The following is a 41152-nucleotide window of genomic DNA, read 5'->3' as shown; positions in this document are numbered from 1 at the left end:
CGGCCGGCAACCACAGGATATTCAGTTGATTGCAGTTGCCGGCCAGCGGCCGGCACTACCGGATGGCGGTCACCCCGGCACCGGGCAGTTGCTGGCCTCCAGCACACCCTGCAACCGCTCGCGGTCCTTGCGCGCGCTGTCGCGGTTCTCGGGCGCGGCGAAGCGCTCCCGGCCGCGGGCATCGCGGAAGCGCTGCTGCCAGGCACCGCAGCGCTGTGCTTCGGGAAGCGCTTCGCACTGATCGCGCACCACTTCACAGCTGGCGGCATTCACCGGCGTCACTCCGCCAAGGCCCTGTACTGTCATCAGCTCGCAGCGACCTGGCGCAGCCTCGTACTCGTACAGGTAGCCGCCGCCCTGGCTGTCGGTGCACTGGAAGATAGGAGGAAGCGGCGGCTTCGGTGAACCGTCACTTCCAGCAGCACGGGCCTCGGCATCGCGACGCAGCGTCGCGCTGTCAAGGATCTGGTCGTCTCCTTCGTGTTCGACCATGCCTGCTTCCATGATCGTGCGTCCTTCGTCCGCGCGTCGTGCCTTCGCTGGGGCCGCAGGCGCAACACCCGGGTTGGCCGGCAGCGGCGCGGGTGTTTCCACCGGGGTGGGGGCAGGTTCAGCGGCCACAGGGGCAGCGGCGGCCGGCTGCGCGTTGCCCTTGCCGGGTATGCGCAGCACCTGCTGCCTGCTGCCAGTGGGGCACGGCGTGCGCTGCAGGGTAGGGATGTCACTGCTGCTGGAGGTACAGCGGTAGATCACGCCCTCTTCGGCCAATGCGCTTCCAGGCAGCAGCACCAGGAGCAGCCAGATCACTCGGTTCATGCGTACAGCGTACAGGCCGCGGCGGCTTGCTGCGGTCAGCGTTCGCAATCGCGCGACAGGCGCGCATCGATGCCGCGCTGTTCGTTGCTGATGGCGGTGCGTTCACTCTGCAGCGCACTGTTGTACCGGCGATCCAGTTCCCAGCGGCGATCACGCAGTCGCGCACAGACTTCCTGCGGCGGCAACGCATGGCAGCTGTCGCGGACCAGCACGCTGCCGGCCGGAACCTGCACGCCCATGCCGATCGAGGGGGGACGATAACCCGCGCCTTCGCCGATCGGCGTGCCGGTGGCCGGGCGCGGTCCGGGGTAGGCCGGGCCGTGATGGGCGTGTGGCAGCCAGACACTGGTCCACAACGGCACCCAGCGCGGATTGCCTTCGTTGTTGTCGCTGGTATAGCGTCGGCCATCATCGCTCACGCATTCGTACATCGGCTGCGGCGGCTGGATGTAGACGTGGCGGACTTCGCGCTCGCGGATGACCGGGGTTTCGCCGGGCGGCGCAGGCGGGGCATCACTGCGCACCACCCGTGGAGCGGGATCGCGCGGGCGCTGCAGGTCGCGAACCTGCTGGCGGCCGCTGTTGCAGGGCGTGTCCTGCAGGGCCACGGCCCCGTTGCTGGAAACGCAGCGGTACACCCGCACGTCTTCGGCTGCGGACGCCGTCCACGGCAGCAGCAGGCACAGGCTGAAGGTGGCGCGCAGCAGGCTCATGGCGGCAGCGTGCGTGATTGTCCGCGGCAGTGCAATCGGTGGCTCAGGACCGCAGCACGTTGCCGCTGAGCGCGTCGCGTATGGGGGTGGGTTGGGCCAGGCCACCGGTCTGTCCGTCAAGGATGCCGTCGAGCAGGCGCAGCAGGCGCGGATCCAGCTCTTCGCGGCTGCGCGCCGGTGGTTCGCCGGCCAGATTGGCGCTGGTGGAGACCAGCGGGCCGCCCCAGGCGCGGCAGAGTTCGGCCACCAGCGGGTGCGCGCTGATGCGCACCGCAATGCCGCTGTGTTCGCCGGTGACCCAGGGCTGCGCGCGCGGGCCAGCGGGCAGGATCCAGGTGTTGGCGCCGGGCCAGCTGGCCAGTACCGCGCGCTGGCGGGCGTCGGGCAGCGCCTGCAGGCGCACCCAGCCTTCCAGCTGCGCCAGCTCGGCCGCGACCAGGATCATGCCTTTCTCGATCGGTCGCTGCTTCAGCCGCAGCACCATGTGCACTGCCGCTTCCTGCGAGGGATCACAGCCCAGGCCCCAGACCGCTTCGGTCGGGTAGGCGATCACGCCGCCGGCGCGGAGCGTGGCGACAGCAGAGTCCAGGGTGAGTTCTTTCATGGCGGCGACCGGCCCGGCGTGGGCCTCCATTATCCCCCTGCTGCGTGCAGAAGGGGTGGTCGGCGCGGACGGTAGGTGCGGACCGTTGGTCCGCACACCTTGCCCCTCATCCACGCATGGCGTGGATCTACTTCTTCGCAGCGGCCTTCTTGACGGCTTTCTTCGCCGGGGCCTTCTTTGCGGCGGCCTTCTTCACCGCCTTCTTTGCCGGCGCCTTCTTGGCAGCAGCCTTCTTCGGCGCCGCTTCCTTCTTCACTGCCGCCTTCTTGGCCGGTGCCTTTTTCGCTGCCGCCTTCTTGGCGCCGAAGCCCTTGCGCACCGGCTTGCCGGTTTCTTCCATCAGCTGCTGCACTTCGGCCAGGGTCAGCGATGCCGGCTCGCGGTCCTTGGGGATCTTGCCGTTCATCTTGCCGTCGCTGATATACGGGCCGAAGCGGCCGTTCAGCACCTGGATGTCGCTGCCCTCGAATTCCTTGATGATCCGGTTGCGCGCGATCTCTTCCTTCTCTTCGATCAGGAACACGGCACGGGCCAGGTCGATGGTGTACGGGTCGTCTTCCTTCTTCAGCGAGGCGTAGGTGCTGCCACGCTTGGCGAACGGCCCGAAGCGGCCAATCCCGACGCTGACCGGCTCGCCCTTGTCCTCACCCAGCGCGCGCGGCATCAGGAACAGCTCCAGCGCGTCTTCCAGGGAGATGGTGTGCATCGACTGGCCAGGGCGCAGCGAGGCGAACTTCGGCTTCTCCTCGGCGTCCTCGGCGGTGCTGCCGATGGCGGCATACGGCCCGAAGCGGCCCAGACGCACGCTGACCGGCTTGCCTGTCTTCGGATCGGTGCCAAGCTCGCGCGCGCCACTGGCCTCGGCGCGGTCGACCGATTCCTTCTTGTCTTCCACCAGTTCCTTGAACGGCTCCCAGAAGCGAGCCATCAGCGGAATCCACTCTTCTTCGCCACGCGAAACGGCATCAAGCTCGTCTTCGAGCTTGGCCGTGAAGTCGTAGTCCACGTACTGGGTGAAGTGGCTGGACAGGAACTTGGACACCGCGCGGCCGACGTCGGACGGGCGGAAGCTGCGGCCTTCCATTTCCACGTACTTGCGGAACAGCAGGGTCTGGATGATCGAGGCGTAGGTCGAGGGACGACCGATGCCGTACTCTTCCAGCGCCTTCACCAGCGCCGCTTCGGTGTAGCGCGGCGGCGGCTGGGTGAAATGCTGTTCGGCCTGGATGCGTTCCAGCGGCACGCGGTCGCCCGGCTTCATCGCCGGCAGCTTGCGGCCTTCGTCCTCGTCCTCGGCGCTCTTGCTGTCCTTGCCTTCCTCGTATACGGCCAGGAAGCCGGGCACCACCACCGTGGTGCCGCTGGCACGGAACACGTGCTCGCTGCCGGCCGACAGGTCGACGCTGACGGTATTGAGCGTGGCCGGGATCATCTGGCAGGCGACGGCGCGCTTCCAGATCAGTTCGTACAGGCGGCGCTCGTCGTCGGTGAGGAAGCGTGCGACCTGGGCCGGGGTGCGCAGGGCCGAGGTCGGGCGCACCGCTTCGTGCGCTTCCTGGGCGTTCTTCGACTTGGTCTGGTAGGTGTTGGGCTGGTCCGGCAGCGAGGCGATGCCGTAGTCGCGGGCGATCACGTCGCGGATTTCCGCCAGCGCGTCCTGCGACAGGTTCACCGAGTCGGTACGCATGTACGAAATCAGGCCGACGGTGCCTTCGTCGCCGATGGCCACGCCCTCATACAGCTTCTGCGCAACCTGCATGGTCTTGCGGGTGGTGAAGCCGAGCTTGCGCGAGGCTTCCTGCTGCAGGGTCGAGGTGGTGAACGGTGGCGCGGGACGGCGCTTGCGCTCCTTGCTGGCCACGTCGGTGACATGCAACGAGCCCTGCGCGGCCTGCTGGATACGCAGGCGGGCGGCTTCGGCGGTGTCACCGTCGGTGATGGTGAACTGCTCGAACTTCTGCCCGTCCAGCTTGACCAGCTTGGCGTTGAAGTGCTGCGACGGGTGCGCGCATTCGGCCGCGATCGACCAGTATTCGCGGGCGACGAAGGCTTCGATCTCTTCCTCGCGCTCGACGATCATGCGCAGCGCCGGGCTCTGCACGCGGCCTGCGGACAGGCCGCGCTGGACCTTGCGCCACAGCACCGGCGACAGGTTGAAGCCGACCAGGTAGTCCAGCGCGCGGCGCGCCTGCTGGGCATCGACCAGGTCGCTGGCGATCGCGCGCGGCTGGCTGATCGCTTCCTTGATGGCGCGCGGGGTGATCTCGGTGAACACCACGCGCTGCATCGGCTTGTCCTTGACCAGCCCGCGTTCCTTCAGGATCTCGGCGATGTGCCAGCTGATCGCTTCACCTTCGCGATCCGGGTCGGTTGCCAGCAGGATGTCGTCGGCACCCTTGGCGGCCTTGGCGATCGCATCGACATGCTTTTCGTTCTTGTCGATCACGTCGTAGTGCATGGCGAACCCGTTGTCCGGGTCGACCGCGCCTTCCTTCGGGATCAGGTCACGCACATGCCCATACGAGGCCAGGACGGTGTAGTCCTTGCCGAGGTATTTGTTGATCGTCTTGGCCTTGGCTGGCGATTCGACGATGAGCAGGTGCTTGGGCATGTCGGGAGAGGTCTGTGGGCGGACCGGGAGAAGGGGCCGCTAGGGTGGAGCAAACGGCCGCATTAGTGAAGCGGCCACGGGCAAATCCATAAACTGAACGCCCGGTAATGTGCCGGGCGTTCAGGTTTCACCTTATTAGAGGAATCACGCCCGGCCGGCCCGTGTCAAGCAGCCAGGCGTGAGGATGGCCGTTCACGAGGCCATCTTGGCGATGAAGCCTACCGCGAACACCAGCAGGGCCAGGCCGACCAGAGACAGCAGGCCGGTCAGCACGAGCACCAGTACGGTTACCGTGCCCAGCTCCCGGCGCTGCAGCTGCGGCTGGTCGGTGTAGGCCCAGCGGTCGACCACGAGGGTGTCGCAGACCATGTCGTGCAGGCCCTGCTTGCGTTCGGTGAAGGCGGCCATCAGGAAACCGATGCCGAGCGTGAAGCTGCTCAGCAGCATGGCCCAGTAGCGACCAAATGCGCGGGCCTTGGTCAGGCGTTCGCCGTTGCCGCGCACCACCTTGATACCGACTGCCATCTTGCCCAGCGTGGCGCCGCCCTGCGAGGCATGGAACCAGGTGTAGTAGGCCATGCCGATGCCGAGGTTGATCAGGGCGCTGGCCAGCTGGGCAACGATCTCGATGGCCGATTCGCCGCTGCCCACCGCGCCCATGCTGGCGCCGAGTATCGCACCAAGAATGGCACCGATGATGCTGCCGGGGACGACCAGCACGAAGTAATCGATCATGTAGGCCGCCACACGCTTCCAGAAGCCTGCGTAGACCACTTCACCGCCAACCACCGGCTGCGCGTGGCCACCGCTGCTGGTGGTCGCTGGAGCGCTGTAAGGCGAGCTGCTGAGCGCGCCGGTGCCGGGCAGCGGTGCGGTGCCGCTGTCGATGGCGGCGTAGTCGCTGCGCAGGTCGAACCCGCCGCTGCTGCTGGCAGTGCTGGCATCGGCCAGCGTCTGCAGGCCGAGCTCGTCGACCATCTGCCGCAGCGCAGCCCACTGGGCCATGCCCTCCCGCCAGACCAGGGTGTCCAGGTTGAGCTGGCCGCGCTGGAAGCGCTGGCGGATCTCCTGGACCGGCAGCGGGCCCTGGCGTTGCTGTCCTTCGGCGTAGTACCACTCAGTCATTGCATGTTCCCTGTTGAATCATCCTTGGAGGTGCTGGCGTGCGCGCGGTTCAGCCGCGGCACGACGGCGGCAGGTACTTGTCGTTGCTCTCGCCGCTGCATTCCCAGCGGCCGCTGTCGCGATCGTATTCCAGCCACAGCAGATCGCCATCGAGGCTCTTGCCGGGCAGCGCCAGGGTGGCTTCGATGCCGCAGTGGCCGTTGTTGAAGCGACCGATGTTCACCGCTGACAGCCCTGCATGGGCGAAATCACCCGGGGCCGGGAAGCCGGCGTCGTTGCCACCCGGGCAGCGGCCTTCGTCATCGGCGAAATGCTGCACCTGGTCCTTCAGCGGCTGCAGTGTGGTCACTGCGCCGGCGACCTTGGCGCGAAGGGTGTAGTCGTTGTAGGCGGGCAGCGCGATGGCGGCCAGGATGGCCACGATCGGTACCAGCACCAGCAGCAGGCCGCCGCCGATGATGGCGGTCAGGGCGCAGCCGGACAGCTTCTTCTTCGGCGTCGGCAGGGCGCTGGCCGCTGCGCTGGTGGCGTAGGGCGTGGACGGTGGCAGCACCGGTGGCTGCGGCGGAGGCGGTGCTGCCGGCTCCGGTTCGGGTTCCACGGGCGGTGCAGCGGCGTCCAGCGCCGGCACGATCAGGCCGAGCTCGTCGACCACGGTGCGCAACGGCTGCCATTGCGGCAGGCCGTCGCGCCAGACCAGGGTGTCCAGGGAGATCTGGTTGTTGCGGAACAACTCGACCAACTGTTCCGCCGGCAGCGGGCCTTGCTGCCGGTTGCCTTCTGCATGGAACCACTCGCTCACGGGGACGCTCCTGAATGCGCTATGCCCCCAAGTGTACGGTCAGTGCAGGGGTTCTGGCTCGTCCATGAACATCTGCGTCTCCATCCAGGCATACGCCGCCTCGGAGCCGGGCTGGTTGAACAGCACCATCAGCACGACCCACTTCAGGTCGTCCAGGTCCAGTTCGTCCTGGTCCAGGGCCATTGCCCGGTCCAGCACCAGCTCGCGCTGGTCGGCATCGAGGATGCCGTGCTGTTCCAGGTACAGCAGGAACCCGCGGCATTCCACGTCCAGCTTGTCAAGCTCGGGGCCGTGGTACACGCGCACGGGGCCATCGACCCGAGCCTGGGCCACGCTCGGCCGCTGCGCGGCCAGGGCATCGAGCCAGTCGAACGCCTTGTTGATCTCGGTTGGGCTGAAACCGGCCTGGATCAGGCCGTTCTGAAGCGAATCGCGGTCACGGATCAGGTCCGCATCTTCGCTGAAATAGTGTTCAAACAGGTACAGCAGTACATCCAGGATGCTCTCTTTCATTGCCCCTCGGCCTGCGTCGCGCGACGCTGTGGAGGTGAAGAAACTAGGGAGTTCGACAGTAGCGGCCGTGTACGCACACCACGATTCCCGCCAGTTCCATGGCCAGCAGCATGGAGGACACCTGGGGCGCCGTCAATCCACAGCGTGTGATCAGTGAATCCATACTGCTTGGGTTGTGCTCCAGCGCCCGCCACAAGCACTGGTAGTCAGGGTCGTCGGCCCAGTGCGCCGGCAGGCGTGCGGGCGATGCCTGTTCAGTGGGGGTGGCCAGCCGTGATTGCAAGCCCGGCAGCTGCTGGCGGAGGGCGGGGGCCAGCAGTTCGAGGACCTCCTCCGGGCGCTCGACCAGTGCGGCACCCTCGCGGATCAGCCTGTGGCAGCCCGCAGCGCGCGGATTGAGCACCGAGCCGGGCAGGGCGCAGACCTCGCGGCCGGCCTCGGCGGCCAGGCGTGCGGTGATCAGGGCACCCGAGCGTTGGGCGGCCTCGACCACCACCGTGGCCAGGGCCAGCCCGGCTACCAGCCGGTTGCGGGCAGGAAAGTGGCCGGGGCGTGCGGGCGTGCCGGGCAGGTACTCGCTGAGCACCACGCCTTCGGCGGCGATGCGCGCCTGCAGCCGGGCGTGGCTGTCCGGATAGGCGCGGTCCGGTCCGGTGCCGATCACCGCCACGGTGCAGCCCCCCGCGTCCAGCGTGGCCTGGTGGGCGGCGGCATCGATGCCCGCCGCCAGGCCGCTGGTCACCGCCAGCCCGGCGTCGACGAAGCAGCCGGCAAACCGGGCTGCCAGCGCGCGTCCGCCCGGCGTTGGCGAGCGGCTGCCGACCAGCGCAACCGATGGGCGCCAGGCCCGGCTGGGGTCGCCGGCGATGAACAGCGCAAGGGGGGGATTGGGGACATCCAGCAGGGGCGGGGGGAAGGCCGGATCGGTGAAGGCCAGCAGGTGCTGGTTGTCGTCTTCCAGCCAGCGCCGTGCCACGGCCAAGGCCCGGGCGTCGGGGCGGTCCAGTGCGGCGCACTGCTCTGGCGTGCAACCGTGCGCGCGCCAGTTCGCGGCACCCTGCGCGATCGCGGTTTCCGCCCTGCCTGCGGCCTGCAGCAGGGCCCGCCGTGGTGCCAGCGCGCCGCCTGCCATCAACAGGCGCAGCAGCGCCTCGTCAGCTTGGTTGGTCATCCCCCCACTATCGAGCGCATGCAACAAAGGCGCCCTAGGGCGCCTTCGCATGTGGCTGTCAGACTTTGCCGGAGACCGCCCCTGTAGAGTCGACTGTCAGTCGACTACCGCGCGCAGCGCGGGCGCTTTCGGGGGGCGGTGAAGAGCAGTCGACTAACAGTCGACTCTACCGCGCATCCGGGTGCAGTGCGTTGTATCCCACGCGCACCGGCTTCACGCCCTGCATCACCAGTGCGTAGCTGACGTTGTCGAAGGTACGGAACACCATGGCGTGTGCGGCGTATTCGTCCGGCAGCGAGACGCGGCCGGCGCCGGTGCTGAGCGAATCATCCATGCGCGAGGAGTTCGGGTACTTCATGCGGTGCGCCACGTGGCGGCCCGGGCGCCACAGCGAGAACACGGTGCCGTTGTCCACGCCCTGCGCGCGGCCTGCGGAGATCGCGATCACGTCGCGCGGCCCACCAGCGGTGAACATGTCGGCAACGGCCAGCACGCGCACGTCGACGCCCTCGACACCGGCGGCCGGGACATGGGGGATGAACTGCAGGTCGTAGGGCCTGGCCTCGACCGGGACCAGGCGGTCGCCCGCACGTACCTCGCGGCCGCCCTCGTTCTTGTCCAGCACCAGGGTGGACACCTCGACCTTGCCGCCGGCGACGTGGGTGATGGTACCGGTGGCGACCTGGGCCAGCTCATAGCCAAGCACGCCGCGGCGGTGGTTGGGGGCGTTGTAGGCCCGCCACAGGTTGCCGCTGCCCGGGGTGACGTCGCCGTTGGCGGTCAGGTCCTCGGTCGGCTTGGGCTGGGCGTAGCGCACGGTCGGGCGGACCACGGCCCAGCGCTGGCCCAGCTGGGCGTCGGCCAGGCGCACGTACACCGCGCTGCCGCTGGTGACGCGCAGGCGCTCTTCTTCCAGGCCGGCCACGTAGGGCAGCTGGTCGATGCTGTCGACCACGCTCAGCTGCTTCAGGAACGGCTCGACCTGGGCCAGCGGAATGGCATCGATCGGGGCTTCCTGGCGCGGGCCGGGCTTGGCAGCGACGGTCACCCGGTCCAGGTAGGCCAGGCTGAGCACGTCACCGGGATAGATCAGGTGCGGATTGGCGATCTGTGGATTGGCCTGCCAGATCTCCGGCCACAGCCAGGGCTTCTGCAGGAAACGTGCGGCGATATCCCACAACGTATCCCCTTTTCGGACCACATAGGTGTCCGGGTGCCCGCCATTCACTTCCACGGCGGTAGCATAGGCAGCCACGGTCAGCATCGCCGCGGCGACGACCGTACGAAAACGAAGCAACATAGGTGTGAAGCCCTGATTCCCCAACAGGTCCGCGCACTATAGTCCAGAAACCGGGGCGCAAGGCAAGCGTTGGAGCTAGAATCTGCGACGTATGCCGGCGTGCCGGCCCATTACCCGGAAACAGCCATGGCCCTTCTCCCCATTCTCGAGTTCCCCGATCCGCGCCTGCGTACCAAGGCCGCGTTGATCGACGCCGCTGAAGTCACCACGCCGGCCTTCCAGGAACTGATCGACAACATGTTCCAGACCATGTACGACGCGCCGGGCATCGGCCTGGCTGCCACCCAGGTGGACGTGCACAAGCGCTTCATGGTCATCGATGTCAGCGAAGAAAAGAATGAACCGCAGGTGTTCATCAACCCGGAAATCGTCGCCAGGGAAGGGGGGCGGGTGTACCAGGAAGGTTGCCTGTCGGTTCCGGGCATCTTCGCCGACGTGACCCGTGCCGATACGATCACCGTGAAATACCTGGACCGCAACGGCAAGGAACAGCAGCTGGAGGCTGGCGAAGTGCTGGCCACCTGCATCCAGCACGAGATGGACCACCTGGACGGCAAGCTGTTCATCGATTATCTGTCGCCGCTCAAGCGCGAGATGGTGCGCAAGAAGCTGGCCAAGCAGCGCAAGCACGTGGCGTGATCGCCAATCCGGGCCACCCTTCGGGTGGCCCGTGCCTGCGCGACGCGCGCGGGCTGTACGGCGCCGGCCGACGGCGCCGTTTTCTTTCCTGCACGAATCCATCCTGCAAGTGGGGTAGCCATGAGGATTGTCTTTGCCGGTACGCCGGAATTCGCGGTGTCGTCGCTGCGCGCTGCGGCGCGCCACCACGAGGTCGTGGCCGTCTATACCCAGCCTGACCGCCCGGCCGGCCGTGGCCGTGGCCTGGCGCCGTCGCCGGTCAAGCTCGAAGCCGTGGCCCGTGGCATTCCGGTCTACCAGCCCGAATCGCTGAAGGATGAAGCTGCCCAGCGGCAGCTGCGCGACCTGCAGCCGGACCTGATGGTGGTGGTCGCCTACGGCCTGATCCTGCCCAAGGCGGTGCTGGCCATTCCGACCCATGGCTGCTGGAACGTGCATGCCTCGCTGCTGCCGCGCTGGCGCGGTGCCGCGCCGATCCAGCGTGCGATCCAGGCCGGCGATGCGAAGACCGGCGTCTGCCTCATGCAGATGGAGGCCGGCCTGGATACCGGCCCGGTGCTGCTGCACCAGGAGCTGCCGATCGCGGCCACCGATACCGGCGGCCAGCTGCATGACAAGCTGGCCGAGCTTGGTGCCCAGGTGTTGTCCGATGGCCTGGGCCTGCTGCGCGCGGGCATCAAGCCGATCGCGCGGCCGCAGCCGGAACAGGGCGTGACGTATGCGCACAAGCTGGACAAGGCCGAAGCCAGGCTGGACTGGGCGCAGGACGCCGGCGCGCTGGCGCGTACCGTGCGCGCGTTCAATCCGTGGCCGATCGCCGAGGCAACGCTGGCCGGCGAACGCGTGCGCATCCATGGCGCGGTGGCACTGGAGGCAGACCACGGCCAGGCGCCGGGCACGGTGCTGGCCGCCGGCCGTGATGGCATCGACATCGCCTGTGGCCAGGGCGCACTGCGCCTGCGTGTACTGCAGCGGGAAGGTGGCAAGGCGATTACTGCGGCCGACTACCTCAACGCCCGCCGCGATCTGCGCGTGGGAGCATAAGCGGTGTCGAAGCAGAACGATTTCTCCGTCGCCAAGGCGGCGCCGGGAGCGGCCACGCGCATGCTGGCCGCACGCGTGCTGGCACAGGTGTTCACCCGTGGCCGGTCGCTGAAGGCCGAACTGGCCTGGGCGCTGCCGAAGCTGGCCGACAGCCGCGACCGCGCGCTGCTGGAAGCGCTGTGCTTCGCCGTCCTGCGCCGCCGCAGTACCTATGACGCGGCGCTGCAGTCGTGGATGCAGAAGCCGCTGTCGGCGCGTGATGCCGACCTGCGCACGCTGCTGATGGTCGGGTTCGCCCAACTGGACGTGCTGGCGTTGCCGGCGCACGCGGCGTTGTCGGCCACGGTCGATGCCGCGCGTGCCCTGGGTCGTGAGCGCCAGGCGGGCCTGGTCAATGCGATCCTGCGCCGCGCGCAGCGCGAAGGTTTCCCGGAACAGCCTGCGCGCGATGCCTTCCCGGCGTGGCTGGCCGATGCCGTCGAGCGCGACTGGCCGGCCCAGGCCGAGGCGATCTTTGCCGCCAGCCTGCAGCCGGCGCCGTTGTGGTTGCGCGCCAACCGCCAGCAGGGCGGCCGCGACAAGGCACTGGCGACGCTGGCCGAAGCTGGCATTACCGCGCAAGCCAGTCCGCTCAGCGCCGACGCGTTGCGCCTGGCCTCGCCGGTTGCCGTGAATCAGCTGCCCGGCTTCGCCGAAGGCGCCATCTCGGTGCAGGACCTGTCGGCGCAGTGTGCGGCCGACGCGCTGGCCCCGGCGGCCGGTGCCCGCGTTCTGGACGCCTGTGCGGCCCCCGGTGGCAAGTCGGCGCACCTGCTGGAGCGCGACCCCGGCCTGCGCCTGCTGGCGCTGGATATCGACGCGCGCCGCCTGGCCCGTGCACGTGACACCTACGTTCGCACTGGCGTGGGCGAGCATGCGCAGACCCTGGCTGCCGATGCCAGTGATCCGGGTGCCTGGTGGGATGGCGTGCCGTTCGACGCGATCCTGCTCGATGCCCCGTGCTCGGCCACCGGCGTGATCCGGCGGCAGCCGGATGTGATGTTCCACCGACGTGCCGAGGATATCGATGCGCTGGTCGGTGTGCAGGCCCGCCTGCTGGAGGCCTGCTGGTCGATGCTGCGTCCGGGCGGCGTGCTGCTGTATGCCACCTGCTCGATCCTGCGTGCGGAGAACATCGACCAGGTGCGGGCGTTCCTGAAATGGCACCCGGACGCGGTGGCAGAGCCGCTGGATGACCGATTCGGCCTGGACTGCGAGGGAATCGCGCGCCAGCGACTGCCGGGTGACAGCGATGCTGACGGATTCTTTTACGCGCGTCTGCTAAAAACAGCCTGACCCCCGCTGACGTTCCGAGTCCCATGCTGAATTCCCGCGCGTCGCGCGAGACGTGGTTGTTCGTGGCGATGGCCCTGCTGCTGCTGGGGGCCGGGCTAAGCCTTCGTGATCCGTGGCCATCGGACGAGCCGCGCTTTGCGCTGGTGGCCAAGCAGATGGTCGACAGCGGCCACTGGCTGTTCCCGCACCGCGGTACCGAGTTGTATTCGGACAAGCCGCCGATGCTGATGTGGTGGCAGGCTACGCTGTACGGCCTGGTCGGGCAGTGGCGCGTGGCCTTCCTGCTGCCGTCGCTGCTGGCGGCACTGGGTACGCTGTGGTGCGTGGTCGACCTCGGGCGGCGGCTGTGGACACGGCGGGTGGGGCTTTACGCCGGCTGGGCGCTGCTGTTCGCGCTGCAGTTCACCTTCCAGGCGAAGAAGGCGCAGATCGATCCACTGCTGCTGCTGTTCATCACCCTGGCCAACTACGGCCTGCTGCGCCACCTGTTGCTGGGACCAGGCTGGCGCTGGTGGTGGCTGGGCTGGTTCTTCGCTGGCATCGGCGTGATCACCAAGGGCGTGGGCATGCTGGCGCTGCTGATGATCGTGCCGGCGGTGACCGCTGCGGTACTGCAATGGCCACGGGTGGCACTGCACGCGCGCGATGCCCGCTTCTGGCTGGCGCCGCTGGCCTTCCTGCTGGCGGTGTCGTTGTGGCTGGCGCCGATGCTGCTGGCCGGTTTTGCCACCGGTTCGGACGAATACCGCGCGTACATGGACGACATCCTGTTCCAGCAGACGGCGCGTCGCTATACGCACTCGTGGGACCACCACCAGCCCTGGTGGTACTTCCTGGCGATCATGCCGTCGATGTGGATCCCCGCGTTCCTGCTGCTGCCGTGGGCGCTTCCGGCTTGGTTGCGGCGGCTGCGCCGGCGCGATCCGCGCTATCTGCTGCCGCTGTCCTGGTGGTTGATGGTGGTGCTGTTCTTCTCGATCCCCGACGGCAAGCGCGATGTCTACATCCTGCCGGCGCTGCCGATGTTCTGCCTGGCGCTGGCGCCGTTGCTGCCGGGGCTGCTGAAGCGGCGCGATGTGCAGGCCGTGGTGGGAGTGTTCACCGGCCTGCTGTCACTGGGCCTGGTCCTGGCTGGCGCGATGGCGGTGCTGGGCGACCCGGCCTTCGAGCTGCGCCTGACCCACAGCCGCGGACTGGCGCCCGGCGCCGTCGACGCGCTGGCCTGGACGATCCTGGCGATGGGCGTGTGGGGCGCATTGAGCCTGCTGGCCTGCGGTCGTCGCCGGCATCTGGCGCTGGTGTCGACCCTGGCGATGGTCTGGGTGCTGTACAGCCTGGTCGGCTACCCGCTGCTGAACGATTCCAGTTCCGCCCGCGGCCTGATGCGCACGGTTGGTACACGGCTGGGCCCGGATGCCGAGCTTGGGCTGGTGGCCTGGAAGGAGCAGCATCTGCTGCTGGCCGACCGCCCCGCAGCGACCTTCGGTTTCGAGTCGGACTGGGACGAGCAGCTGATTGCGGCCACGCGCTGGCAGCGGCTTGCGCCCGAACGCCGTTGGTTGCTGGTCCACGAGTACGCAATGCTGTCGTGCGTCGAACGCAGCCGCTCTGAACTGGCCGGCGTAGCCAACCGGCGGCGCTGGTGGCTGGTGCCGGCGACGGCGGTGAAGGTGCCCTGCGTGGTCACCGCAGAGGAGCGGGAACGTGAACGGCGTCTGCAGGAACATGACTAGTCCCCCCCTTCCTGCTTGTCCAGTCTGCCCAAGCGGGGTCAAAGGCAGTAAAACAGCAGGCCGGGATGGCCTGCACCGCCCCTTCCCGTTCTTTCCAGCCGATTGCAGCGATACTTCCCGACGTGCCAGCTTCACCGGACAACCTGAACCTCATGGCCGGCGATCCGCTGGGCGTTCCCGCCGGCGGACGTCAGCGGGTGGCGCATGGGCTGGCCCAACTGGGCCTGTTCTGCCTGCCGGCACTGGTGCTGACCGTGCCCATCAACCTGTTGCCGTATGGCCTGCTGCTGCTGCTGAGCACGCTGCTGGCGCCGGAGCTGCTGTGGCGCGCGCGCGGGATGGCCGGCCAGCCGGTGAAAGTGCTGGCCTGGCTGATGCTGGCGGTGCTGGCGCTCGGCCTAATGTCGGTAGTGTTGTTCGAGCAGGGCCTGCGTGACGTCGACAACCGGTCGCGGTTCGTGGTGATCCCGTGGATCGCGCTGTGGGTCTGCGCGCTGCGTCCCGACGTGCGGTGGCTCTGGTACGGATCATTGACCGGCCTGCTCGCCGCCTTCGCGATGTCACTGTGGCAGGTGCTGGGTGGCGCCCCGCGCGCAGAGTTGTTCACCAACGCCATCGTGCTGGCCGACATCGTGATGGTTTTGATGGTGCTGCTGGTGTTCTGTCGCCCGTCGCGGCGCTGGTCGCTGGTGATCCTCGGCATGGCGGCCGGCTGCGGCACCATCGTGCTGACCGGCAGCCGCGGTGTGTTCGCCGCCTTGCTGGCGCTGCTGGTGGTGCTGACGTTGAGCCTGCGCTGGCGCACCGGCGCGGCGCGCCTGTCGGTGCTGGCAGGCATGCTGGCGATCGGTGCGACCCTGCTGCTGTCGGTACCGGAACTGCGCCACCAGGTCCGCCTGAGCGAGCTGCACAGTGACGTGCAGCGGATGGAGTTGGGCGACAGTGATTCTTCCGCCGGTGCCCGCGTGGAACGCCTGCAGGTGGCCTGGGAGACCTTCCTCGACCACCCGCTGGTGGGTGTTGGCATCGGTCATTTCGACAGCGCGATGCTGCGCGTGCCGGTCTGCCGTGAGAACCCGGAAGAGTTGCGTTGCCACCTGGGGCATGCGCACAACGATGTTGCCGAATGGGCAGCGACCCAGGGCGTACCGGGCCTGCTGCTGTTGCTGGCGGTGTATGGCATCCCGCTCTGGTTGTTCGTGCGCCTGCATCGCCGCAGCGGACGGTCGACCTTCCGGGGGCCGGCCGCAGCCGGCATCATGCTGGTGATCACCTACGCACTGTGCGGCCTGACCCAGTCGATGTTCGCGCACCAGATGACAGCCAGTTTCTACGTGACCCTGGTCGGCCTGCTGACCGGCCTGTCGATCGTCGAGGGCGCGCGCCACCGGGCAATCACCGGGGCGTGATCCAGCGGCGCCCCGGACAGGGCCGGGCGATCAGGGGTTCGGCGGGTCAGCCACGGCCTGGCCGTTGCCCAGCATCCACAGCATGATGGTTTTCTGCCGCACGTAGTTGGCGCGTACGTAGGCATAGACCAGTCCATGCCAGCCGTCGCGGAAGCCGCCACGGAACAGGAAGCCGCGCCAGAACCGCCAGGCCGGCGCCAGCACCAGCTTGCCCAGCGTGGCCCGCTTGCCGCGTGCGAACTCGTGCTCGGCCATCATCCGCGCGTATTTCTCGGTCTTGGCCAGCTGCTGCTGCAATGAGCGGTACGGATAGTGGACCAGGTCGCCACGCAGGGTACCGACGCTGCCGTCGACGCTGGCAGCCTCGTGGATCTCGCGCTTGCCGCGCCAGCCGCCCTGGCGGCGGTCGAACAGGCGCAACACTCGGTCCGGGTAGGCGTTGCCATGGCGCAGGAACCTGCCGAAATACTCCGACAGGCGGGCGAAACGGTAGCCGGCATGGCCGCTGAAGCCACTGTCGCGGGCCTGTTCGATGGCCGCGCGCAGTTCCGGACTGATCCGTTCGTCGGCATCCAGGCACAGTACCCAGTCGTGGCGGGCCTGCTCGACGCAGAATGCCTTCTGGCTGCGGAAACCGTCGAACCGGCGCTGCAGAACACGGGCGCCGGCAGCTTCGGCGATGGCGACGGTGGCATCGGTGGAGTACGAGTCCACCACCACGATCTCATCGCAGAACGCCAGCGAGGCCAGGCAGTCGCCGATGCGCCCGGCCTCGTTGAACGCGATAATGCACGCCGAGATGCGAGGCCGTTCGATGGGAGCGGTCGTGGAGGACATGATGGCCGGGTACCTGTTGTTTGCGACGGAGCGCTATGCGCTGCCTATTCTCGCCCCGTTGGCGCAGGCCTTGCACGCATCCGGGCAGGAGGTAGCGGCCTGGTTCGAGGACGGCGCGGCCGGCAGCAGCCTGCCGGGGGTGCCCAACGTGGGCCTGAAGCAGGCCCTGGCCCTGCGTCCGCGGGCGGTGTTCAGCGCGGCCAACTGGGTGCCGACGTTCCTTTCGGGCGCCAAGGTGCAGCTGTTCCATGGCTTCAACGTGGAGAAGCGGGACAGCGCGCGCGGCCACTTCCGGGTGCGCGGCATGTTCGACCTGTACTGCACGCAGGGGCCGGCCACCACCGCGCCGTTTCGTGAGATCGCGGCCCTGCAGGGCCACTTCGCGGTGGCCGAGACGGGCTGGCCGAAGCTGGATCCGCTGTTCCGCGACGATGGTGGCGAGAGCGCCGCGCTGCGCGCCGCCGCTGGAGGACGCCCGGTGATCCTGTTCGGTTCGACCTTCACCGAGCGCCTGAGCGCAGCGCCGCACCTGCACCCGCAGATCGCCGCCGATATCGCCGCCGGTGACCATTACTGGCTTCTCACCCTGCACCCGAAGTGCCCGCAGGACCTGTTCGAACGCTACCGCGCGCTGGCCGGTGCCAATGCCCGCTTCATCGAGCCGGAGCAGGTGATGGCCGCGCAGCGCGCCGCCGACGTGCTGGTGTCGGATACCTCGTCGATCGTTTCGGAGTTCATCGTGCAGCACAAGCCGGTGGTGACCTTCCGCAACCGCGTGCCCAAGCCACACATGATCGACTTCAATGATCCTGCGCAGCTGGAGGCGATGCTGACGCGTGCGCTGCACCCGGACGCGGCGCTGCAGGCGGAGATCGTGCGCTATGCCGATGCCATCCATCCGTACCGCGACGGCCTGTCCAGCGAGCGGGTAATCGCGGCCACCGAGGATTTCCTGTCCGGTGAAATGGGCGCGCTGCGGCGCAAGCCGTTCGGCAGCTGGATGCGTGATCTGCAGATCCGCAGGGACCTGGGCTATTGGGGCCCGTCGCAGCGGTAAGCCGAGCATTGGCTCGGCTCTAGAGTAGATCCATGCCGTGCGTGGATGCGCGCCCCCGCTCGCGGTAATGCCGGCCGCTGGCCGGCAAGCTCGGGGATGTCTGCGGTTGCCGGCCAGCGGCCGGCACTACCTACCAGCGCAGCTTGCGCCGCGCCAGCGCCGCAGCCAGCTGATCCATCACCTGCTGCGCCTGTCCCTGCGGCAGATGGTGCAGGGTCAATGCCACATCGCCATGCGCGCCGGCAGTATCCAGCTGCAGGCTGCTGGTGCCCAACAGCTTGTCCAGCGGCGAGCGCAGCAAGCGCAGGCCCTGCACCTTGTCCAGTTCGGCCCAGCGCCACCAGCGCTTCCACCAACCGCCACGCACCGCCACGTAGTGCTCGTCCAGGTGCCAGGCCATGCGTGCCATCTGCCGATGAGCGACCAGCAGCGCCACCGGCAGCCACGCCAGCACCAGCAGGCCCCATGGCCCCCAGCGCCAGTACGCGGCTGCGGCCAGCAGGGGTACCAGCAGCAGCGTTCCCAGGCACAGCCGCCACCAGCCACGCTGCGGAATGGAGTGCCATTGCGTCGGCGGCCACTGCAGCTGAGGCAACAGGTGCTGCACCAGCTGCTCGCAGCGCGTCGCCTGGGCCAGTGGTGCCAGCTCGCGCAGGGCGCGGTCCTCATCGCGCGCAGGGCCACCGGCAGCGCTGTCGATGCGCAGCTGGCGCAGGCCGAACCAGCGATGCAGGGTGGTTTCGCGCAGCGTCCAGGCCTGGATGCGGCGACGCGCGACACTGCTGCGGGTGCGGCTGAGCAGACCGGCGGAGACGGTCAGGCGGCGATCCTGCTCGCTGAGGGTAAAGCCGTGATAGCGCAGCAGGGTCAGTACCACCGACAGCACGCGCAGCGCCAGCCAGCCCAGCAGCAGTGCGGCGGCCAGCAGCAGGAAAGCGCCTGCTACGCCGGGGTGCAGGTGGCTGGCGTAACCGAAAGCCTCGCGGCCACCACGTTGGATGGCTTCGTCCATCACCGGCCGCGGCACGGTCTGGAACAGCACGCCGAAGGCGGCAACCGCCAGTGCCCAGCCCCGATTGGAGAGCAGGCCCATGCGCATCACGTCCCAGCTGGACAGGCGCAGCAGGACGTGTTCGGTGTCGGCCACGGTGACCGCAGGCGCGGGGACAGCGTCGGCGGCCTGTGGTGCCTGCCCGCGCTGGCGCACGAGACGTTCCAGCGCCAGCGCCTGGTCCAGCTTCAGCACTCGCATTTCCGCTTCGGGGCGCACGCCGCCGGCCGACTCCAGGCGCAGCTCGGCCACGCCGAACAGCCGGTGCAGCGGATTCTGCCGCACTTCCACGTTGTGGATGCGGGCGAACGGAATCTCGCGCCGGTTGCGCGCAAGCAGACCGCTGCGCACGGTGATCGCATCGCTGCCGATGCGGTAACGGTAGCTGAGGTACTGCAGGACCGAGACCAGGACCAGCGCGGCGATCGCCGACAGTGGGATCAACTGCGCCCACATCGGATCGTGGGCGCCGCGCTGACCGAATACCAGCAGTGCGACCAGCGGCAGGAAGTAGTGGCGCAGCTGCATCAGCAGCACGAACAGCCATGACCACGGGTGCAGGCGGTGGTCCTCGCCACCGGCGCGCAGTGCTGCAGGCAGAGGCGGTGGCAGGCTCACAGGGCGTCAGCGTCCTGGTCGAGCTGGTGCGAAAGGGTGTCGCGCAGACGCTCGGCGTCGGTTTCATCCAGGCCGCTCACGGTTACCGCGCTCATGCGGGTGCCGGCGGTATGCACGATCAGCGTGGCAAGTCCTGCACGGCGTTCCAGCGGGCCCCTGCGCAGGTCCAGGTGTTGTACGCGCGAAATGGGAATACGGGTTTCCAGCTGCCACATCAGGTCTCGCCGCAGGCCCAGGCCCTGTGCGTCCAGCCGCCAACGGGTGCGGACCAGGCGGCGGTGGCTGAGCCATGCGCCACATGCAGCCCCTGCCAGCAGCCCGAGGGCGGCGACCCACGCGCCGCCGGGTAGATCGAAGAACCACCATGCAGCCGCCAGCGGCAGGCCTGGCACAAACAGGCCGCCGAAAGCGCCTTCCAATGCCGCCAGCCGCGCGGCGCGGCGCGGCAGCGACTGCCACGCGTCGGCGGGCGGAGCGGTCAGGGAGATGTCGGTCACGCGGGCTCCGTCAGGTGGCAGGGCGAGCGGTGGCGGCGGTAGCCGCACCGCGCAGACGGTAGCAGGTCGGCTGCGTTACTGGGCAGCCTGGATCAGCGCATCCACGTCCAGCAGATGTCCTGCGCGATCGGCCTTGGTGCGCAGGTAGTGCTCGTTCTCGGCGGTGATCTCGCCGGTGACCGGAATGCAGTCCAGTACCTCGATGCCGGCATTGCGCAGGCGCTGTGCCTTGGTCGGGTTGTTGCTGAGCAGCGCCACGCGCGAAATGCCAAGGCCGTGCAGCATGGCCACCGCACTGCCGTAGCGGCGCTCGTCGGCGCCGAAGCCGAGCTGCGCATCGGCGTCGATGGTGTCCAGGCCGTCGTGCTGGTAGCCGTAGGCACGCATCTTGGCTGCGATGCCGGTGCCACGGCCTTCCTGGTCCAGGTACAGCAACACGCCGCCGCCCAGCTCCTTCAGCTTGCGCAGGCCGCGCCGCAGCTGGTCACCACAGTCGCACTTGAGCGAACCGAACAGGTCGCCGGTCAGGCATGAGGAGTGCACGCGCACCGGCACCACCGCCGACAGGTCCGGTTCGCCGACGATGATCGCGACCTGGTCGCGCTGGGCCACGCCGCCGCGGAACACCGCGAAGGTGGTCATGCCGACGTCGCGCAGCGGCACCGGCGAACGCGCCACCAGTTCGTAGTCGTGGGCTGCATGTGCTGCGCCTTCGGCCAGGTCGCACAGGGCCACCTCGGCGGCACCCTCGAAGGTGCGGTCATCAACGTCCAGGCGTACCGCCACCATCGCCGGCAGCAACAGGCCCAGGCGGGCCAGTTCCACCGCGCCGGCATCGAAGGCATCGCCCGCCGTCCAGCCGTCGGGCATCGGGCCCGGCTCGCGCAGGTAGCCCAGCGAGGGGAGGGCATCGAAGGCAACGCCGGCCAGCGGCAGGCGTGCGCCTTGCGGGGCCTCCACGCCGAGCACGCGGGCGCGGGTGGCGGTCAGGAACAGGTAATGCCGCTCGCGGGCGGCATTGGCGAAGGCAGCGAAGCTGCTGGCCGTGGCGCTGTCCAGCGCGATCACCGCCAGGCGCTGGCCGTGGCCATCGTGGAGCAGCACCGGGCGACCGGCGCGCAGTTCGGCCACCGCGCGCTCACAGCGGATCGCGGCCGGATCGCCGAACAGGGAAGAAGCAGCAGGCATGGCAGGACCGGGGGAGGCGGACATCGCAGTCTCTATGGGGGCGACGGCGTCGTATTCAACGTGGTGCGGCCAGTGGTCGCAGGCGGCCGTCAGTGGGGGTGTTCCTCAGTTGCGTACGGGTCTTCCTCGCCGCTGCCCGGCGGCCGCAACGTATAGCGCTTGTAGGTCCACTGGTACTGCGCCGGGTCGCGGCGGGCGATGCGCTCGATGCCGGCGTTGAGTGCGGTGGCGGCCACCTGCGGGTCCGGGTCGGCCACGGCCGGGTCGGTCGGTTCGATGTGCAGGGCGAATTGCATGTCCGGCCCGATGCGCTCGCACCAGCCGTACAGCACGGTGGCGCCGGTGCGCTCGGCCAGTCGGTTGACCAGGGTCATGGTCAGCGCCTGCACGCCGAAGAACGGCACGAACACGCCGTCGCCGGCCTTGGGCTGCTGGTCGGGCAGGATGCCGGTGGCACCGCCGTCCTTGAGCACCTTGAACAGCTGGCGCACGGCCGGACCCTCGGCGCGCACCTGCTGCACGTTCTGGCCGCCGCGCACCAGCTGCAGGAAGGCATCGCTGGCCTCGTCCTCCGGCGGCTTGTAGACGATGGCGATCTGCCCGCGCGAGGCCAGCCACTGGTTCAGCAGCTCCCAGTTGCCGAAGTGCGGCGCGGCCACGATCACGCCCTTGCCGCTGGCCAGGGCCGCGTCGTACAGGGCCGCGCCGTGCTGTTCCTTCAGGTGCAGGCGCAGATTGTCGGCCGGCGGCCGGCTCCACAGGCGCAGGGTTTCGATGGCCTGCAGGGCGGTCGAGCGCAGCAGATCGCGGTGCAGGCGGTCCCGCGCGGCACTGTCCAGGTCGGGGTAGGCCAGTTCGAGGTTGCGCCGGGTGACACGGCTCTCACGGGCATTGAGACGGATCCAGGCCCACGCCAGGGTGCGCGCGAACGCCCGCAGCAGCGGCCAGGGCAGGCGGGCGAACAGGGTGGTGGCGCGGTGGACCAGCCGGGCTTTGCGTTGCGGATTCATTGGCGCCAGTTTAGCCAAGGGCGCTGCTATCGTGGCCGGCCCTGTTCATTGGAAGCCCAGATGCTCGTCCTGATCCAGCGTGTCAGCCAGGCTGCTGTCCATGTAGATGATGAAACCGTGGGCCAGATCGGACCAGGCCTGCTGGCGCTGGTGGGCATGGAGCCGGGCGATACCGAGGCCCAGCTGCGACGGATGGCCGAGCGCCTGCTGGGCTACCGGGTGTTCGCCGACGAGGCCGGGAAAATGAACCGGTCGCTGCGTGACACCGGCGGCGGCCTGTTGCTGGTCAGCCAGTTCACCCTGGCCGCTGACACCCGTTCGGGCATGCGGCCGAGCTTCACCAGCGCCGCAGCGCCGGAGGAGGCTGAACGCGGGTTCAATCAATTTGTCGAGATCTGCCGTGAAAATCACGCGCCAGGGGTGGAAACAGGCCGGTTTGGTGCCCATATGGTCGTCAGCCTGGTCAATGACGGTCCTGTGACCTTCCTTCTCCGGCCCTGAGCCTGCGGGACCACCGCCCGGCAGGCGGGGCCCCGGGCTGGTATAATGCTACGTTCCCTATTTCCTACCCAGCCGGTGGCGCGAGCACTACATGGCCAACGAACGTCCTGCCCAATCCGAAATCAAGCAACTGATCAGCAAGGGCCTGGAACAGGGCTACCTGACCTACGCCGAAGTCAATGACCATCTGCCGGACGACATGGTCGACCCGGAACAGATCGAAGACATCATCGGCATGATCAACGGCATGGGCATCGATGTCCATGAAGTTGCGCCGGATGTGGAAACCCTGCTTCTCAACGACGGCAACACCGGCAACCGCGAAGTCGATGACACCGCGGCCGAAGAAGCTGCCGCCGCGCTGAGCGCGCTCGACACCGAAGGTGGCCGTACCACCGACCCGGTGCGCATGTACATGCGCGAAATGGGCACCGTCGAGCTGCTGACCCGCGAAGGCGAAATCGCCATTGCCAAGCGCATCGAGGAAGGCCTCTCCCAGGTCCAGGCCGCGCTCGGCCAGTTCCCGGTGTCGGTCGAGTCGCTGCTGAACGACTACGAAGCCCACAAGGAAGGCAAGAAGCGCCTGGCCGAAGTGATCGTCGGGTTCAATGATCTGGTCGACGAAGAGCCGGCGCCGCCGGCGGTCGCTGCCGATGACAGCAGCGATGCCGACGCCGAAGGTGACGAGGACGAGGACGATGATGTCGAGGGTGGCGAGGAAGAAGCCGCACCGACCGGTCCGGACCCGGAGGAAGTCGCCGCGCGCATGCAGGCGCTGAGCGATGCCTTCAATGCGTTCAAGAAGGCCGCGACCAAGGGCGACAAGAAGAACCTGCCGCGCCTGCGCGAAGAGATGTCGGCGGTGTTCGTCACCCTGAAGCTGCCGCTGCCGCTGACCGACGTGCTGACCAAGCAGCTGCGCGACACCATGGCCGACATCAAGTCGCATGAGCGCCGTGTGCTGAACCTGGCCACCGTCACCGCGCGCATGCCGCGCAAGGACTTCATCCGTTCCTGGGAAGGCAACCAGACCAACCTGGAATGGGTGGAAGACGCACTGAAGCGCAAGCAGAAGTGGTCGTCGGCCCTGCGCGAAGTGAAGGACCAGATCATTGCCGAACAGCAGGCGACGATCGACATCGAGAAGCTGACCCAGCTGGACCTGGAAGAGCTGAAGGAAATCAGCCGTGCCATGGCCTACGGTGAAGCCAAGGCGCGCAAGGCCAAGAAGGAAATGGTCGAGGCCAACCTGCGCCTGGTGATCTCGATTGCCAAGAAGTACACCAACCGCGGCCTGCAGTTCCTGGACCTGATCCAGGAAGGCAACATCGGCCTGATGAAGGCGGTGGACAAGTTCGAATACCGCCGCGGCTACAAGTTCTCGACCTACGCCACCTGGTGGATCCGCCAGGCGATCACCCGCTCGATCGCCGACCAGGCGCGCACCATCCGTATCCCGGTGCACATGATCGAGACGATCAACAAGTTGAACCGCATTTCCCGCCAGATGCTCCAGCAGTATGGCCGCGAGGCCACGCCGGAGGAGCTGGCCAAGGAAATGGACATGCCGGAAGACAAGATCCGCAAGGTGATGAAGATCGCCAAGGAGCCGATCTCGATGGAAACCCCGATCGGTGACGACGAGGATTCCCATCTGGGCGACTTCATCGAGGACACCAACGTGGAGTCCCCGATCGAGAACACCACCAACATCAACTTGTCTGAAACCGTGCGCGACGTGCTGGCCGGCCTCACCCCGAGGGAAGCCAAGGTGCTGCGCATGCGCTTCGGCATCGACATGAACACCGACCACACGCTGGAAGAGGTCGGCAAGCAGTTCGACGTGACCCGCGAGCGCATCCGCCAGATCGAAGCGAAGGCCCTGCGCAAGCTGCGTCACCCGAGCCGCTCGGAGCAGCTGCGCAGCTTCCTGGATATCGATTGATATCCGGCGATGGCTGATGTGTTGAGAGAAACCCCGCTTCGGCGGGGTTTTTCTTTGCCACCACATCCCTGTAACGCCCCGCCAGTGCTCGGAAGAGCCATATAATTACGTAACAAATAATGTAACAAAGATCCGCGTCGAAGCTGGCGCTTCGTGAATATGTCCATTATTTTCAGGCTCATAGATGCAAGGTCGTGCTTGCAGTCCCGTTTTTTTGATGCTAATTACGTAACAAGCTTCGTATTACGTAATGCACATGCCACGCGCTCAACGCCCACAGGTATTGGATCTGATCGCTCAGCTGGCCCCCGGCCAGCCGCTACCAGCCGCGGCGCTGGCCGAGCGGCTGGGGGTGGACCGGATGGCGCTCAGCCGGCTGGTGGCCGCCAGTGGCCCGCAGGTGGTGCGCATGGGCAGAACGCGGGCAACCGCCTATGCGCTGCGGCGGCCCACCCGGGCAGGCAGCGAATGGCCGCTGTACCGGCTGCGCGAAGATGCGACGCTGGAGGAGCTGGGGCGGGTAATTGCGCTGGTAGGAGGCGGCTTCCATGTCGACGCCGGGCCTGACTGCCCGAACCTGCGACGCGCGCCCGAAGGTGGCGTTGCTGCCTTCTTTCCTGACTTACCGTGGTACCTGGATGACCTGCGACCGCAGGGATTTCTTGGTCGCAGCTTCGCCCATGGCCGTGGGCAGGCGCTCGGCCTGCCGAAGAACCTCAATGGCTGGCAACCGGACGATGTGTTGATGGCCCTGGTAACCGCTGGCGGGACTGAAGCGGGCGATCTGCTGCTCGGTATCGCCGCCGTGGAGGCGGCGATGGAGGCGTTGCAGGCGCCGATCGATCGGGTTGCGGCCGACGATCGTCTTGCACAGTATCGCGAGCGTGCGCGTGCTGCGCTGGACGGAGAGGACGTGGGCTCCTCGCCGGGTGGCGAGCAACCCAAGTTCACCGCCACCGTGGAGGTCCACGGCAGGCGCCGCTCGGTGCTGGTCAAGTTCGCGCAGCCCGATGAAGGCGCCGCCGCCCAGCGCTGGAGCGATCTGCTGGTCTGCGAACATCTGGCGCTTGAGGCCCTGCGCCAGTCCGGACAAGCCGCGGCGTCCAGTGAACTGCTGCAGTCGCCCACGCACACCTTCCTGGAAATCGAGCGCTTCGACCGCACGCCCGATCTGCTGGGGCGGCGAGGCCTGGTCTCGCTGCTGTCGCTATCGTCTGCGTTCACCGGCGAGGTCACCCCAGCGTGGCCGGTTGCAGGCGCCGAACTGCGTGATCAAGGCTGGCTGACGGCCGACACCGTGCAGGCGATGGGCCGACGCCACGCGTTCGGGCGGCTGATCGGCAACAGCGACATGCACCACGGCAACATCGCCTTCCACTTCGTTGATCGCGGCCCGCTGCCGTTGGCGCCGGTCTACGACATGCTGCCGATGTCGCTGGCGCCGTCAAAGCTGGGCGTGTTGCGCGCGGACGAGCCGCTGTCGCCGGTCGCACCGCTGGGCAGTGGTGATCTGCAGCATCTGCGCTGGGCGGCACCGGTGGCTGAAGCATTCTGGCAGTGCGTGGCTGTTGACGGGCGGATCCAGTCGCCAGCAATGCGGTCATTGGCGGGGGCGAACGCCGAGCGGGTGCGGGAGATGGGCGCGCGGTTTGGGTGAGCCAGCTGTTGCGCAAGCCTGGGCGCGCGGCGTTGCGTAGCGATGGCTGAGGGTTTTTCAGTGTGTCTTGGCGCCGGCGGGTAGCCGGTTGAGCGCAGGCTCCACTACACTGTGGCGCTGCGCCGGGCCTATAGCTCAACGGTTAGAGCAGGGGACTCATAATCCCTTGGTTCCAGGTTCGAATCCTGGTGGGCCCACCAATTGAACGTCCAGCAAAGTCCAGTGACGACGCCCCGATGGCGTCTGGCTGGTGCGTCAGGGGCGCCAAGGGCAGCACCTTGCGGCGATGCCCTTTCATTGTGGTGCCCTCAGGATCGTGGCAGATTCTCGATAGGACCAACGCGACCGGGCGGGGGCGGCTGACAGTTGCCGAAGCACCCGCCACCACCGGGGAACCAGCCGCCGATCCCGCCACCACCGCCAGTGCTGCCACCACCACCACCGCCAGACGGGGGTGTCGAGGCGAAGCTGTCCTCGGTGCCGCCTGACTCTTCTGCCGACTTCCCGCACGGCTTGCTGACGGTGATCATGCTTGAGCCGGTCATCATCATGATTTTTGTTTTGTACATGACGTTGCCGACGAAGGACGTGTTGCGCCATGCATCCGCACCGAACGTCCTTTCAGCGGTCTCATCCAGCTTCTTCAGGAATGCCCGGTTGGGCGCATCTGCGGATGAGGCACCGGCTTGCTTGGCCGCCGCGATATCCTTCAGGTCGACCGATATCGAGAACGGGAGCATTGGAAGAACGGTGCAGGCCAGAGCAACACCGGTAACGGTGAAAGCAGCGGTGGCCAGGACGAATTTACTTGCAGGTTTCATTGCCATCCTTGCGAGTTGTCAACGGGGAACGGGCGGTAATCGGGAACGAACGGGACGCCGGTTCGTTCCTGGTAGAGCTGGTTGAATGTGGCATTCAGACGAAGCGCTTCGGCCTCCCCCTGCATCCGCTCTTCGATAGTGAGCGGTGCAGAGAACATGATTTCCCTGCCAAGCGCGGCGGAAGGGTCTGCGCGCATCTCCAGGACGCGCGAAACCGCGTATGCGTTGATGTTTCCCGCTCGACCGGTGGATGCGAAATGAGTCGCAAGCAGTTGCAGTGCAAAGTAGTTGCCGTCCACTGCGGACGACATCATCCGGTCCAAGGCGGTTCGATCGGGCAGCTTTCGCGAGTCCAGCATGGTGCGCGCAAGCTTGTCGCCGCCGTGGGCGGCTTGTTCCAGCAACGCATCGGGCGCGCTGGAATAGGAAGCCCACTGCGCGGTATTCGGATAGCCGTGTTCATCCAGCCAGCGTTGCTCCTCGCGGCTACGCCCATCAAATGGATCATCGTCCTTGGGTTCCATTCCATCGCGATTCTGCGGAACACCAGGAAACAGCATGCTCGTGCTGTTGGCAGGCCGTAACGCGGGTGACGCAGCCGAGGGTGTCGGCGCAGAAGGATCCTTGCGCTGCCCGCCCGCCTGTTCAACGTTCGGTGCCGTTTGCGAGGACTGTGGCGTGGGGCGAAGGAGGAGAAGGGCCGCCACCGCTCCCGTGGCGAGTACGGCAACGACGAGTGCTGCAGCGAATTTCTGCGATGAACTTCTGTATTCCATGAGGGTGGTGCAGTTTCCTTGCGATTAACACTGGGTCGGGTAGGCGACGCAACAACGTTGGAGCTGCTCGCGCAACTGAAACGGAGTGCATGCAAGTCCCCAGAGATGGACTCGATCGTCTTGTGCACATCTGCATCGCCCGCAGAGAACGGAAAAGTGGTGCAGCCTCCCCCGGTCCGCCTTGGTTCGTATTCAGTCCTTGTTTACGTTCTGGTCCGTCACGCGCTTCGGACCCGGTGCCGGGCGACCCGTTGCACATCACCGACTACTGGTCACGACCAGAGCTCCGGGCACCGCCACAGGCCTATTGGAGCGAGTGCCGCGCCTTTGTTGCGGCGCAGGGAATCCGCTTGCCGCTCTCTGCGGGCTGAGGCCTGCGCAGCCGGCGAAGGTGCAGCACTGTCGATCACCGCACTCTGTGCCGAATGACACATGCCCCGCCATTTCTGCTGGCGGGAAGATGGCGGCATCCCGAAGTGGAGTGATCTGATGCCTGGTACGCTCAGTCGTCGCGCCTTCCTGGCCAACGCTGCTGCCGTTCCGGCGGCCACGCTCATGCCCACCGGCGTTGCTGCGGTGGCGCAGCCAACCGTCACCACCGGGAGCCTGATCGACGCGGAACGCGGCGTGATCCGCTCGGCCATGGACGGCAGCGGCATCGGTGCCGCTGCCGTCTGCCTGGTCGAAGGCGGGCAGGTGCGCTGGACTGAAGGCTTCGGTCACGTATCAGGCCAGGGCAGCGCAGCCGTAGACGCCAGCACGATGTTCAGCATCCAGTCCACCTCGAAGAATTTCGCTGCGGTGGCGGTGCTGTTGGCCGTGCAGGACGGCATCCTTGATCTGGACGTGCCCATTACCCGCTATCTGCCGTCGTTCACGGTGCGCAGCCGCTTCGAGCATGCTCCACAGGAGCGCATCAGCCTGCGCCTGCTGCTTGCCAATCGCGCGGGATTCACGCACGAGGCGCCACTGGGCAACAACTACGAACCGGCGTCGCCGGGCTTTGATGCGCACGTCCGCAGCATCTCGCAGACATGGCTGCGCTTTCCAGTGGGTACGCGCTATCGCTACTCCAACCTGGGCTTCGACCTTGCCGGTCATGTCATTGAGCAGGTTGCGGGCATCAGCTATCCGGCCTGGCTGCAGCGCCGGATCTTCGAGCCGCTGGGAATGCACGACAGTACGGCCGATGCCTCGATCTACCTGGCAAGCAAGGGGCGGGCACTGGGAACCCAGGAAGGCCATGCGCAGGTACCGCCGGTGACGCCGCTGGTGGTGTCGGGAGGCGTCTGGACCAGTGCCGCCGACATGGCGAAGTATCTTGGCTTCCTGCTCGGTGGCGGTCGATCCGGTGCGCAGCAACTGCTCGAGCCTCACCTTTGGGACGAGATGCATGGTTTCGGCCTGGGCGGTGACTACGGGCTCGGTGTCATGCGCAGCGAACGCCTCTACGGCAGTACATCGGTGAGGCTGCTGCACCACCGCGGCGGGGGCTTCGGATTCGGGTGCGTGTTCACCTACTGCAGGCAGGCAAACGCTGGATTTGCCGCGATGTTCAATCGCGCGACGTCTGCGGGGTACGGCATTGGCGAGCGTCTGCTCGATCAGCTGTTGTCGGCGCGTTTCAGGCCTCGTCAGCCGCGTGTGCCCCTGTCTTCCCTGGCGCCGATCAGGTTGAACCAGGACCAGGTGCAGCGGATGGCGGGGAGCTGGATCGGGCGCAGCGGCAAGGCGAAGATCGTGGTTGCCGGAAGCGGTGAACTGCAACTGCATCGTGGGGCGCAAGCTGTGGGCGGCCGTTTTGCGGCCATCGACGGCGACCAACTGTTCACCGTGGACACCGATGGAGAAGTTGCGACGTACCGCTACCATGCGGCGACGGACATGCTGCCGGCGCACCTGGAATGCAGCAACGGCGAGGACGGCCTGGACCAGAACGATCCCATCGATGGGCCCACCGGGCCGCAGGCGCCCCATTGGCAACCCTGGCTGGGGCGCTATCGCATCGACCAGTGGGGAAAACCGTCGATGTCCGTTGTGCTGGAGCAGCGACAGGGCTGGCTGTACATCGATGGCATCCGCCTGGTCACCGAAGTGGAGCCAGGCTTGTTGTTCACCAGCGATGGCGAAGCGGTGGATTTCCGCAGCTCCCAGCCGACATGGCGAAACCTGCGTCTGCAGCGCGTCCCGCCCGTGGGCCAGGGGTGATGGCGGCATGCCGCCTGCTTATCCGCGCCGCCCACGCCCATCAATGCTGTAGCGCCCGGCTCCGGTACAGGCCAGCAGCAGGAAGCCACCGGCCAGGCCCAGGTTCTTCAGGAACATGATCTGCTGGGTCTGATCGGCGAAGTTGTGGTGGAAGATGAAAGCGGTGACCAGGCTGAAACCTGCCAGTACGACCGCCACCAGCCGGGTCTGGAAGCCGAGCAGGATGCACAGGCCGCTGCCGATTTCGAAAGCGATGGTCGGCCAGAGCAGGATGCCGGGAACTCCCATTGCCTCCATGTAGCCCTGGGTACCACTGAGATCACCGAGCTTGCCCAGCCCGGAGACCAGGAACAGGGCCATCAGCAGGATGCGTGCAAGCAGGTAGGCGAGCGAATGCGATGAAGTGCTCACGTCGAGGTCCTCGGAGATGGCCGACGCAGGCGATCGGAGCCCACCGGCGGTGAAGCCCGTGTCTACGCGCCGGGCAGGGTGCCTTGACAGCTGCCGCGCTGCAGTAGACCTTTCCCGCATGACGATCGATATTGAATCGCTCAGCCTTCGCGAGCTGGGTGCCCTGGTGGTTGCCGCTGAACGGCGGAAACAGCTGATTTCCAGCCGCCGTCCGGCCAGTGCGGTGCGCCGGATGCTGAAGGCCGCCGCCGCCGAAGCCGGATACACCATCGAAGAACTCTTTGGCGGCCAAGCCTCGGAAACACCTGCGCCCGCCCGCAAACCCGCCCGCCGTAAATCCGGTAAAGTCGCGCCCAAGTATCGCGACCCGGAATACAAGCGCCTGACCTGGACCGGTCGCGGGCGCATGCCGCGCTGGTTGGCGTCCAAGGTGTCGATGGGCCACAAGGTCACCGATTTCCTGATTCCTGGCTTGGCCAGGCCGACCGCTGGCAAGACCAGCACCATCGGCAAGCGGACCGTCATCAAGAAGGGATGAGGCTGCAGCACTGCTACCCTGCCTAGGTCTTTCAACCAAGGAGCACGGGATGGCACACGAGAGTGGCATGATGATCACGCCGAAAGTCCTGCACGCCGCGGCAGGCGCGGCCGTGCTGGTCAGCCTGCTGGCCTGGGCGGTGGAATGGAGCGGGATGGCTTATGTCTGCCCGTACTGCCGCGTGCAGCGCACGGTCATCGGCGTGCTCGGCCTGCTCACGCTGTTCGCGCGCCCGGGGAGCCTCATCGTGCCCTGGTTGTCGTACACAGCCGGTGGCTTCGCGTTCGTGGTCGCAGCGATGCAGCACTTCAACGGCTGGAAGCGCATTTCCGCCGGTGATTTCAGTTTCAACGCGCAGTGGTACATCGATCCGTGGCTGCTGTCCGGCTGCGCGATGCTGATCCTGGTGGCGCAGCTGATGCTGGTGCAGGCCGCCTGCCGGCGCAGCTTGCGCTGAGTATTTCCACGCATGGCGCGGAACTACCCGTTCTGGAATACCGCCAGCTGCGCAGCAAACGCGCGCTGATAGGCGGGACGCTGCGTTGCCCGTGCCACATAGGCCACCAGCAGCGGATACGCGTCAAGCAGCCCGCTGCTCTTCAGGCGCAGCAGCACCGAAACCATCATCAGGTCGCCCACGCTGAAATCGCCGTCCAGCCACGGCGCGTTGGCCAGCCATGTTGACAGTTGCGCCAATCGCGCCCGAACCCGCTCATCCAGCATCGGCAGCCGCTGTGCGTACCACGGCTGCTCGCGCTCCAGCACCCAGGCCATGGAGCGCTCGACAATCGGCGGCTCTACCGTGTTCAGTGCGGCAAACAGCCACATGACCGCGCGCATGCGGGCATCCGGATCAACCGGGAGCAGGCCGGAATGTTGTTCGGCCAGGTGCAGGACGATCGCGCCGGATTCAAACAGGACCTGGTGGCCCTCCTGCCAGGTGGGAATCTGCCCGAACGGATTGCGTGCCAGGTGCGCGGGCTGCTTCAGCTCGGCAAAGCTGAGCAGCTGCACGTCATAGGGCACGTCCAGCTCTTCCAGCGCCCAGCGAACGCGCATGTCACGGGCCAGGCCCTGGCCGCGGTCGGGAGAGGTGGCGAAGGCGGTGAGGATGGCGGTCATGGCAGCAGTCCGCGTGGTGAGGGAAGGGCTTTGATGATCTGACGAGCGGGCGTCCCGGAAATCGACATCGATGGCGGCGCCCTGCACGTCACCTGCACGCGTCCTGCACGTACGTACCGCCGCCGATCCATCAGTCTGCCGGGGTCATCCGCAGAAACAGGTAGCAGGCATGAATACCCCCGGAAAACCGAAGCCCAGTTGGCGCCAGAGAAACGTACTGATGGGAGCGCTCGCCGCGGTCGTGGTGATCGTGCTGATCATCCTGTTCGTTCCCTGGTGAGGCTGGCCAGCACCGCTCGATGTGAGCCACGCGCCACTGTGGCGTGAAGCAGTCAGTGCGGGTTGGGTGAAGTGATGTGCATATCAATCGCTGCTCACCCGCGAACCACACGAGCATGTCCACAGTGGATCCGCAGGCAGCGCAGTCGAGGCTGCTTTTCTCCCCCTGAAACGAAGATACAGGAGCAAGGCCATGAGCACCCAGTCCACCATCGAACACCGCCTCAACGACCTGATCGAGATCGCCCGCGACGGCAAGTCGTTCTACGAAGAGGCCGCAACCAAGGTGAAGGATGCCGAGCTTTCGGCCTTGTTCACCCGCATCGCCGGCGTCAAGGGCCGCATCGTCGCGGCGCTGAGCGGTTCGGTGGCTGCCAGCGGCGGCAAGCCGGCCGAGCATGGCACCGTGGTGGGTTCGATGCAGCAGTTCTACGGCAAGGTCCGCGCCGCGTTCGGAGATACCAACTATGGCTACGTGGCCGAGCTGGAAGAGTCCGAGGATCGCCTGCTGGGCGCGTTCAAGGATGTGCTGAAGGACAATGAACTGCCGCCGGCGGTGCGCCAGGAAGTCACTCAGCTGTTGCCCGAAGTGCAGGAGTGCCACAACGTGATGCGCGCGCGCAAGCATGCGATGAAGGCGGCCTGACGATCAGCGGCGGCCCACTCCCCAGGGTCGCCGCGGCCGGGGCGGCACCGCTGCCCCGGCCACCCTGAACCGGTCGCTGCTACACTTGCATCGGTTCCGCACCGCCAACGATCAACACCATGAGCAACGGGAACGGTCCGCAGACAGTTCGCTGAGCCGCAACAACGATGCAGACGTTGTTGCAGTGATCATCCCTGCGATGCACGCGAAGTGGATGGATCGCCGCCGGATCACTCCGGGCGGAGACTCCCCATGTTCAATCGAAAGGCCCCGCGTTGGGCCCACCCGTTGCCGTCGGCCATTGTGCTGATGGCGCCCTTCGACCTCCTGGCCTCGCTGGCCATGGACGTCTATCTTCCTGTGGTGCCGGTGATGCCGCAGGCACTGCAGACATCCCCGACGCTGGTGCAGCTCACGTTGAGCAGTTACCTGCTGGCGCTCGGGCTGGGCCAGTTGCTGTTTGGTCCATTGTCCGACCGCATCGGGCGACGCCCGGTCCTGTTGCTGGGGGCGTTGCTGTTCGCGCTTTCGTCGTTTGCGCTGGCCCTGTCCGGCAGCGGCGCCGCTTTTCTGGCCTGGCGAACCGTACAGGCGGTGGGAGCGTCGGCGGCATTGGTGGCGACCTTCGCCACGGTCCGTGACGTCTATGCCGATACACCCGAAGGCGCCTCGCTGTATGGGTTGTTCGCTTCGATGCTGGCCTTCGTGCCGGCGCTGGGGCCTGTTCTGGGCGCACTGCTGGCTGGTGCCGTCGGCTGGCGCGCGATCTTCGTTCTGCTCGGCGTACTGGGCACGATCGCCGGCCTGCGCGCGGTGCGGCATTGGCACGAAACCCGCCCGCAGTGCCATGACGGGGCGCGACCGGCGGCACGACGCATCCTCGGCAGCGGCGCGTTCTGGGTCTACACGCTGGGCTTCAGCGCGGGCATGGGCACATTCTTCGTGTTCTTCTCAGTCGCGCCCCGGTTGCTGGTCGGGCGCATGCAGTACTCGCCGCTGTCGTTCAGCCTGGCCTTCGCGACGGTGGCACTGGTGATGATCGTCACGGCGCGGATGGCGAACGCGTGCATTGGGCGCTGGAACGTGCGCGGTACCTTCCTGCGCGGCCTGTGGGTGATGGTGGCCGGGGCGCTGCTGATGGCGTCGGCCGCCGCGTGGCGTCCCTCGTTGATCGGCGTGGTGCTGCCCATGTGGGGCATCGCGGTGGGGCTTGTGATGGTGGTTTCAGTGGCTGCCAACGGTGCGCTGCGTGATTTCGCCGATGCGTCGGGTGCGGCGGTGGCCCTGTACTACGCAGTGCAGAGCCTTATCGTGGCAGGCATCGGCACGCTGGTGATCCTTGTGCTACCCGGCGATACCGTGTGGCCGCTGGTGGCCTATGGGTTGCTGCTGCCACTTGCCAGCCTGGCAGGTGCCGCCGCCCTGCGCCGTCGCGCATAGCGCTGGGGGTGGGCAAAAAAGGGGCGGCCGCAAGGCCGCCCCAACCCGTCAAGAGAACACGTGTTTAGAAGCGGATGGACCAGCGAGCACTGGCCCCATGGTCGCGGCTTTCACTGCCGAACTGGCCGCTGTAGCCCAGCTCCAGCTGCTGCCGCGGCGTCAGCCACGCCGACAGGCCCAGCTCGGCCACGACAGCGTTCTCGGCAATCGGTGCGCCTTCGACTGCAAAGGGCGTGCTGCTGTTGGCAAAGGCCAGGTTGGCCACCTGGCTGCGGTCTCCGAAGGCGCGGCGATAGCCCAGACCACCGCGCAGATGCAGCCAGCTGTCCTGCTGGAATGATGCCTTCAGGCCCTTGTCGAAGCGCAGCCCTGCGGTAGCGGTGGTGGTGCCGGTGTCGTCCACCTCGCCGTGCAGCGCCGCCGCGCCACCGCGCTCGTTGATCTGCTTGAGGTCCACTTCCACGCGAGCCACCTGCAGGTAGGGCTCCAACCCGCCTTCCGCGTTGCCGAAGCGATAGCCCGCTTCGATGAACGCTTGGCGCGCATGCGCGTTGTAGCGCGCGCTCAGGCTGTCACTGAAGCCGGCGAAGCCGACATCGCGCGTGCTCTTCACCTTGTGCTTGCTCCATGCCACGCCACCGCGCAGGCCGAAGCCGCCCCAGGCGTGGCTGGCATAGGCGCCGACGTGCGTGTTGTCGATCTTCGACTTGGCACGGCGCTCCAGCTGCTTCACGTCGGTGCGGCCGGTACCGGCCAGCACGCCGACCTGCCAGCCATCGAACTCGCGGTCGATGCCCACCAGCAGGCCATTGCTGTTGGCATCGGTGCGCGCGGTGTTGCTGTTGCCATCCAGCCTGCTGTTGCCGCCCAGTGCCTGCACCCAGGCACCGGTGGCGTCACCCGTATCGGATCCCGGTGCGGTTGCGCCGGCACGGCGTGACAACGCAGCGTCACGGACATGACGGCTGCCTTCCACCAGCGCCAGCGAGGTGGCTGCGTGCAGCTCGCCGCTGAGGCCGTCGAGTACGGCACCGACCTGCTGCGGGAACAGCTGTGTCAGCGGCTTGGGCAGGCCCTGGTTGATCGCCAGGCCATCGGCCGCCGCCGCAACCGCATGCTGGTTGGGCGTAGTGGCCGCACTGGCCAGCGATGCACCACGGGCCACGTCGATGCGTGCTCCGTTGGCGCCGTACGCCAGGCTGAACTGCAGGAACGGCGAGAACGCGCTGAAGTCGGTCTTCGCGAACTGCCCGTTGAGACCGCCGTCGGCGCGGATGAAATTGAACTGCTCGCCGAGGTAATAGGTGCCCGGCTCCGGCAGCGCGAGCAGGGTACCGCCCAGGGTGGCGGTGCCGGTCACGTGCAACTGGTCACTGCGCCCGCCTGGAGCAAGTTCGGCGGCATAGACGCCGGTTGCGCCCTGCACGTAGTTGCCGTTGATGGTCAGCGTGCCGATTGAATTGCCGGGCGCGATGATGCCGTCGACTTGGGTGGTGCCGAGCGTACCGACACCCTTCAGCAGGCCGTTGGCACCGACCGTGGTGGTGCCGCCGGTCTGCGTGCCGTTGAAGGACACCACGCCGCCGTTGACGCTCAGGTTGCTGTCCTTCAGCACGGCGCTGGCGCTGACCGTACTCACGCCACCGGTAGTGGTCAGTGCGGTGGAGAACAGGCTGCCGTTGAGCAGGAACTGGCCGCCCTGCACTTCGACCGCCGCGGTAAGCGCGTTGGCGCCGTTCAGTTCCAGCGTACCGTCCTGCAGTACCGCGCCGTTGAAGCTGTTGTCACCGCTCAGGCGCAACCAGCCGATGCCGGACTTGGTCAGCTTGCCGGGGCCGCCGATGTCATTGGTCCAGTCATCCCAGGCATCGCCTTCCCACACCTTCAGGCCACCGGCCTTCTGGTTCATCACCACGTTGGTGTCCACGCGCAGCGAGCCGTAGCCTTCGATGGCCTTGCGCAGGTCCATCAGTCCCCAGCCGTAGATCTCGTCGATGCCGGGTGCGCCAAGATCACGCGCGGTGGTCAGCAGCACGTCGCGGACCTGCGCGCTGTCCAGATAGGGGAAGCGTTCGAACAACAGGCCCAGCGCACCGGTGACGTGCGGTGCGGCCATCGACGTGCCGCTGAGCAGCCCGTAGCTGTAGGTTGGCACGCGCTGGGTGACGTCGAGCGACAGGTTGCCGTTGGCATCAACGCCCAACGACGCCGCAACGGCGGAGTCATCGCCGTAGACCGTGGAGTTGATGTTGGAACCCGGGGCCGCCAGGCACCAGTTGGCGCTGAGCCCGCACTTGTTGGAGGTCAGGCTGAGGGTGAAATCCTGTCCAACGTTGACGACGCTGAGCCAGTATTTTTCGATGTCGGCGAAGGCACGCGGCAGGGTGGCGTACATGCCGGCGATCGGGCTGGCCGATACAGGAGCCGCAGCACCGCGCGCCGGCGAATTGCCTGCCGCCCAGACCTGGATCATTCCCCTGGCGCGTGATCCATCTGCATAAGTGGCAAGGTAGTCGCGATAATCGGGATCGTTGTAGATCCGGTCCATCAGCACCGCATCGGGTTCCTTGCTCAGGCCCCAGCTGTGGTTGACCGCGCGCACGCCCTGGGCATTCATCTGCGCATACATGTCGACCACGGCGGACGAATCCGGCCCGACGCTGCCCAGCGAGACTACGGAATACCCGGTCGCCGTACGCTGCCATTCGCTGGCGCTGTTGAAGAACAGGCGGGCCACACTGAGATCGGCGCCGAAGGCCACGCCATGCATGCCGTTGCCATCACGGTTGGCAGCGATGGTGCCGGCAACATGGGTGCCGTGCACTTCGTAGCCGATACCGGGCTGTACATAGGGCCCCGCCAGGATCAGATCGCGGATGTTCTGCGGGACGTTTGCGTTGAACCCGACGTAGCTGACCTGCACGTCGTCGCCGTCACTTGAGAAGCAGGCGCCGGGGCCAGTGAGCTGTGCAGTGTTGGTGCAGCGCGTGCCATCGGCGAGCACGTCGGCGATGTGGATGCTGCGATGGTTCTTGCCAGCGAATTCCGGATGGTCCAGGCCGGTGCCACTGTCGAACACGCCAAGGCGGATGCCGGTGCCCGTCAGGCCACGCGCATAGGCGTCGTCGGCGTGGGTCGCCGCCAGGCCCCAGTCGGCGTTGAATTCCTCCGTGTGCCAACTGGCCGGATCACCTGCGTTACCGAGGAGCGACGTGCTGCTGGCTGCTGCCGTGGGTGTTGCGGCCGCTGCGTTGGCGCCGGCCGACGCGCTCGCCATCGACGTGGGCTGCGCCCATGCCGCCTGCAGTTGGCGCTGCTGCTGCCAAGCGTCGAGTGACTCGCTGGCCATGGCGGGAAGCGCTGCAGCCAGCAACAGCGAACTGGCCACGGCCAACGCCAGGCGGCTGTGCAGCGGGAAGCGGGAGTGGGACGAACAGCCGTGCTGCGGGTGATTCATCGGACAACATTCCTTGGTTGACGGACAACAACGCCGTTAACCCCGCAGCGCGCCAATCACCCCCAGTAGTGTGAAGGAATTTTTATGAACGCGTTAAGGTGGCGTGACGCCGGTGTTCACGTTGCCTCGCGGCTCCCCCGCTACCGTGAGCCGGCCTGGGCTCACCAGGCTTATCAGGGAGTGATGGTGATGCGTACTGTCAGGAAAGTGATCGTGGCGGCGCTGTTCGCGCTGGCGTGTACCGGTTCGGTGGCGGTGGCGGGCCCTGTCGAGCCTTGCGACGCGCCCTGCTGGCGGGCCTACCAGATGTGCCTGGCCAGTGGGGCCGACGCTGGGGAATGCCAGCAGGCGTACAATACCTGCGTGGTCGATCTGTGCATGGGCGTGTGAGTCGCGCCGATTGAGCCGTGTGGGAGCCCCGTCACTGACGGGGCTCTTCTGTTTCCGTGGAAGGTCGGGCAGTCTGGATGGGCCCTGTCCAACGGAAGCATGCCATGGCCGTCAAACGCGTCGTCGCCAACATCGCCACGGCTGAGCCGGAACGGGCCGCTGCCTTCTATGGCGAGCTGCTTGGCATGCCCGTGGTGATGGATCATGGCTGGATCGTCACCCATGGCGGGCAGGGCAGTGCGCTGGCGCAGGTCAGCTTTGCCAGTGAAGGCGGTTCAGGCGCCGCGGTGCCGGACCTGTCGATCGAGGTGGACGACCTGCAGCAGGTGCTGGAGCGCATGCGTAAGGCCGGCATCGCGCTGGAGTATGGGCCGGTCGATGAACCCTGGGGCGTGCGCCGCTTCTTTGTCCGCGATCCATTCGGGCGGCTGTTGAACATCCTCGTGCACACCTGAGCAGGACGGTTCCAACGCCGCCTGCTACCCCGTGACAGGCCGACCCTGCGTGGCAATCGACATCACAGGGGCTGGCAGGACACGCGCGTGCGCCTATCGCGCAACCGGGCGCAATGCACGCCGCGCCGCGGATGCTTACGTGGTACCGCAGTGGCACGGCCGTCGGCGTCGGCTGGGCGATGGCATCGGCCGGTACCTTGGCCCAGCTTGTGGCTGCAGGATGGCACCGCCGACGGGAAACGGCCTGGCCGCGTGATGATCACTTCTGCTGGCGGTGCGGAGCCTCTCCACCATGCTCGATCTGCTGCTGCTGCTGCTGCTGCTGGCGCGCGTTGGCGTGGCGCGCGTGCCCACCCTCGCGCCCGATCGCGGCCATGTGCTGCCGATCACGGCTGATCGCCTCGCCGCCCTTGCGGCCTGCCGCACGTGCCTCATCGCGGCTGAACTCATGCGCATTGCCGGAGGCATGCGCCGCACGTCCGCCTTTGGCAGCGATCGCGCGCTGCTTGGCCTGGTCCATCGAGGCGAAGCCCCGGTTGGAGCGGTGATTCTGCTCAGTCATGGGAAGTATCCTTCTGCATGGGCGGCGCCGTGGTCGGCGACAGCGCCAATGCTTGGCCAGTGCGTGCTAAGCCGAGGTCGCCATCCCCGCCGTGGTCTTCACCCGGCATGCGCACGTGGTTGATGAGTCCTCCATTCAGGCGAATGCCAGGACCACCACCACCGGCGAACACGCGGGGTGTCGCCGACGCACTGCATCAGCGCAGGCGGGCGTCGCGCAGGCGTTGCGCGAACGGTCGTTGCTCCAGCACCTTCAATGCCTCACGCAGCACCTGTTCCAACGACTGTCCAAGATCGGCGTCGAGACTGCGGGCCGCTAGCTCCGTAGCCTGCCACTGCGCCTGCAGCGCCGGCAATGCCTGCAGGGCGTGCGGGCTCAACTGCAGGATGCGTTCGCGGCTGTCCTCGCCCACCGCAGCGTGCAGCCAGCCGTCGTGCACCATCGCTGAAACCGTCTGGCTGAGCGCGGAGTGGCTGAGCCCGCAGGCCAGTGCCAGATCCTTGATGCGGCAGGGGCCCTGCACCATCAGCGTGCGCAGCACCGGGGTGTAGCGCGGCCGGTAGTCCAGTTGCAGATCCCGGTAGGCCTGCTCGACCGCCGGGTCGAGCTGGTCGAGCAGGGCACGCAGCAGCGTTCCCAGAGTTGCACGTTGGAGATCCATGATGACAATGATATATAAGCACTTATATATCATCAAGGCGACGGAGGCGATCATGACGGTTTCGTGGATGCTTGGCGCGTTGCTGGCGGCCGCCTGCCCGGCGCAGGACGCCGTGCTGCAGGCAGCGGCCACGGCGATAGAGGCGCAGTACCTGGATGCGGCCGAAGGCGCACGCATTGCCGAAGCCGTGCGCGGCTGGTCCACCCAGCAGCGCTATGTGGACAGCTGCTCGGATCCGAAGGCTTTCAGCGCACGCCTGAACCAGGACCTGGACACGTTCGATGGCCACTTCCATGTAGAGCGCGTGGACGCAACGGCCGGCCAGGACGACTGGCTGATGGCATGGCGCGCGGATGCGCGCAGCAATGGCGCTGGCGTGCGCGAGGTACGGGTGCTGGAGGGCAACATCGGTTACCTGCGGCTGAGTACATTCTATCCGCTGGATCTGGCCCGGCCGAAACTCGCCGCCGCCCTCGAGCTGCTGGCCGACACCGATGGCCTGGTGCTGGATCTGCGCCAGAACGGCGGCGGGGATGACGGCAGTGCCGACCTGCTGGTGCGCACGCTGTTGGACGCGAAGATCGACGCGGTGCAGCAGTTGGACCAGCGCGGGCGGCGCACGCTGGTACCACTGCCGCCGGCAAGCCTGCCCACTTACCTGAAGCCGCTGGTCGTGCTGATCGATCGCCGCACCGCGTCGGCTGCCGAGTTCGTCGCCTACTCGCTGCAGGCGCTGGGCCGTGCACGCATTGTCGGCACGCGCAGCGGCGGCGCTGCACACATGGTCGATGATCCTGTGCTGCTGCCGGATGGCTATCAGATCAGCATTCCCGATCGGCAGCCGATCAATCTACATACCGGAACCAACTGGGAACGCACCGGTGTCACGCCCGACGCGGCAGGCGGTGACGATCCGCTGTTCGTCGCGCGGCAGCTGCTGGCCCGATCGGCCTCGCGGGAATGAACGCACAATTGCAATTGCGCCCTATCGCAGACGACATGCAGCGTGCCTAGAATCGAGGCATCCCGGTAGTTCCCGGGCGCTTCGAGTGAATGGACTCAATGAAGATTCTGCTGACCGGCAGTTCCGGGCGGATCGGGCGCGCGATCTTCGGCGCATTGGCGGCCTCCCACGAAGTGGTGGGGCTGGATCGCAGCCCATTCGCCACCACCCGCATCATTGCCGATGTCACCGATCACCAGGCTGTCG

39 protein-coding genes and 1 tRNA gene (1 of these 40 running past the window's edge) are annotated in these 41152 nt (G+C 67.0%); 19 read left to right on the top strand and 21 right to left on the bottom strand.

Translation table 11 applies throughout. From position 1 onward, the window contains the following. Positions 1 to 69 precede the first annotated feature (69 nt). The 9 genes from ACTXG9_RS09795 to ACTXG9_RS09755 form a co-directional block, all read right to left on the bottom strand. Positions 70 to 816, bottom strand: a complete 747-nt coding sequence (locus ACTXG9_RS09795) for a hypothetical protein (protein WP_188249659.1) — start codon at positions 814 to 816, stop codon at positions 70 to 72. 35 nt (positions 817 to 851) lie between these two features. Beyond that, positions 852 to 1529, bottom strand: a complete 678-nt coding sequence (locus tag ACTXG9_RS09790; RefSeq protein WP_021203232.1) for a DUF4124 domain-containing protein — start codon at positions 1527 to 1529, stop codon at positions 852 to 854. A gap of 43 nt (positions 1530 to 1572) precedes the next feature. Then, a complete protein-coding gene (locus ACTXG9_RS09785; RefSeq protein WP_019660786.1) occupies positions 1573 to 2163 on the bottom strand; it encodes a Sua5/YciO/YrdC/YwlC family protein in 591 nt (196 codons plus the stop codon). Positions 2164 to 2260: 97 nt separating this feature from the next. Further along, complete coding sequence (locus ACTXG9_RS09780) at positions 2261 to 4744, bottom strand: DNA topoisomerase I (protein WP_021203233.1); 2484 nt, start codon at positions 4742 to 4744, stop codon at positions 2261 to 2263. A gap of 192 nt (positions 4745 to 4936) precedes the next feature. Beyond that, the gene (locus ACTXG9_RS09775; RefSeq protein ID WP_134730044.1) at positions 4937 to 5869 is read right to left on the bottom strand and encodes an RDD family protein; all 933 of its coding nucleotides are present in this window, start codon (positions 5867 to 5869) and stop codon (positions 4937 to 4939) included. A gap of 49 nt (positions 5870 to 5918) precedes the next feature. Continuing rightward, complete coding sequence (locus ACTXG9_RS09770) at positions 5919 to 6671, bottom strand: pilin (RefSeq protein WP_206621884.1); 753 nt, start codon at positions 6669 to 6671, stop codon at positions 5919 to 5921. Between the two features lie 39 nt (positions 6672 to 6710). Further along, positions 6711 to 7184 carry a DUF494 family protein gene (locus ACTXG9_RS09765; RefSeq protein ID WP_005411195.1) on the bottom strand — a complete coding sequence of 158 codons (474 nt, stop codon included), beginning with the start codon at positions 7182 to 7184 and terminating at the stop codon, positions 6711 to 6713. A gap of 43 nt (positions 7185 to 7227) precedes the next feature. Next, positions 7228 to 8355 carry a DNA-processing protein DprA gene (gene dprA / locus ACTXG9_RS09760; protein ID WP_456115648.1) on the bottom strand — a complete coding sequence of 376 codons (1128 nt, stop codon included), beginning with the start codon at positions 8353 to 8355 and terminating at the stop codon, positions 7228 to 7230. 166 nt (positions 8356 to 8521) lie between these two features. After that, complete coding sequence (locus ACTXG9_RS09755) at positions 8522 to 9655, bottom strand: LysM peptidoglycan-binding domain-containing protein (protein WP_111101734.1); 1134 nt, start codon at positions 9653 to 9655, stop codon at positions 8522 to 8524. A 126-nt stretch (positions 9656 to 9781) separates the two neighbouring features. On the opposite strand from ACTXG9_RS09755, the gene def reads away from it, so the two are divergent. From def to ACTXG9_RS09730, 5 genes are all read left to right on the top strand, one after another. After that, positions 9782 to 10294, top strand: coding sequence for a peptide deformylase (gene def / locus ACTXG9_RS09750; RefSeq protein WP_019660780.1), 513 nt, complete (start codon positions 9782 to 9784; stop codon positions 10292 to 10294). 120 nt (positions 10295 to 10414) lie between these two features. Further along, on the top strand, positions 10415 to 11338 hold the full coding sequence (gene fmt / locus ACTXG9_RS09745; protein ID WP_021203238.1) for a methionyl-tRNA formyltransferase: 924 nt from the start codon (positions 10415 to 10417) through the stop codon (positions 11336 to 11338). A 3-nt stretch (positions 11339 to 11341) separates the two neighbouring features. Further along, complete coding sequence (gene rsmB, locus ACTXG9_RS09740; RefSeq protein ID WP_021203239.1) at positions 11342 to 12673, top strand: 16S rRNA (cytosine(967)-C(5))-methyltransferase RsmB; 1332 nt, start codon at positions 11342 to 11344, stop codon at positions 12671 to 12673. Positions 12674 to 12696: 23 nt separating this feature from the next. Beyond that, entirely contained in the window at positions 12697 to 14406 is a 1710-nt protein-coding gene (locus ACTXG9_RS09735; RefSeq protein WP_456115649.1) for an ArnT family glycosyltransferase, read from the top strand. A 152-nt stretch (positions 14407 to 14558) separates the two neighbouring features. Continuing rightward, positions 14559 to 15815 (top strand): O-antigen ligase family protein, encoded by a 1257-nt coding sequence (locus ACTXG9_RS09730; protein WP_021203240.1) that lies wholly within the window; start codon positions 14559 to 14561, stop codon positions 15813 to 15815. A 30-nt stretch (positions 15816 to 15845) separates the two neighbouring features. On the opposite strand, the gene ACTXG9_RS09725 is transcribed toward ACTXG9_RS09730, so the two are convergent. After that, positions 15846 to 16652: a glycosyltransferase family 2 protein gene (locus ACTXG9_RS09725; protein WP_021203241.1), complete on the bottom strand. Its 807-nt coding sequence runs from the start codon at positions 16650 to 16652 to the stop codon at positions 15846 to 15848. On the opposite strand from ACTXG9_RS09725, the gene ACTXG9_RS09720 reads away from it, so the two are divergent. Then, the gene (locus tag ACTXG9_RS09720) at positions 16651 to 17709 is read left to right on the top strand and encodes a CDP-glycerol glycerophosphotransferase family protein (RefSeq protein ID WP_111098728.1); all 1059 of its coding nucleotides are present in this window, start codon (positions 16651 to 16653) and stop codon (positions 17707 to 17709) included. The genes ACTXG9_RS09725 and ACTXG9_RS09720 overlap by 2 nt on opposite strands. A 130-nt stretch (positions 17710 to 17839) precedes the next feature. Here the strand turns inward: ACTXG9_RS09720 and ACTXG9_RS09715 are convergent, their stop codons facing one another. From ACTXG9_RS09715 to ACTXG9_RS09700, 4 genes are all read right to left on the bottom strand, one after another. Continuing rightward, entirely contained in the window at positions 17840 to 19378 is a 1539-nt protein-coding gene (locus ACTXG9_RS09715) for a PH domain-containing protein (protein WP_206621557.1), read from the bottom strand. Continuing rightward, positions 19375 to 19875, bottom strand: a complete 501-nt coding sequence (locus tag ACTXG9_RS09710; RefSeq protein ID WP_021203244.1) for a PH domain-containing protein — start codon at positions 19873 to 19875, stop codon at positions 19375 to 19377. The genes ACTXG9_RS09715 and ACTXG9_RS09710 overlap by 4 nt, the downstream gene beginning before the upstream one ends. A gap of 75 nt (positions 19876 to 19950) precedes the next feature. Next, the gene (gene ribA, locus ACTXG9_RS09705) at positions 19951 to 21087 is read right to left on the bottom strand and encodes a GTP cyclohydrolase II RibA (RefSeq protein ID WP_019660771.1); all 1137 of its coding nucleotides are present in this window, start codon (positions 21085 to 21087) and stop codon (positions 19951 to 19953) included. Positions 21088 to 21152: 65 nt separating this feature from the next. Next, positions 21153 to 22073: a lauroyl acyltransferase gene (locus tag ACTXG9_RS09700; RefSeq protein ID WP_111101741.1), complete on the bottom strand. Its 921-nt coding sequence runs from the start codon at positions 22071 to 22073 to the stop codon at positions 21153 to 21155. A gap of 60 nt (positions 22074 to 22133) precedes the next feature. Between ACTXG9_RS09700 and dtd the strand changes: the two genes are divergently transcribed. From dtd to ACTXG9_RS09680, 4 genes are all read left to right on the top strand, one after another. Further along, the gene (gene dtd / locus ACTXG9_RS09695) at positions 22134 to 22574 is read left to right on the top strand and encodes a D-aminoacyl-tRNA deacylase (RefSeq protein WP_019660769.1); all 441 of its coding nucleotides are present in this window, start codon (positions 22134 to 22136) and stop codon (positions 22572 to 22574) included. A 91-nt stretch (positions 22575 to 22665) separates the two neighbouring features. Then, positions 22666 to 24519 carry an RNA polymerase sigma factor RpoD gene (gene rpoD, locus ACTXG9_RS09690; RefSeq protein WP_019660768.1) on the top strand — a complete coding sequence of 618 codons (1854 nt, stop codon included), beginning with the start codon at positions 22666 to 22668 and terminating at the stop codon, positions 24517 to 24519. A 283-nt stretch (positions 24520 to 24802) separates the two neighbouring features. Next, the gene (gene yjjJ, locus ACTXG9_RS09685; RefSeq protein WP_242015185.1) at positions 24803 to 26176 is read left to right on the top strand and encodes a type II toxin-antitoxin system HipA family toxin YjjJ; all 1374 of its coding nucleotides are present in this window, start codon (positions 24803 to 24805) and stop codon (positions 26174 to 26176) included. Positions 26177 to 26300: 124 nt separating this feature from the next. Beyond that, positions 26301 to 26376 (top strand) — tRNA-Ile (locus tag ACTXG9_RS09680). 108 nt (positions 26377 to 26484) lie between these two features. Here the strand turns inward: ACTXG9_RS09680 and ACTXG9_RS09675 are convergent. Continuing rightward, positions 26485 to 26997, bottom strand: a complete 513-nt coding sequence (locus ACTXG9_RS09675) for a hypothetical protein (protein WP_155030172.1) — start codon at positions 26995 to 26997, stop codon at positions 26485 to 26487. Then, a complete protein-coding gene (locus ACTXG9_RS09670) occupies positions 26994 to 27521 on the bottom strand; it encodes a hypothetical protein (protein ID WP_019660765.1) in 528 nt (175 codons plus the stop codon). Before ACTXG9_RS09670 ends, ACTXG9_RS09675 begins: the two co-directional genes overlap by 4 nt. Before the next feature lie 828 nt (positions 27522 to 28349). Here ACTXG9_RS09670 and ACTXG9_RS09665 point away from each other — a divergent pair. Next, entirely contained in the window at positions 28350 to 29981 is a 1632-nt protein-coding gene (locus ACTXG9_RS09665; protein ID WP_457654784.1) for a serine hydrolase domain-containing protein, read from the top strand. 18 nt (positions 29982 to 29999) lie between these two features. Here ACTXG9_RS09665 and ACTXG9_RS09660 read toward each other — a convergent pair whose 3' ends face one another. After that, entirely contained in the window at positions 30000 to 30392 is a 393-nt protein-coding gene (locus ACTXG9_RS09660) for a DoxX family protein (protein WP_019660763.1), read from the bottom strand. 118 nt (positions 30393 to 30510) lie between these two features. Here ACTXG9_RS09660 and ACTXG9_RS09655 point away from each other — a divergent pair, with 118 nt between their 5' ends. Further along, positions 30511 to 30930: an H-NS histone family protein gene (locus ACTXG9_RS09655; protein WP_019660762.1), complete on the top strand. Its 420-nt coding sequence runs from the start codon at positions 30511 to 30513 to the stop codon at positions 30928 to 30930. Positions 30931 to 30979: 49 nt separating this feature from the next. Further along, positions 30980 to 31387 (top strand): hypothetical protein, encoded by a 408-nt coding sequence (locus ACTXG9_RS09650; RefSeq protein WP_019660761.1) that lies wholly within the window; start codon positions 30980 to 30982, stop codon positions 31385 to 31387. Positions 31388 to 31410: 23 nt separating this feature from the next. Here ACTXG9_RS09650 and ACTXG9_RS09645 read toward each other — a convergent pair whose 3' ends face one another. Further along, positions 31411 to 32052, bottom strand: a complete 642-nt coding sequence (locus ACTXG9_RS09645) for a glutathione S-transferase family protein (RefSeq protein ID WP_188249654.1) — start codon at positions 32050 to 32052, stop codon at positions 31411 to 31413. A 472-nt stretch (positions 32053 to 32524) separates the two neighbouring features. Here ACTXG9_RS09645 and ACTXG9_RS09640 point away from each other — a divergent pair, with 472 nt between their 5' ends. Then, positions 32525 to 32977, top strand: coding sequence for a PA2169 family four-helix-bundle protein (locus ACTXG9_RS09640; RefSeq protein WP_005419568.1), 453 nt, complete (start codon positions 32525 to 32527; stop codon positions 32975 to 32977). Between the two features lie 252 nt (positions 32978 to 33229). Beyond that, positions 33230 to 34417 (top strand): CmlA/FloR family chloramphenicol efflux MFS transporter, encoded by a 1188-nt coding sequence (gene cml, locus ACTXG9_RS09635; protein WP_134730024.1) that lies wholly within the window; start codon positions 33230 to 33232, stop codon positions 34415 to 34417. Positions 34418 to 34481: 64 nt separating this feature from the next. Here the strand turns inward: cml and ACTXG9_RS09630 are convergent, their stop codons facing one another. Next, positions 34482 to 37874 carry an autotransporter domain-containing protein gene (locus ACTXG9_RS09630; RefSeq protein WP_206621552.1) on the bottom strand — a complete coding sequence of 1131 codons (3393 nt, stop codon included), beginning with the start codon at positions 37872 to 37874 and terminating at the stop codon, positions 34482 to 34484. Positions 37875 to 38063: 189 nt separating this feature from the next. On the opposite strand from ACTXG9_RS09630, the gene ACTXG9_RS09625 reads away from it, so the two are divergent. Next, entirely contained in the window at positions 38064 to 38264 is a 201-nt protein-coding gene (locus ACTXG9_RS09625) for a hypothetical protein (protein ID WP_031270690.1), read from the top strand. A gap of 104 nt (positions 38265 to 38368) precedes the next feature. Then, positions 38369 to 38719: a VOC family protein gene (locus ACTXG9_RS09620; RefSeq protein ID WP_058978719.1), complete on the top strand. Its 351-nt coding sequence runs from the start codon at positions 38369 to 38371 to the stop codon at positions 38717 to 38719. 259 nt (positions 38720 to 38978) lie between these two features. On the opposite strand, the gene ACTXG9_RS09615 is transcribed toward ACTXG9_RS09620, so the two are convergent. Both ACTXG9_RS09615 and ACTXG9_RS09610 read right to left on the bottom strand, forming a co-directional pair. Next, the gene (locus ACTXG9_RS09615; protein WP_180877493.1) at positions 38979 to 39281 is read right to left on the bottom strand and encodes a KGG domain-containing protein; all 303 of its coding nucleotides are present in this window, start codon (positions 39279 to 39281) and stop codon (positions 38979 to 38981) included. A gap of 196 nt (positions 39282 to 39477) precedes the next feature. After that, positions 39478 to 39942 carry a MarR family winged helix-turn-helix transcriptional regulator gene (locus ACTXG9_RS09610; RefSeq protein WP_206621551.1) on the bottom strand — a complete coding sequence of 155 codons (465 nt, stop codon included), beginning with the start codon at positions 39940 to 39942 and terminating at the stop codon, positions 39478 to 39480. A 52-nt stretch (positions 39943 to 39994) separates the two neighbouring features. On the opposite strand from ACTXG9_RS09610, the gene ACTXG9_RS09605 reads away from it, so the two are divergent. Both ACTXG9_RS09605 and ACTXG9_RS09600 read left to right on the top strand, forming a co-directional pair. Continuing rightward, entirely contained in the window at positions 39995 to 40906 is a 912-nt protein-coding gene (locus tag ACTXG9_RS09605) for a S41 family peptidase (protein ID WP_111098711.1), read from the top strand. Between the two features lie 98 nt (positions 40907 to 41004). After that, positions 41005 to 41152, top strand: the beginning of a protein-coding gene (locus ACTXG9_RS09600; protein WP_019660752.1) for an NAD-dependent epimerase/dehydratase family protein. 746 nt of this gene lie beyond the right edge of the window; the window shows 148 of its 894 coding nt (coding positions 1-148); it begins with the start codon at positions 41005 to 41007; its stop codon lies beyond the right edge, outside the window.

The sequence above is a fragment of the Stenotrophomonas maltophilia group sp. LNF247 genome, assembly GCF_054083135.1.
Note: the sequence above shows the minus strand (reverse complement) of the source record. Positions and strands in the feature narration are given on the sequence as shown.

Excerpts from the sequence above, each read along its gene's own strand:
- ACTXG9_RS09795 (WP_188249659.1), bottom strand. The coding sequence starts at position 816 with ATGAACCGAGTGATCTGGCTGCTCCTGGTGCTGCTGCCTGGAAGCGCA.
- ACTXG9_RS09790 (WP_021203232.1), bottom strand. The coding sequence starts at position 1,529 with ATGAGCCTGCTGCGCGCCACCTTCAGCCTGTGCCTGCTGCTGCCGTGG.
- ACTXG9_RS09785 (WP_019660786.1), bottom strand. The coding sequence starts at position 2,163 with ATGGAGGCCCACGCCGGGCCGGTCGCCGCCATGAAAGAACTCACCCTG.
- ACTXG9_RS09780 (WP_021203233.1), bottom strand. The coding sequence starts at position 4,744 with ATGCCCAAGCACCTGCTCATCGTCGAATCGCCAGCCAAGGCCAAGACG.
- ACTXG9_RS09775 (WP_134730044.1), bottom strand. The coding sequence starts at position 5,869 with ATGACTGAGTGGTACTACGCCGAAGGACAGCAACGCCAGGGCCCGCTG.
- ACTXG9_RS09765 (WP_005411195.1), bottom strand. The coding sequence starts at position 7,184 with ATGAAAGAGAGCATCCTGGATGTACTGCTGTACCTGTTTGAACACTAT.
- dprA (WP_456115648.1), bottom strand. The coding sequence starts at position 8,355 with ATGACCAACCAAGCTGACGAGGCGCTGCTGCGCCTGTTGATGGCAGGC.
- ACTXG9_RS09755 (WP_111101734.1), bottom strand. The coding sequence starts at position 9,655 with ATGTTGCTTCGTTTTCGTACGGTCGTCGCCGCGGCGATGCTGACCGTG.
- def (WP_019660780.1), top strand. The coding sequence starts at position 9,782 with ATGGCCCTTCTCCCCATTCTCGAGTTCCCCGATCCGCGCCTGCGTACC.
- fmt (WP_021203238.1), top strand. The coding sequence starts at position 10,415 with ATGAGGATTGTCTTTGCCGGTACGCCGGAATTCGCGGTGTCGTCGCTG.
- ACTXG9_RS09735 (WP_456115649.1), top strand. The coding sequence starts at position 12,697 with ATGCTGAATTCCCGCGCGTCGCGCGAGACGTGGTTGTTCGTGGCGATG.
- ACTXG9_RS09730 (WP_021203240.1), top strand. The coding sequence starts at position 14,559 with ATGGCCGGCGATCCGCTGGGCGTTCCCGCCGGCGGACGTCAGCGGGTG.
- ACTXG9_RS09720 (WP_111098728.1), top strand. The coding sequence starts at position 16,651 with ATGATGGCCGGGTACCTGTTGTTTGCGACGGAGCGCTATGCGCTGCCT.
- ACTXG9_RS09725 (WP_021203241.1), bottom strand. The coding sequence starts at position 16,652 with ATGTCCTCCACGACCGCTCCCATCGAACGGCCTCGCATCTCGGCGTGC.
- ribA (WP_019660771.1), bottom strand. The coding sequence starts at position 21,087 with ATGTCCGCCTCCCCCGGTCCTGCCATGCCTGCTGCTTCTTCCCTGTTC.
- ACTXG9_RS09700 (WP_111101741.1), bottom strand. The coding sequence starts at position 22,073 with ATGAATCCGCAACGCAAAGCCCGGCTGGTCCACCGCGCCACCACCCTG.
- dtd (WP_019660769.1), top strand. The coding sequence starts at position 22,134 with ATGCTCGTCCTGATCCAGCGTGTCAGCCAGGCTGCTGTCCATGTAGAT.
- rpoD (WP_019660768.1), top strand. The coding sequence starts at position 22,666 with ATGGCCAACGAACGTCCTGCCCAATCCGAAATCAAGCAACTGATCAGC.
- ACTXG9_RS09675 (WP_155030172.1), bottom strand. The coding sequence starts at position 26,997 with ATGAAACCTGCAAGTAAATTCGTCCTGGCCACCGCTGCTTTCACCGTT.
- ACTXG9_RS09670 (WP_019660765.1), bottom strand. The coding sequence starts at position 27,521 with ATGGAACCCAAGGACGATGATCCATTTGATGGGCGTAGCCGCGAGGAG.
- ACTXG9_RS09655 (WP_019660762.1), top strand. The coding sequence starts at position 30,511 with ATGACGATCGATATTGAATCGCTCAGCCTTCGCGAGCTGGGTGCCCTG.
- ACTXG9_RS09650 (WP_019660761.1), top strand. The coding sequence starts at position 30,980 with ATGGCACACGAGAGTGGCATGATGATCACGCCGAAAGTCCTGCACGCC.
- ACTXG9_RS09645 (WP_188249654.1), bottom strand. The coding sequence starts at position 32,052 with ATGACCGCCATCCTCACCGCCTTCGCCACCTCTCCCGACCGCGGCCAG.
- ACTXG9_RS09640 (WP_005419568.1), top strand. The coding sequence starts at position 32,525 with ATGAGCACCCAGTCCACCATCGAACACCGCCTCAACGACCTGATCGAG.
- cml (WP_134730024.1), top strand. The coding sequence starts at position 33,230 with ATGTTCAATCGAAAGGCCCCGCGTTGGGCCCACCCGTTGCCGTCGGCC.
- ACTXG9_RS09630 (WP_206621552.1), bottom strand. The coding sequence starts at position 37,874 with ATGAATCACCCGCAGCACGGCTGTTCGTCCCACTCCCGCTTCCCGCTG.
- ACTXG9_RS09625 (WP_031270690.1), top strand. The coding sequence starts at position 38,064 with ATGCGTACTGTCAGGAAAGTGATCGTGGCGGCGCTGTTCGCGCTGGCG.
- ACTXG9_RS09620 (WP_058978719.1), top strand. The coding sequence starts at position 38,369 with ATGGCCGTCAAACGCGTCGTCGCCAACATCGCCACGGCTGAGCCGGAA.
- ACTXG9_RS09615 (WP_180877493.1), bottom strand. The coding sequence starts at position 39,281 with ATGACTGAGCAGAATCACCGCTCCAACCGGGGCTTCGCCTCGATGGAC.
- ACTXG9_RS09610 (WP_206621551.1), bottom strand. The coding sequence starts at position 39,942 with ATGGATCTCCAACGTGCAACTCTGGGAACGCTGCTGCGTGCCCTGCTC.
- ACTXG9_RS09605 (WP_111098711.1), top strand. The coding sequence starts at position 39,995 with ATGACGGTTTCGTGGATGCTTGGCGCGTTGCTGGCGGCCGCCTGCCCG.